This window comes from Paractinoplanes globisporus DSM 43857 (genome assembly GCF_000379645.1).
Lineage (GTDB): Bacteria > Actinomycetota > Actinomycetes > Mycobacteriales > Micromonosporaceae > Actinoplanes > Actinoplanes globisporus.
Window position 1 is genome coordinate 15662 of record NZ_KB903358.1, and the last position, 57505, is coordinate 73166.

Here is a 57505-nt window from a genome sequence, read left to right on the forward strand (position 1 = left end):
CCGCGCCGGTGCCGTCGTACCAGCGCCGGTATGCGGCGACCAGCGGCAACGCCGTCAGGCCGTGCAGCACGACACTCAGCGCCACGGTGACGACGACCGTGGTCAGCACCGGGTCCGCGTCCGGGATGCCGTGCTCGAAGGCGATCAGGGCGAACACCACCGTGGCGAGACCGCGCGGGCCGAACCACCCGACGAACGCGACCGTCGGCCACCCGGCGCCGGTGCGGGCCAGGGCGACCGCCACCGGGATCATCCGCACGACCGTCAGGCTCAGCACCGCGTACGCGATGACCTGCCAGGTGATCTCCGCCCACACGTGGCGGACGGCCACCGCGCCGAAGCCGATCCAGGTGACGGCGGCCAGCAGGTTCCCCGTCTCCTCCGTGAAGTAGGTGGCCCGCAGACCGTGCTCGCGGGACACGTGACCGAACGCCATGCCGCCGACGAACGCGGCGATGAACCCACTGCCGCCGAGCGTGACCGCCAGCGCGTACCCGGTCAGCGCCGAGGCGATGGTGAACAGTTGGACCCATTGGCCGTGGAGCCAGCCCTTACCTTCAGACCATCGGAACAGCAGACCGGCGAGGACGCCGACGCCGACGCCGCCGACCAGTCCCCAGCCGATCTGCGAAGCGGCGTTGTGGAACACGGCCGACGGCACTCCGCGGTCCAGCGTGGCCAGCGAGATGTCCAGAGCCACCAGGAAGAACGGCACGGCCAGCCCGTCGTTGAGCCCGCTCTCCACATCCAGTGCCTGCCGTACGCGGGCGGGCACCGCCGGGTCCTCCACGACGCGCTGGCCGAGCGCGGCATCGGTCGAGCAGAGCATCGTCGACAGCAGGAACGCGCCCGCGAACCCGATCCCGGGGAAGATCAGCAGGCCGGCGCCGATCCCCAGCAGCATGGTCAGCGGCAACCCGATCAGCAACAACCGGCCCGGCCAGGCCACATGGCTCCGCAGCGCCCGCAGGTCGATCCGGGCCGAGTCGCTGAACAGCAGGAGCACCAGGGCGAGCTCGGTGACCCGCTGCGCCACCTCGCTCTCCGCCCCGGCGCCGAACCAGCCGGCCCCGCCGACCACCAGGCCCGCGGTCATGAACACGATCGCCGACGTCACGCCCCGCCGGTCGAGCAGGGCGGACGTCGCCGCGTACGCGATCAGAACGACCCCGACGGTCAGCAGCGTGCCCACGATCGCGAGCATCACGACACCCGCGCCCGCACACCTCACCCGGCACGAATGAACCTACTCGAGCCGCACGCTGTCCAGGTCGACCGTGCCCGGGTTGATGTAGACCCAGAGCACCCGGACGTCGCCGAGCGCCGCGCTGTCGCACGACATCCCGGTCTGCAGGTCGATCGACGCCGTGGTCGTGTTGTCCTGGTTGATCCAGCTGAAGCCGGACTGGCACCAGGCGAATCCGGCGCCGGTCTGCACCGCGATCGCCGCGTTGGTGCCGGCGGCCGGGCCGGTGCGCAGGTCGTACTTCAGCGCCGATCGCCGGGACATGTCGACCGGCTCGGCGAAGGTGACGCCGAACCAGCCGCCGTCGGCCGCCACGACCCGCAGGCCGTGCGTTCCGGCGGTGGCGAACTCGGTGGTCTGCTCGACCGTGCCGCCGTTGGCCTGCCAGGACGCGGACGCCCAGCCCTCGACGCCGTCCTCGAACGAGAAGAGCACCTGCGTGGCGGCCGGGTCCGGCTTGACCGTGACGGTCACCGTCGCCACATTGGACGATCGACCCGCCAGATCCTTGATGACGTACGACGCGACGGCGCGCCCGGCGAATCCCGCGATCGGGGTGAACGTGACCGCCCCCGCGCCGTCGGCGGTGAACGTGCCGCCCGCGACGGTCGCGGTGGTCTGCCGTCCGGCCGTGGCCGGGTCGAGGTCCAGGCTGGCCGGGCGAACCTTGGTGCGATAGGCGATGTCATTGGCGGCCGGTTGCAGGGTCACCGCCGTGTTCGCCTCGGTGGTGGCGGTGTCGTTGTCGGCGACCGGCGGCAGCGACCGTTGCCCGTGCCCGATCTCGAGGGTGGCGTTCGAGATCGTGGTGCAGACCGGGCTCGGGCAGTAGACGGTGAACCCGTCGTAATCCGGGTACAACGTGCCGTCGTCCTGCGATCCCGACAAGATCCAATACAGGAAACCATTCCCGCCCGTACGCGTGAAAGTGTCGAGCCAGTCCTGGTAGACCGGATTGCGGGTGGCCTTGTCCTTCCAGCCGAACTCGCCCAGCATCGCCGGCTTGCCGATCTGCCTGGCGGCCGTGTTGTGGCGGGTGATGTAGCCGTCGGCCCACGCCGCGGTGCGGTTGCCCCAACTGTCCGGGTACAGGTGGTACGACATCACATCGACGGCCGGCAGCGACGACAGCGCGATGCTGTCCACGCCCTCGCCGCAGTTGTCGATCCAGTCCGGCGCGTCCGGCCCGTCGCAGAAGAAGCCCTCGTCGCCGACGCCGACCAGGTGGTGCGGGTCGAGCGACTTGAGGTACGCCGACATCTCGCCGGCCCAGCCGGTCACCGTGGCCGTGGTACACGCGGCACTTTGCGGGTAGATGCCGGAGCCCTTGCAGCGCGGCTCGTTGCCGAGTTCCCACATCATGATCGTCGGGTCGTCCCGGTACCGGACGCCGGTGATGGTGTTGACCCGGTTGAGGATGTGATCGAGGTACTCCTTGTACCAGCCCTTGATCACCGGGTCGGTGTAGAAGTCGTCGTGGTGCGTGGCGCCGCGCCAGCGGACGTACTGGTCGATGCCGCCGAAGTCGGACCAGTTGTTGGTCAGCGGCAGCACCAGCCGCAGCCCGGCTCGCCGGGCGGCGTCGACGACGTAGTCGAGGCGTTCCAGCCCGTCCGGGCCGTCGTTGAAGGCCGGCTTCGCACCGTCGAAGTACTGGAAGTACACGCCGTCCGGGGCGGGGGCGACCGAGTTGCTGCCGTCGGCATTGCCGATCAGGCCGAACGCCCAGGTCCGCAGGACGTCGAAGCCGGCCGTCCGTGCGTCGGCGAAGACGTCGTCGACCATCGCCGGGCTCTTGTAGAACAAGTAGTAGTTGTTGGTGCCGCCGAAGCGAAACGGCTTCCCGTTCAGCTTGAGCGTGCTGCCGGCCCGGGTGACGAAGCCGGCGTTCGCGGCGGGGTGGGTCGCGGGTGCCGCGGCGGCGGGATCGGCCGCGACGAGCGCGCCGGCCACGATCGCGAGGACGGCGACGAAGCGTCTCCTCATGCCATGGTCTCCTTGAGGATCGATGTGGGGATCGATGCCGGGCTCATCGACCATGACCGATGTTCAAGCTAGGGCGGCGGGTATCCGAAAGCAACGGGCGGTAGCCAGCGGATCTCCGTACGCGCATAGTGGAGCCGTGCCCGGATACGCCGACCCCGCCGCTCTGGCCAAGGCGCTGGCCGCGGCCGGTTATCTCGCCGACGACGGGCTGGCGGTCGCCGGCTTCCTCGCCCTCAAGCTGCACCGGCCCGTCTTCCTCGAGGGCGACGCGGGCGTGGGCAAGACGGCCTTCGCGAGTGCCCTGGCCGAGGCGACCGAACTTCCCCTCGTCCGGCTGCAGTGCTACGAAGGGCTCGACGCGGCGCAGGCCCTCTACGACTGGGACTTCCCGCGCCAGGTGCTGCACCTGAGGGCCGTGGAGGCCGCCGCCGGTGGCACGGCGAGCGCCGAGGATCTCGAGGCCGGCCTCTACGACCGGCGTTTCCTGGTCGCCCGGCCGCTGTTGCAGGCGATCGAGCAGGCGCCCTGCGTGCTGCTCATCGACGAGGTCGACCGGGCGGACGACGAGTTCGAGGCGTTCCTGCTCGAGCTGCTGGCCGACGCCGCCGTGACCATTCCGGAGCTGGGCCGGATCGCCGCGGCCGAGCCACCGCTGGTCGTGGTGACCAGCAACCGGACCCGCGAGGTGCACGACGCGCTCAAGCGGCGGTGCCTGTACCACTGGGTCGGGCACCCGTCGCCGGAGCGGGAGGCGGCGATCCTGCGCGTGCGGCTGCCCGGGGTGACCGAGCGCCTGGCCGTGCAGATCGCCGCCGCGACGGCCCGGCTCCGCGCGCTCGACCTGGTCAAGCCGCCCGGGGTGGCCGAGGCCGTCGACTGGGCGGCGGCGATCGGGGCGCTCGGCGCCGACACGCTCGGCGCCGAGATCACGGCGGTGACGCTCGGGGCGGTGCTCAAGGTCAAGGAGGACATCGACCGCGTACGCGCGCTGCCGCTCGACCATCTCGTCGAGGCGACGGATGCTCCTTGACCTGGTGGCCGCGGTGCGCGCGGCCGGCGTGCCGGCGACGCCGGACCGGGTCCAGGCGATGTTCCGGGCGGTGGACGCGACCGGCCCCGGCCTCCTGTACTGGGCGGCCCGCCTGACGCTGTGCGGCTCGCCGGACGACATCGCCCGGTTCGACGCGGCGTTCGCCGGGTTCACCCGGGACGCGGAGCCGAGGGGCACCCCGTGGCAGGTGCGCCGGCTGCCCGAGCGCACGCTGTTCCGCACGGAGTCGGCGCGGGACGAGGCCGTCGCCGGCGATCCCGGCCTCGCGGTCAAGGCCGCCGGCGCGGAGGTGCTGCGCCACCGGGACCTGGCCACCTTGTCGGCGGCCGAGCGGGCCGAGGCCATGCGGTTGCTGACGCTGGCCGCGACCGTCGACCCGCGGCGCCCCGGCCGGCGGTACCGGCCCTGGCACCGGGGACGGCCCGACCCGCCGCGGACGATGCGGGCGATGCTGCGCGCGGCCGGCGAGCCCCGCCTGCTGGCCCGCCGCGCCCGCCGTCCCCGGCCGCGCCGGCTCGTGCTGCTCGCCGACGTCTCCGGCTCGATGGCGCCGTACGCGGACGCGCTGCTCCGGCTCGGGCACGCGCTGGTCCAGGGCCGTCCGCGATGGACGGAGGTCTACACGCTCGGCACCCGGCTGACCCGGGTCACGCCGGCGCTGCTCTCCCCGGACGTGGAGGTCGCGCTGCGTGCGGCCGGGCAGGCGATCCCGGACTGGCGCGGCGGCACCCGGCTCGCCGACACGCTCACGGAGTTCCTGCGCCGGTACGGGCATCGCGGGGTCGCCCGGCGCGCCGTCGTGGTCGTGTTCAGCGACGGCTGGGAGCGAGGGGATCCGGCCGAGCTCGGTGCGGCGGCGGCACACATACGCCGGCTCGCGCACCGGCTGATCTGGGCGACCCCGCACGCCGGGCGGCCGGGTTTCGCGCCGACGGCCGGCGGTCTGGCCGCGGTTCTGCCGCATGTCGACGCGCTTGTCGCCGGGCACAGTGTCGCCGCGATCGAGGAACTGCTGCGCGAGGCGTCGCTGTGACCTTGCGCAGGTCCATGTGTGTGAGGAAACTCACCACTGTGCAGTGGCCCGCGCGCGTCCGCCGCGGGGCTGACCGCGGGAGGCACCATGTCTTCGGGAACCGCCGCGCCTTCGCAGGCGACCTCAACATCCAGCATCTCCGTGACCGTCGACGGCAGCCGGTACACCGACACCGTCGAGTCACGTACTCTCCTGGTCCACTACCTCCGGGAGACGATCGGCAAAGTCGGCACGGTCATCGGCTGCGACACCAGCAACTGCGGCTCGTGCACCGTCCTCCTGGGCACCGCCGATGATCCCGGCCACAGCGTCAAGAGCTGCTCGGTCCTCGCCGTGCAGGCCGACGGCGCGAACGTCACCACGGTCGAGGGCCTGGCCGGCCCCGACGGCTCCCTGCACGCCGTGCAGCGGGCCTTCCACGAGTTGCACGGCCTGCAGTGCGGGTTCTGCACCCCTGGCATGATCATTTCGGCGGTCGATCTGCTCCGCGACAACCCGGACCCGACCGACGACGAGATCCGCGACGGCCTCTCCGGCAACCTCTGCCGCTGCACCGGCTATCAGAACATCGTCCGGGCCGTACGAGCCGCCGGGGCCGAGCTCCGCGCCCAGGTCACGGAGGTGCGACGGTGACCGTCACCGAGGACCGCCAGGTCGGCGCCGGCCGTCTTCGCAAGGAGGACGCCCGGCTCATCACCGGCCGCACCCAGTGGACCGACAACATCACGCTGCCCGGAATGCTGCACATGGCGATCCTGCGCAGCCCGTTCGCGTCGGCCCGGATCACCTCGATCGACGTCTCGGCGGCCCTGGACCGGCCCAACGTGGTGGCCGCGTTCACCGGCGCCGACGTCGCGGACGTACAGGGCAGCCTGCCGTGCGCGTGGCCGGTGACCGAGGACATCGTGCACCCCGACCGGCCGCCGCTCGCGGTCGACGCGGTGCGCTATCACGGCGAGGCCGTCGCGGTCGTCGTCGCGCGCGACCGGTCCAGCGCGATGGACGCGCTCGAGGCGATCGACGTGGACTACGAGCCGCTGACGCCCGTGCTCGACCTCGAGGAGGCGCTGGCCGACGGCTCCCCGCTGGTGCACCCCGACAAGGGCACCAACAAGTCGTACACCTGGATCTTCGACTCGGCGGCGGCCGGCACCGGCACCGACGCCGCCGCGGCCGACGCCGAGGTCGTGATCGAGCGGCGCTACGTCCAGCAGCGGCTGATCCCCGCGTTCATGGAGCCGCGCAGCGTCATCGTCGACCCGGGCGCGGGCGAGTACACGATCTGGTCGGCGACCCAGATCCCGCACATCCTGCGGGTGTTCTACGCCCTGCTGACCGGGACGCCCGAGCACAAGGTGCGGGTCATCGCCCCCGACGTCGGCGGCGGTTTCGGCGGCAAGCTGCAGGTGACGCCGGAAGAGCTGATCACGTTCATGGCCGCGCGGCGGATCGGCCGCCCGGTCAAGTACACCGAGACGCGCAGCGACACGATGCTCTCGGCGCACCACGGCCGCGACATGATCCAGGACGTACGGCTCACCGCGCGCCGGGACGGCACGGTCACCGGCATCTCGGTGAAGCTAATCGCCAACATGGGCGCCTACCTCGGGCTGGTCGGGCCGGGCGTGCCGATCCTCGGCGCGTTCATGTACAACGGCATCTACAAGTTCCCCGCCTACCGCTTCGAGTGCACCGGCGTCTTCACCAACACGGTGATCACCGACGCCTACCGCGGCGCCGGCCGGCCGGAGGCGACCTACGCGCTCGAACGCGCGATGGACGACCTCGGCGTCGAGCTCGGCCTCGACCCGATCGAGGTACGCCGGCGCAACTGGATCAAGAAGGAGGAGTTCCCGTTCACCACGGTGGCGGGGCTCGTCTACGACTCCGGCGACTACGACGCGGCCACGGCCAAAGCGCTCGCGCTGCTCGGCTATGACAAGCTGCGCGCCGAGCAGGCGGACCGCCGTGCGTCCGGCGACCCGGTGCAACTGGGCATCGGCACCTCGACGTACACGGAAATGTGTGGTCTTGCTCCGTCACGCATCCTCGGCGCGCTGCGCTATGCGGCGGGCGGCTGGGAGACGGCCGCCGTGCGCGTGTTGCCGACCGGCAAGGTCGAGGTGGTCACCGGCACCAGCCCGCACGGGCAGGGGCACGAGACGGCGTGGAGCCAGATCGTCGCCGACGAGCTCGGCGTGGACTTCGACGACGTCGAGGTGCTGCACGGCGACACCCGTTCCTCCTACAAGGGCCTCGACACGTACGGCTCCCGGTCGCTCGCGGTCGGCGGCATCGCGCTCGTGGAGGCCTGCCGCAAGGTGCGCGACAAGGCCCGTACGGTCGCCGCGCACATGCTCGAGTGCAGTCCCGACGACCTGGAGTTCACCGGCGGCGCGTTCCGGGTGCGGGGCACGCCGGACGCGGCGAAGACCATCGCCGACGCCGCCTTCGCCGTGTTCGCGGCGCACGACCTGCCGGACGGCATCGAGGCGTCGCTCGACGCGGACGCGACGTTCGACCCGCAGACGTTCTCGTTCCCGCACGGCACGCACCTGTGCGCGGTCGAGGTCGACACCCGGACCGGGCGCGTGGACATCCGCAAGTACGTGGCGGTCGACGACGTCGGCAAGGTGATCAACCCGACCATCGTCGAAGGGCAGGTGCACGGCGGCGTCGCCCAGGGCATCGCGCAGGCGCTGCACGAGGAGGCCGTCTACGACGAGTCGGGCACGCTGGTGACGGGCTCGTTCGTCGACTACACGCCGCCGACGGCGGCCGACCTGCCGGACATCGTCGCCGACCGCACCGAGACCCCGGCCACGACGCACCCGCTCGGCGTCAAGGGCGTCGGCGAGGCCGGCGCGATCGCGGCGACCCCCGCCGTGGTCAACGCGATCGTCGACGCGCTCCGCCCGTTCGGGGTGCGCGACGTCCCGATGCCGTGCACGCCGGAACGGGTCTGGCGGGCGATCAGAGCTGGCGGTGCCTCATGATCCCGGTTGCTTTCGACTACCTGCGCGCCTCCAGCGTGGACGAGGCGGTCGCCGCGCTCGCCGGGGCCGGGGAGGACGCCAAGATCCTGGCCGGCGGGCAGAGCCTGCTCCCGGTGCTGCGGCTGCGGCTGTCGGCCCCGAGCCTGCTGGTCGACCTGGGCGGCGTGCCCGAGCTCCGCGGCGTGCGCGAGGAGGGCGACTCCCTGGTCATCGGCGCGATGACCACGCACGACGAGGTGTCGACATCGCCGCTCGTACGCCAGTTCGCCCCGCTGCTGGCGACCATGGCGGCCACGATCGGCGACCGGCAGGTCCGTCATCGCGGCACGCTGGGCGGCTCGCTGTCGCACGCCGACCCGGCGGCCGACATGCCCGCGGCGGCCGCCGCGGTGGAGGCGCGGTACGTGCTGGCCGGCCCGAACGGCCGGCGGGTGGTCCCGGCGTCCGACTTCGCGGTCGACCTGTTCACCACGGCGCTCGGCGACGACGAGGTGCTCGTCGAGGTCCAGGTGCCGAAGCTCGAGGGATGGGGCTCGCACTACGAGAAGTTCCACCGGATGGTGCAGGCCTGGGCGATCGTCGGGGTGGCGGCGATGGTGCGGCGCGACGACGGCGCCATCGCGTCGGCCCGCGTGACGCTGACCAACATGGGCCCGACGGCGCTCCGGGCGACCGCGCTCGAGCAGGCACTGGCCGGCTGCGCCGCCGACCGGGCCGCCATCGAGCAGGCGTGCGCGGTCGCGGCCGAGGGCACCTCGCCGAGAGACGACCTGACCGCCTCCGCCGAGTACCGGCGTCACCTCGTCCAGGTGCTCGCCGGCCGGGCGGTCGCCGCGGCCGCCGGCGTCTAGCGTCGGCCGGGGCTGAGCGGCCCGCTCAGCCCCGGCCGTCACGGCACGAATCCGGGACTACAACGCCGCGTGAAGTTCCTAGCCTGGTCTCACCCTGCAAAAGACGGAGGCCACAGGCCATGAAGGGAACCAACGCACTCATCGTCCTTGCCGCACTCACAGTTGCCGGCGGTTGCGCCGGCACTTCGACCCCGACCGCCACGCCCCGTACGCCGACGCCGGCGACCTCGGCCATCTCCACCCCACTCACGACGGAGGCCCGGCAGGCCACGACCGCGCCGAGATCCGCCACCGCCGCGACGAGTAGTTCCACCGCTTGGGCGACGACCCCGGTCACCGTCAAGCACGATCCGCCGGTTCCGCCGGTTCCCGTGCTCACCGGAGTTCGCTACGCCGCGCACGAAGACGGCTACGACCGGATCGTGCTCGACATTCCGGGCGCCCTGCCCGGTTACTCGGCCAAGTACGTGAAGGAAGTACGCCGGGACGGCTCCGACGAGCCGGTCGCGGTACCCGGCAGCGCCTTTCTGCTGATCGTGCTCCACCCGGCCCAGGCGCACCGGGCCGACGGCACCGCGACCGTGACCGGCATCCACCGCACCGGCCTCGCCGGCGTCAAGGCCTACGCGATCACCGGTGACTACGAGGGGTACGTCTCGATCGCCCTGGGCGTGAACGGCGTACGGAAGTACCACATCGGCGAGCTGAGCAACCGCATCTACATCGACGTCGCGGTCTGATCCCGGGCGCGGGCCCGGTGAGCCCGCACCCGGCTGCGCACGCCACAGCGCTCGTCCGAGCACCAGCGCCGCCGGCCGGTGTGGTCGACAAAGATTCCCGAGCAGGTCTCGTCGCCGCAGGCGTGCAGCCGCTCCCGGGTCGGACCGGTCAGGTCGACGGCCGCCTGGCGGGCCAGCCAGGCCAGCGCGACGGACACGTCGGCGGGCTGGGTCAGCTCCAGCCCCGCGTCGCCGGAACGGACTTCCAAGGGCCGGTCCGAGGCCAGCGCCTCCTGCACGAGCCGCACGTCCTCGGCCGCCGGCCGTTCCCCGTGCACGGTCGCGGTGGCCGCTCGATGAAGGGCCTCGCGCAATGACCGGACGGCCTCGACGTCGGCCGCTGTGACCTCGGTGACCGGCTCCATCCCGTGCTCACGAAGCCAGGCCGCCAGCGCGGCGGGGTCGGCGAGCATCTCGACCTGTTTGCGCTGGTAGCGGCCGAGCCGGGTCGCCAGCAGATCCAGCCAGTCGGCGCCGTTCCCGGTGCGGAACTTACTCATGAGGTCATGGTAACGGCTTGACACGTTACGCGCGAGGGCTAGCGTGTAACGCATGAAGTCGTTACAAGTGGACCGGAACGGCGCCCTGTTCATCGGCGTGTGGAGCAGCGGGTACATCGGCGGCTCGGTCGCCGCCACGGCCATCGCCCCGCTGGCCGCCAACCTGTGGCGGTTCCTGCTCGGCGGCCTCCTTCTCGCCGGGATCGCCGGCCACCGGCGGGAGACCTGGCCGCGAGGCCGCGTCCTCGGCGCCGCCGCCGCGGTCGGCGTGCTGTTGTTCACCGTGCAGTTCGGCGGCCTCTACATCGGCATGGCCAACGGCACCCCGGCCGCCACGACCGCGCTGATCGCCTGCTCCTCTCCCCTGCTCGTCGCGGCGGCCAGTGCCGCACTGGGGTGGGACCGGCTCTCGGCGCGGCAATGGGCGGGCATCGCCCTGGGCGTCGCCGGGGTCGCGATCACGCTGGCCGACCGGCTCGGCCGTCCCCCGACCCTGGCCGCCCTCGCCTGGACGCTGCTCGGCCTGGCCGGGCTCGCCGCCGGGACTCTCCTGCAGGGCCGGCTGAGGACCAGCGCGGGACCGGCCGCACTCGCGGCGACCGAGGTCGCCGCCGCGACGCTGGTGATGGCGGTGTGGGCGCCCCTGGAAGGCTCGCTCGCGATCCCCGAAACGGCCCGCGCGATCGGGTCGCTGCTCTGGATCGCGCTGATTCCGGGCGTACTGGGTCCGTTGCTGTTCTTCGCCCTGATCCGGCAGCGCGGCGCGACCCGCGCCAGCAGCCTGCTGTTCGTCGTGCCCGCCGTCACCGCGATCGCGGCCTGGCCGATCCTCGGCGCACCGCTGGGAGCCACCACCGTGGTGGGCCTCGCCGTCGCCGCGGCCGGCCTGCGGCTGACCCTCCGTCCCTCCGCCCGGCGGCAACCAGAACCCGAGCGGGTCGCCGTTAGGGCCGGATCAAATGGGTAAGAAGTCACCATGACCGACGTGACGGACCGCGCGAGCTTCGAGGCCGAGCTGAGCCGATTGCGCGTACGGGAGAAGGCGCACACCCACGAGGGCGACGCGATCGCCGCGGCCCGCCGCCGGTTGCCCATGGTCGAGGTGGACGCCGGGCTCGAGCTGATCGGCCCGGACGGCCCGGTCACCCTGCTCGAGACGTTCGAGGGGCGGCGGCTGCTGACCGCGTACTACTTCATGTGGAACCCCGGCCGGCCCGCGGCCGAACAGTGCGAGGGCTGCACGTTCTACACCAGCCAGGTCGTCGAGCTGGCGTACCTGCACTCGCGCGACATCACCTACGCCGTCTTCTGCCAGGGCCGCAACGTCTCGTCCGGATTCGCCGACGCTCAGAAGTCGTACGACGAGAGCCTGCGCTACCGCGAATTCCTGGGCTGGCGGATGCCGTGGTACTCGGCGCAGCCGTCGCTCGGCACCCTGCTGACCGGGCGCGAGATCGGCCTGTTCCACCTGGTGTGCTACCTGCGCGACGGCGACCGCGTCTTCGAGACGTACTGGACCAAGCGCCGCGGCGTCGAGGCGCTGGACAACAGCTACGCGCTCATGGACCTCACCGCGTACGGGCGCCAGGAGAAGTGGGAGGACTCCCCCGCCGGCCGGCCACAGGAGTGCACGAACACCCGGACCGACGGCGGAGCGCCGGACTGGCCGCCGGCGTCGACGTGGCCGGGCGGACGCCCGAGCGCCCAATGGCCACGACTCGCCGACGGTCACTCCGACTACCTCGGCTAAAGCGTCCGCGGGACCTTGGTCTCCGCGGTCAGCAGCCCCTCCACGGTGCCGTACCACTTGCCGCCGGGAACGGCGAGCACCGGGACGAGCTTCTCGGGGCTCACGGCGCGGGTGAACGCCGCCGCCTTCGCCTCCGTGCGGCGCTGGGCCCCGCGGCGGCGGAACTCGCTGAGGATGGTGCGCAGCACCCGGGCGCCGTCGCGGAAGGTGTTGAGGTTGCTCGCGCCGTGAATGCGCAGGTGCTCGACGCTGGACACCTCGCGCACCCGCAGGCCGCTGGCGGCGACCCGGATGTTGATCAGGGTTTCGATCTCGAAGCCGTCGCCCCACAGCTTGCGCCCGTCGGCGGGCGCCGGCAGGTCGGTCGCGGGCAGGTCCATCACCGGCACCGCGCGGCGCCAGAACGCGTTGTAGCCGTAGCAGAGGTCGGTGAACTTGGTCCCGAAGAGCCGGTTCACGAACAGGTTGAGGCCCATGTTGCCGGCTCGCCGCAGCGGGGTGATGTCGTGGCTGTGGCCGCCCTCGCCGAAGCGGGAGCCCTTGGCGAACTCGGCGCCGTTGATCAGCGCCTCGACAAAGCTGTTGATCTCGGCGGGGTCGGTCGAGCCGTCCGCGTCGATCATCACGATGGCGTCGCCGGTGCAGGCGGCGAAGCCGCTGGCCAGAGCATTTCCTTTGCCCGTACGGGTCTGGCGCACCACGATCACGTCGGGGCGCAGCCGGCGCGCGACGGCCACCGTGTTGTCGACCGAACCGCCGTCCACCAGGACGACCTCGTGCAGCCCGGCCGGCAGGGCGCCGAACACGTGCGGCAGGTTCAGTTCCTCGTTCAGCGTCGGGATGACGACGCTGACCAGGGGCGCGCGGCGCGGGCCACCGGGCTCGCTCCGGCGGCGATCCGGCGTGGGGCGCACGGTACTGCGGCGATCCTGCGTCATGGGGAGCCCTTCGTCGTTGGTGCCGGCGGTCCATGGGGGCGGCGGACCGTCAGCACCAACGCTAACAAATCCGGAAAATTCCGGACATGGCCGATTGGGCGCTGGGCTCGGCCGAACCGGTCAGGCGAGGGCCACCGAAGGGACCTCGCGCTCGTGGAAGACCAGCGCCGACTCCTCGCAGTCGACCACCACGACCTGGCCGGGGTGGAGCTGGTCGAGCAGGATGCGTTCGGCCAGGACGTCCTCGACCTGACGCTGGATGGCCCGGCGCAGCGGGCGGGCGCCGAACGCGGGGTCGAAGCCCGTCGCCGCGAGGTGGCGGCGGGCCGCGTCGGTGACCTCGACGCCCATGTCGCGGTCGCGCAGGCGCAGGTCGACCCGGGCCAGCAGCACGTCGACGATGGCGAGCACGTCGGCTTCGGTCAGCCGGGGGAACACGACGGTGTCGTCGATGCGGTTGAGGAACTCGGGGCGGAAGTGCTGCTTCAGCGCGTCGTTGACCTTGGCCGCCATCCGGTCCTGCCCGCCGCCGTCGGTCTGGAAGCCGAGTGAGAAGGGCTTGGCGGCATCGCGGCTGCCGAGGTTGGTGGTCAGGATGATGACCGTGTTCTTGAAGTCGACCGTCCGGCCCTGACTGTCGGTCAGGCGGCCGTCCTCAAGAATCTGCAGCAGCGTGTTGAAGACGTCCGGGTGGGCCTTCTCGATCTCGTCGAACAGCACCACCGAGAACGGCTTGCGACGCACCTTCTCCGTCAGCTGACCACCCTCGTCGTAGCCCACGTACCCGGGAGGCGCACCGACCAGCCGCGCAACCGTGTACCGGTCGTGGAACTCCGACATGTCCAGCTGGATCAGCGCGTCCTCGGAGCCGAACAGGAACTCCGCGAGCGCCTTGGACAGCTCAGTCTTACCGACACCGGACGGGCCGGCGAAGATGAACGAGCCGGACGGCCGCTTGGGATCTTTCAACCCCGCGCGCGTACGCCGGATGGCCCGCGCGACGGCGCGTACGGCCTCCTCCTGCCCGATGATGCGTTTGTGCAGCTCGTCCTCCATCCGGAGCAGGCGGGACGTCTCTTCCTGGGTCAGCCGCTGCACCGGGATTCCCGTCCAGTTCGCGAGGACCTCGGCGATCTGCTCGCCGCCGACCCGCCCGTCGGCGCGCGGGCGGATGTGCGCCCACGCGCCGGCCTCGTCGATCAGGTCGATCGCCTTGTCCGGCAGGAAGCGGTCGGCGACGTACCGGTCGGCCAGGGTCACCGCGGTGGCCAGGGCGACGTCGGTGTACGAGACGTGGTGGTGCTCCTCGTACCGCTTGCGCAGGCCCTTGAGGATCTCGACGGCCTCGGCCGAGGTCGGCTCGCCGATCGGCACCGGCTGGAAACGGCGGGCGAGCGCGGCGTCCTTCTCGAAGTACTTGCGGTACTCGGCCGTGGTGGTGGCGCCGATCGTCTGCAGCTCACCGCGCGCGAGCATCGGCTTCAGGATGCTCGCCGCGTCGATCGCGCCCTCGGCCGCGCCCGCGCCGACCAGCGTGTGAATCTCGTCGATGAACAGAATGACGTCGCCGCGCGTGCGGCACTCCTTGACCACCTTCTTGAGGCGCTCCTCGAAGTCACCGCGGTAGCGCGAGCCGGCCACGAGCGTACCCAGGTCAAGGGTGTAGATCTGCTTGTCCCGCAGCGTCTCGGGCACGTCACCGGCCACGATCCGCCGGCACAGCCCCTCGACGACCGCGGTCTTGCCGACGCCCGGCTCGCCGATCAGGATCGGGTTGTTCTTGGTGCGGCAGGAGAGCACCACCATGATCCGGTCGATCTCCCGGTCCCGCCCGATCACCGGATCGAGTCCGCCGTCCCGGGCACGCTGGGTGAGGTTCTCGCCGAACTGATCGAGCAGCGCCGACGTGGCCGGGGCCGGCGCGGCGGTCAGGGCCGGGTGCCCCGACAGAAGCTGCAAGACTTTCTCCCGTACGCGCCGGGGATCCGCACCCAGGGTGACCAAGGTCTGAGCCGCCACGTTCCCGCTGTCCCGGACGAGGCCGAGCAGGATGTGCTCGGGGCCGATGTGGTTGTGGCCCAGCTTGAGCGCTTCGCGCAGAGAGAGCTCGAGGACGTTCTTGGCGTCCGGGGTGAACGGGACGTGCACGCCCGTCGCCTCCCGGCCCGCGCCGATGACCTCCTCGACCTCGAGGCGGGCGGCCTCGAGCGTCACGCCGAGGGCGGTCAGCGCCTGCGCGGCCACGCCGTCGCCCTCGCTGATGAGACCGAGCAGCAGGTGCTCGGTGCCGATGTAGTGGTGGTTGAGGAGCCGGGCCTCTTCCTGAGCCAGGACGACAACGCGGCGGGCCTGGTCGGTGAATCGTTCGAACACGAGACTCACGTCCTCGCGGCGAGGCCCCACGCACCCCACCCGGTCGGCGGCGCACGCGGGCGCGCGTGAGGGTGGTGTGCGCTGAGTCAGAGCCTCTTGGCGTCGACGCGGGCCCGCGTGGGGGGCTCGCACGCTCGTGCAGGCGCGGCTGCCCCCTCAACGTACAACGGGAAACCTACGATGGCCCAAGGGAGGGATCGCCATGACCGGAGCCGAACGCCGCCGCCAGGCCAACGACCGTGCCCGCCGGCGCGCCATCCGGGCCCTCGCCGCCCAGATGGGAGTGCCTTACTCGGTCGCGGCCCGGCTGATCGCCGACCCGCACCGCGCGCTCGTGTTCGCCCACCGCGAACAGCGCCCGTTCCACGCCCGGGTGAGCGACACCCGCGACGCGGCCGCTCCCCCGCTGGGCCGCGCCGTCCACCTGACGGCCCGCTTCCCGCGGCTGCACACGGCCGCCGGGCGCCTCTACGACGGCCGCGACCGGCAGACGGTGCTGGCGATGCTGTTCGCGGTGGTCGCGCACGAGTCGCCCGGTGTGCTGCCCGGCCCCGAGGAGCTGGCGTGGGTGGCCGAGCTGGGCGAGGAGACCGCGGTCGACATCACCTGCGCCGCCCTCGACCGAGCCGCCCGCCTCCTGCTCGACGACGACCAGTGGCGGCTGTGGACCCGGGTCGAGGCCGCCCTCGACGCAAGCGACCCCCGAGCCGAGGCGACTCTCGTCCTGGGCCGCGAACTACGGACGGTGAGCCTGCGCGGCTCCCTCCCCGGCGCCCGGCAGACCCTCGACGCGGTGCTGCTCGCGGCCCACCGGCTCAAGGCGCCCGGCACCCAGATCAGCCTGGGCGGGCGGACGGCCACGCTGGTGGGCGCGCGCTGGCCGGCAAGCGGCCCGCCGACGGCCTATGAGGTGCGGCTCGCCGGCGACCCCCGGGTCCACATCCTCGATCTCGGCCACGAGCAGCACCCCGCCACCGTCTGACTCCCCGCCGATCGTGCTCGTTGTCGCTTCCACACGCCCAGCCCGGTAGGTGGCTGGGCCGTCGAAGCTTCTTGCGGGGCCGTCCCGGGCCGCCGTCGTGCACCCGGATCGCGTCCAACAATGCGAACAGCTGCGGGTTGTCGCCGGCCGGACCCGCGGTCAGCAACACCGCGAGCGGACGGCCACGACCGTCGACGGCCGGATGAATCTTGGTGGTCAGGCCGCCCCGGGAGCGGCCCAGCGCTTCACCGTCGGCCGCTGGTATCGCGATACCGCCGGCAGATCCCCCCTTTTGCGTGCTCCAGCGGCGTGCTGATGGGCACGCACGACGCTGGAGTCCACGCTGATGACCCATTCGACCGGCTGGCCGTCGTCCTACACCTGCGCCCGGAGCCGAAGACGGGCCGGCCATAAGGACACGAGCATGCCCCTTTCGCGCCGGAATGGGGTTGGCCACCGGCACGCCCACACGCCGCGTGCGGCGAAGCCAAGCCGGCACCGTGTGCGTCTGGTGGGCGGGCGCGGCCGCGCGGGCGTCCATCTCCTCGGCGGCGGCGAAGGACTCGCGCGGGTCGTGCGGACCGGTCAGCCTTCGCCCCATATCTACCTGGTTGCGCGTGGTGCGGCCCGTCCGGCTTGGTCGGTGGCGGGGCTGGGGTCGCCATAGCCCGGCGTCTGCCCGGTTGCGGTGAGCGCGGCCTCTCGCGGTGACCGGTTTGCCCCTTATGCAGGGAGCGAGGTGCCGGGTGGATCTCGCCGGTCGCCGTCACGAGGAAGGTTGACGATTTCCTGTTCGCAGCGCGCAGAAGGCATTCATCGTTCGCCGACGGGCGGCGGATCTAGTGGAGAAACTGTTCGGTGCGCACAGTTGGGCATCAACCTTGCTCGACGGGGGCTGATGGCGCACCGACCATAAGGGACACGAGCGCGCCGGCATGGGGTTGGCCACCGATCTCAGCCCGGCGGGGGCGGCAAAGGCGTGACCAGGCAACCAGATCGCCTTGGAATACAGGGACTCTTCGTCGATTCGTACGATATGAGGCTTTTGAAGGTGGGGGTGGGGGTGCAGTCGTCATGGCGACACAGCAGCTGTCGTTTACGGTGGTGCGGCGAGGATGACATTGAAACGGGCGACTGTGTCACTCGGTCTCCGTGTGCCCGCTAGGAGCAGCAGCATGACGGTCAACCTCCGGGGGAGATCCGCGGTCGCCGACCGGTCGGCCGGTGATCCGCTGGACCATCTGCGGACCCTGATCCAGGCGCTCCCGGTGCCGACCGCGCCGATGACGTTTCCCAGCCGGGACGCGGCGCTCGGGCTGGCCCTGATGGACCTGTCGTTCCGGCTCGATCATCTGCCGCGGCTGTCCGAGCATCTGACCTTGATGGACCGTGGGCACATGAGCCGGGTGATCAGCGTCGATGTGGATCTCGACCTCATCTCGCCGCGGCTGCGCAACACGCTGGTGGTGCCGGGCGAGGCGGCGCCGGGTGGAGGGGCCGCGGCGCTGTGGGTGCCGGTCTCGCGGTACAGCCGGCGGGATCTCGCGCCGGTGGCCATCCGGGACTCGAGCGGCGAGGTCGTGCCGCGGCTGACGCACCGCGACGCCAACCGGGTCACGGCCGCCGCCTTCGTCGCGTTGCTGTCGATGCTGATCAACGCGCACGAGGACGTCGCGGCGCCGGCCAGCCCGATCCACCAGTTGCGGCACACGCACCAGCGGTCGCGGTGGCTGATCGAGGCGGCGATCACCGAGCTGATCATGGTGGGGTCGCCGGTGGGGCAGCGGCTGCACTCGCCGCTCGACCACGCCGCGCTGGCCCCCCGCGGCGAGGGACGGCCGGGCGACTCCCGGTCCGTCCGTGCTCTCGCGCTGGCCGGCCTGGACACGCTCTTCCCGGCCGAGGGCGGTGACCACATGATGGTCCCGTTCGCCCGGCTCCTGCAGCTGGCCACCCGGCAGTACATCCTGGTCGCGCAGCTCGGCCTGGACCGGCCGCGCCGGTTCCTGACCTGGGAGGCGCCGCTGCTGCCGGCCCAGCACCGGCCGGCGCCGCTGCAGACGCTGGCCAAGAACATGCTGCCGGTGAACCGGGAGTTCGTGGTGGAGTACGAGACCGAGATCCCGCGCTCGGTCAAGGCGTACCACCTGACCCTGGAGGTCCGGCAGGAGATCAGCGTCCGGCGGTTCCTGATGTCCAGCAACGTCGACGACGAGTTCGTCGAGGTGCTCGCCCAGGACCTGGAGTCGGTGGCCGGGCGCGCGGAGCCGCTCGGCGGCCACCACAAGCTGCTCGAGCTGGAGATGCAGGGCATCGCGTCGCGGCTGGCCGAGCTCGGCCGGCGGCGGCTGATCGACCTGGCCAGCTACGAGGCCTACCTCGCCCGCCTCCCGATCCCGGTCGGCCTCGGCTCGGCGCCCCCGCACCGCGAGCTGACGTCGGACGAGGTCATCGCCGCGCTGTCCGAGGGTGACTGCTCGCTCGAGGTGCTCGCCGCCTTTTGTGCCCACTACGCCGCGGACGGGCTGCAGCACCTGGCCCGGACCGGACTCGCCGGGGAGGCCCTGGTGAACATCGCCGACGGGCTCCGCGCCGCGCAGGTGGGCTGGGACGTCACCACGGACAACGATCCCCGCGAGCACGGCGCCCACGCGCACTGGCGGCGGCCGTCGGTGGAGCTCAGCCCGCAGTCCACCGAGCCGGTCCGCGCGTTCGCCTACATGGCCCTCGCCGACGAGGCGCCGGCGCTGATCGAGAGCATCACCCGGATGGTGGCCGGGCTGGCCCTGATGGTGCTGGGGATCGGGACGCTGCTGTCCGGCGGGCTCGACTGGCTGTACTCGTCCCGGGTCGCCGACGACTTCGTGCCCGAGCAGCCGGACGCCGTCGTCGCGGTGCTTCTGCTGGTGCCCGGCCTGCTCCTGGCTCGGCTCGCCCTGCCCAGCACGAGGTCGGTGCTGGGTCAGCTGCACAAGTACCAGAGGTCGCTCGCCGCCGCCTCGGTCGTGGTGACGACGGCACTGGCGATCGCGATCGGCACGGTGCGCTCCGACCTCGAGATGACCAGGCTCTTCCAGGTGGCGCTGGCCGTGCTCATCGTCATTCTGGTCTGCTGCCTGTGCGAGTTCTACGCCCGGCGGAACCACCGCAGCAGCTCGGTGCCCCGGTCGGCCCGGGTGCCCCGGTGGCTGCGCGACGCCCGGCGGTCCACCCGCCGCGTCGTCGAGCCGGACGACTTCTTCGACGCCCGTGGTGAGGTGTGAGGTGACGCTGCCCGCAAGCTCGACGAAGTCCTCCGAACTGGCCCGGATCGCGGCCGAGGCGGCCGGCACCAGCTCCGCCTCGGTGCGGTTCGCGGTGATTCACGGTCCGGCGAACGGCAACGACGGCCCGCTGCCGATGGCGCTCGAGGACCCCGACCCGGACAAGGAGGATCCGGACGCGTTCCCGACCGACTTCCTGCACTTCTCCGCGGCCGGCCTGTCGGTGTCCACCTCGACCTGGCCGTCGGCGATGTCGGCGTTCAGTGGCCGGGTGCAGATCGGCCTCCCGGAGCACACCGGGCGCCGGGACACGTTCGCGTACTCGGGGCATGCCGTGCCGAACCCGGGCTTCATCCACCAGTCGACCCGCAAGGTCGAGGTGCTGATCACCCTGGGCAACACGCACTGGTCCCCGACCTACCGCGAGGCGCTCATGCAGGCGCTGATCATCGAGAAGCTGACCGGCCTGGCCGCCGAGCGGGGCGCCCCGGTGCTGCATCTGCACACGCCGGTCGCCCCCGTCCCGCAGCCGCACGGATCCGACCGCGGCGACGGGTCCAACGAGCCGCTGCGGGATGCGGTCGGTCCGTGCCTGCGGTTCGCGATCGGGATGGATCCGCGGATGTCCGGGACGCGGCTGGACTTCGAGACCGAGTTGGCCGCGCTCGCCGAGGAGTACGGCTTCGGCCTCAAACTCGACGACCAGCGGTTCAACCGGGTGCGCGGCGAGTGGTTCACCATCCGCGGGTTCGACCGGGAGCGCTATCGCCAGGCGCGCGGCCGGCTGTTCCCGGAGGTGCCGGTGCTCACCCCCCGCCGGGCGATGATCGCGAGCGTCGTCGGCCCGTCTCGGACCGGGACGACCGCCGCGGCCGTGGGCGCGTTGCGGGCCCGAGGCATCGGCGTGCTGGCCGCATCGATCTCCAGCATGCGCAAGACCACGTTCATCAACCTGGTGCTGCCGGTCGACGGCGCCGCCACCAGCCCGTTCCCGCAGTGGTCGGGCGGCTGGCTCGACGCGCTGCCGAGGCTGGAGCAGTGCGCCGGCCACCGTCCCGCCGCCGCCGACGAGTCGGACGAGGGCCTGATCGCGGACTGGAAAGTGGCACTGAGTCCCGCGATGCGCTGCACCTATCCACAGTCGAGCAAGCAGACCGGCGCCACGACAACCGGCCGGGTGCCGTACCCGATCTGGCTGTGGTGGCAACTTCCCTACCGCACGGTCGACACACCCGCGCTGCTGGCCGAGGTGCAGGCCGCCCTGCAACCACACACCCAGCGATGCGAGGTCGCCTACGCCCAGTCGCGCCTGTGCCGCGGAGACGTCGTGCGCGGCCGCGCCAAGCTGATCGTGATGCTCTCCCAGGAGCACCGCGACCACAACGCCGTCCAGCGCCTGCTCACCGACGCCACCGACGCCGCCCAGGAACGCCTCCGGGAACGCTTGCCCGCCCTCGGCGGCATCGACGCCGGCAAGGTGCGCTTGCGCTTGTCACCCCGCGAGCGCTGGCTGACCTACGCCGGCATCTCCGCCTGACAAATACCCTTATATCGTACGAATCAACGAAGAGTCCACGTATTCCAAGGCGACCCGGTTGCCTGGTCACGCCTTTGCCGCCCCCGCCGGGCTGAGATCGGTGGCCAACCCCATGCCGGCGCGCTCGTGTCCCTTGTGGTCGGTGTGCCATCAGCCCCCGTCGCGCAAGGTTGATGCCCAACTGTGTGCACCGAACAGTTTCTCCACTAGATCTGCCGCCCGTCGACGAACGATGAATGCCATCTGCGCGCTGCGAACGGGAAATCGTCAACCTTTCCCCGCGACGGCGACCGGCGAGATCCACCCGGCACCTCGCGCTCCCGGCATCAGCGGCAAATCGGCCACCGCGACGGGCCGCACCCACCGCAACCGGGCAGACGCCGGGCCATGGCGGCCCCAGCCCCGCCCACCCACCGAGCCGGACGGGCCGCACCCACCGCGACCGGGCAGACGCCAGGCCATGGCGACCCCAGCCCCGCCCACCCACCGAGCCGGACGGGCCGCACCCACCGCGACCGGGCAGACGCCAGGCCATGGCGACCCCAAAGCCCAGCCACCCGCCGAGCCGGGCGGGCCGCACCACGCGCAACCAGGTAGATATGGGGGCCGGAGGCGAACGGCCGATCCGCTGGCCGGGCGCAGCCGCCGCTTTGCGAGACCAGACGGGGGCAGGACATGGATCTGGGCAGTCGCGACGAGTTGCTCGGCCGCCTGGCCGAGGCGGTCGGATCGGTCGCCGTCGCGCACCCGACGCGGGTTGCCGTCGACGGGCCGCCCGCCGCCGGCAAGACCACGCTCGCCGACGAGCTGGCCGTCATCCTGCGGGCACAGGGCCGCGACGTCATCCGCGCGACGATCGACGACTTCCTCTTCCCACGGGTACGGCGCTACGCGCGCGGCGAGTACTCGGCCGAAGGCTGCTACTACGACACCCACGACTACGACGCGCTGAACCGGGTTCTACTCGATCCACTCGGTCCGGGGGGAGATCGACACTTCCAGGACGCGGTCTACGACCGCACAGCGGATGCCGTGCTGTCCCCGCCGATCAGGACCGCCCCCGCCAACGCCGTGCTGCTTTTCGACGGCGTATTCCTCATGCGCCCGGAACTGATCGAGAGATGGGACCTGCGCATCCTCGTGTCGACCGCGCTCGAGAAGACCGTGGACCGCGCCGTGGTCCGGGAGCGCCGGGTGTCATCCCGGGCCGAGGTCGAACGGCGCTGGCGCGAGCGCTACATCCCCTCCCAGCGGCTCTACTTCGCCACGGCCCGCCCGGCCGATCACGCCGACATCATCGTGCACAACGACGACCCCGAGCAGCCGGCCTGGGAGACCTCTTGACGTTTTCCCATATGGGAAAATAAAGTGGCGGTCGTGGCACGAGCAGCGACGACGTCGGACGCGTTCAACGCGATCGCCGAGCCGCAGCGCCGGGACATCCTGGCGCTGCTGCGGGCGGGTGAGCGGCCGGTGACCGACCTGGCCCAGGAGCTGGGGATGAGCCTGCCCGGGGCGTCCAAGCATCTGCGGGTGCTCCGGGAGGTGGGGCTGGTGCGCGTCCGCGGGGCGGGCAAGCAGCGCCTCTACGGCCTGGACGCCCGCGGGCTGCGGCCCATCCACGAATGGGTCGGCGGGTTCGAGCGGTTCTGGAACGAAAGCTTCGACCGTCTGGACGTTTACGTGCAGGACCTCAAGCAGACGCGAAAGGAATGACCAATGGCAGGGGCAGGACCGGAAACGCGGGCGGAGCCGGCGACGGCCGATCGGGAGATCGTGATCACCCGGGTCATCGACGCCCCGCGGGAGCTGGTGTTCGAGGCGTTCACCGCGGTGCGGCACCTGTCGCGGTGGTGGGGTCCGGAGGGGTTCACCACCACCACGGAGTCGTTCGAGTTCCGCGTCGGCGGGGTGTGGGACTTCGTGATGCACGGGCCGGACGGGACGGACTACTCCGAGTGGATCATCTGGACCGAAATCGTCCCGCCCGAGCGGATCGAGCTGCGGCACGGTGAGTCCCGCGACGACCCGAACGCCTTCGAGTCGGTCCTGACGTTCGCGCCGGACGGTGCCGCGACCCGGATCGTGATGCGCACGGTGTTCCCCACCAGGCAACTGCGCGACGAGGCGATCGAGAAGTACCACGCGATCGAGGGCGGACAGCAAACCATGAACAACCTGGCGGCGTACGTCGCCGAAATCGTGCGGAACGGAGCGGAGAGCTGATGGCCGGCAAGGTGTTCTTCAGCGTGTCGATGTCACTGGACGGGTTCATCGCGCCCGAGTCCCTCGGGGAGCTGATGGGACGGCAGTGGATGGAGTTGCAGGCGTGGATCTTCCCGCTCAAGTTCTTCCGGGAGAACCTGAATCTCGGCGAGGGCGGTGAGGAGGGCCGCGACAACGACATCGCGCGCGAGACGTACGAGCGCACCGGCGCGAGCGTGATGGGCAAGCGCATGTTCGACGCCGGCGAGCGGATGTGGCCGGAGGAGGCGCCGTTCCACACGCCGGTCTTCGTCGTGACGCACGAGAAGCGCGACCCCTGGGAGCGGCCGGGCGGCACCACCTTCCACTTCGTCAACGACGGCATCGAGGCCGCGCTCGACCAGGCCCGCCAGGCGGCCGGCGACCGCGACGTCCGCATCGCCGGCGGCGGCACGACGATCCTGGAGTACGTGAACGCCGGCCTGGTCGACGAGTTCACGATCGCGTTGTCGCCCGTGCTGTTCGGCGCCGGAGTCCGCCTGTTCGACGGCGTGGACGCGGCCAGGGTCGCGCTGGAGCCGATCCGTTCGGAGTCGTCGCCCCGGGTGACGCACCTGACCTACGCCGTACGCCCGCGGTAGCCACTAGGGTCGGCGGCATGACGACAGCTCGGGCCGCCACCAGTGCCTTCGACTCGCTGCGCCTCGACGCCGTGCCCGACCAGGAGGCGCTGCGCCGGGCCTACGAGCTCCCCAGCGACGCGGCCGTCCGCAAGCAGATGACCGAGCTGACGGAGCAGACCCGGCGGTTGATCGCCTGCTCGTCGCTGGTCTTCGTCGCCAGCGTCGACGCCGAGGGCAACTGCGACGTCTCCCCGCGCGGCGGCCCCGCCGGGTTCGTCAGCATCCTGGACGCACGGACCGTGGCGATACCGGACGCGACCGGCAACAAGCGTCTGGACACCCTGCAGAACGTCGTCGCGACCGGACGGGCCGGGCTGCTGTTCGTCATCCCGGGGCGCACGACGACGCTCAGGGTGAACGGCCGGGCCTGCGTCTCCACCCGCCCCGACCTGCTGTCCCAGCTGACCGCCGTGGGCAAGCCGCCGGCCAGCGCGCTGGTGCTGGGGATCGAAGAGGTCTACCCGCACTGCCCCAAGTCGCTCCTGCGCGGCGCGGCGTGGAAGCCGGACCAGTGGCTCCCGGCGGACGCCCAGCCGACCTCGGCCGAGGTGACCCTGGCCCAGCTACGGATGCCGGAACTGACGATCGCCGACATCGAGCAGGCGGAGGCGGACATGCTGAAATACCGGTACGAGTAACGCGCTCAGGGGGCGGGGAGGGTCGCGCAGAGCTTGCGGGGGATGTCGGCGACGGCGCCGCAGCCGCGTTCCTTCGAAGTCGCGACCGTGTCCCAGCCGCCGGGCTCGACCCAGCGCAGGAAGTAGCGGCGGGTGTTCACCGAGGGCGTGCAGCCGTCGCGGCCGCCGGCGCCGCACGGGACCGGGTCGTCGGGGACGGTCATGACCAGCCAGCGGCCGTCGCAGGCCTCGACGTCGCCGTGGGAGTGGCGGGAGACGTCCATGCCGCCGACCGTCACGTCGATCCAGCGCTGGTCGCAATGGTCGGCGGGCATGGGGTCGCAGCCGAAGGTCTTGTCGCAGCGCTCGTAGGAAGAGGCGCCCGCCGGCTTCCAGATCTCCTGGTTGAGGACCACGCGGCGGCCGGCGATCGGGGTCGGCGAGGTCAGCGGCACGACCGCGCTGCCGTGCGCCGTGCAGGCGCCGACCGTGGTGGTCAGCCGCGAGTCCTGCACGACGTTGGCGTAGATGAGGTTGTTCTCCTCGGTGTTGTAGCCGATGCGCGGGTTGCGGGAGCAGCCGTCGGCGCCGGCCAGCACGGTCACGTCGAGCAGGAGCTCGCGCGGGTTGTCGCCGGGCCGCACCCCGGTGACGTCGGCCTGGACGGTGGTCCACGGCGAGTCCGTCGCTTGTGGACTGGCCGGCCCGGCGCAACCGGCCAGCAGCGCGGCGGTGAGCAGGATCCCGATCGTTCGGCGCATGGGGACGATCCTGGCGTAAGGACGCAAGGATCCTCACGCGTACATCAGATGCAGCATCATCCCGGCGTCGGCGTGGGCCAGATTGTGGCAGTGGTTGACCCATACACCCGGATTGTCGGCCTTGAAGGTGACCTCCCAGACGTCGCCGGGCCGGACGTCGAACGAGTCGAGCCACAGCGGGCTCCCGGTGGCGGCCTTGCCGTTGCGGGACAGGACCAGCACCCGGTGACCGTGCAGGTGCCAGGGATGCACGACCATCGAGCGGTTGACGATGGTGAATTTCACGGTGTCTCCGAGATGGACGATCTCGGTGGGGATGTCGGGATAGGCGGCGCCGTCGACGGTGTGTGCGTAACGCGGGAGCAGTCCGTGCAGGTCCAGGCCGCGGTCGAGCACCAGGGTGAAGTCGCGGTCGTAGTGCGACCACGGCGGCGGTGCCGGAGCGCCGTAGGTGAGCGGATCCAGTGCCGGCCACCCGGCGGTCGCGGCGGAGACCTCGCCCGTCGACCAGACCGCCCGGCCGTCGACCTGCAACCCGACCGGCGTCGCGGGCGCGGTGAACGTCAGGTCGTAACGGCCGCCGGCCGGGATGAGAACCGCGGTGCCCTGCAGCGGCGTGGGCCCGCGCAGGTCACTGCCATCGATGGCCGCCACACCGAAGGCGGTGCCGGCCAGGGCGTACCGATGCGTGGTGTTGTCGGTGTTGATCAGCCGCAGCCGCACGGGAGAGCCGGCGGCGACGGTCTCGGTGGTGGCGGCCGGCAGCGGGTGCCCACTCAGCGTGTGGACGGGCAGCGTGACGTCGACGCCGGTGATCGGGGCCGGATGGACGACGAGCGCCCCGTAGAGCCCCATCCGCACGCCGAGGTCGGAGACGGAATGCGTGTGATACCAGTACGTGCCGGCCTGGTCGGCGCGGAACTTGTAGACGAACTCCTGCCCCGGCAGCACGGCCGCCTGGGTCACGTCGGGCACGCCGTCCTGGCTGTTCGGCACGTCGTAGCCGTGCCAGTGCAGGGTGACGCCCTTCTTGATGTCGCGATTGCGCAGCGTCACCTCCAGGATGTCACCGACCGTCGCGGTGATCTGCGGACCCGGCACCTGCCCGTTGAATCCCCACGCCTTGACCTCGCGCTCGTCGACCCGAACCGTCGTCATAGCCGCCGTCAGCGTGAACCGTTTCGTCGGGGCGCCCAGGGCCGGCTCGGCCGCAAACGAGTGGTGATGAGAGGCCGGCGCGCCCGGCGAGACGGCCAGCCCGGTGCCGCCGACCAGCGCTGCCACCGCCACCGCCAGGGTCGCCCGGGAGACCCGTCGATGAGGCCGCGGCCCGAGGAACCGCCAGGTGACCGCGGTGGCCGCCGCGACGCCGGCGACCGCGAGCAGTCCCACGCCTGTCGACGCCGGATAGCCGTGCAGGACCGTCACCAGCAGGGCCGCGGTCTGGCAGTACCCGGCGAAGAGCAGGGCGACCGGCCCGGGCCGGACCGCGACGACCGCGAGCGCGACGACCGCGAGCGGCGCCGCGATGAGGATCTTCTCCTCCGCGAACCACCACCCGGCGTGGGCGAGCGCGACGGTGGTGACCCCGCGCGCCAGCGTGGCCAGCAGCGCGAGGGCACCGACGCCCAGCGCGACCGGGCGGCGCCCCGCGGCCGCCGCGGCCCCGGCCCCCAGCCAGCCGGCCGCCGCGAGTACTGCGACCAGGAGGTCGACGACGATCAGCGACCCGGTGCTCACGACGCCGGCACCAGATCCACAGCCGGGGCGTCAAGCTTGCGGGCCGCCCGGAGAAGGGCCACCACGACGTGCACCGCGACGATGCCGTTGACCGCGTGCAACCCGCCGATGGTCAGGCTGACCGGCGTGCTGTCGCCCGACGCGTCGGTGAGCCCGTTCGCGAGCGCGGCCAGCAGCACCTGCAGGACGACCAGGCCGAGCGGCAGCGCGGCCAGCCCGATGATCCGGCCCGGCGCCTTGGCGAGCGCCGCGAACAGGATCGTGAGCAGGCACAGGACGGGGATCACCGCCATCCCGGTGATGCTGTGCAGCCGGTACGAGCCGTCGCCGCCGGCCGGTTTGTGGAACGCGCCGACGGCGGCGAACACGAACTGCAGGGCGAACACGGCCAGCAGCAGGCCGCTGGTGATGACAAGAGCCTTGCGCATGACGACCTCCTAGTGGTGGGCCGGGTCGAGCGCCCGGGCGACGTTGTCGGTGGCGGCGATCGCGCCGTACGCGACGAGGCGGACCAGGTCCGCGTCCCCCGGGTGGGACAGGCGCCAGAGCTCGACGTCGCCGCGGCCGATCGCGGCGGGCGCGAACGCGGCGAGCAGCGCGATCCGGGCACCGACGCGCTCCTCCGCCGGCAGCTCGCGGACGAGCTCGGTGGCCCAGTCGACGGGCTGGTCCGGGTGCCGGCCGTCCTCCCAGTGCACGGTGCCGGCGACGGTGCGCCGGGCCATCTCGCCGAGCAGGTCGCCCCCCGTGGTGGCGACCTGCCGCAGCACCGCGTACGCCACGCCGACCGAGCTGTCCCCGGCCCAGGCGGGTGGCACGACGGCCGCGCCGTCGACGAGCGGGCGGCCCGGTTCGAGGTTCCGCCGGGCGGTCCGGGCGTAGAGCCGTCCCCCGGCCGAGCGCACCGCCGGGAACCGCTGCAGGCCACCGGGGAGCAGGTCCGGCGCGAGCAGCGCCGAGACGACCCGGTTGATGAAGTGGAAGGCGAGCATGGTGCCGGTGATTTCGGGCGGGTACGGGCTGCTCCAGCCGTGCGCCCGCGGGCTGCGGCTGGCCTCGGCCCAGGCCACGAGCTCGGCGTGCCGGAGCCGGCGCGGGGTGCCGCCCTGGGCGATGGTCTCGGCCAGCTCGTGCTCGCCGAGCGCGTGCAGCAGGGTGACGTGGGCGTCGACGCAGAAGCGGCAGCGGTTGGCCCGGGACACCGAGGAGGCCACGACCTCGCGCTCGACCCGGTCGCTGTCGCCGGCCAGCAGCGCCTCCCGCATGAGCCCCCAGGTCGCGGCCATCAGCTCCGGCACGACCGAGAGCGCCTGGAAGGTGGGCATCGGCCCGAGGAAGTCCTCCCGCAGCTGCCGCTGGACCTCGGCGACCAGGCCGGTCGCGGCCCTCGCCGGTGGTGGGGTGAAGAAGCGATATGTCATGAGGTCGATGCTTGACCCGGCGCTCCCGGAAAGCGTCGTGCCGCCGCAGGCACTCCGAAGTCCGCCGCCACGACCGCCGCGGTACGCCGACGTACTGCGGATGCGGGATGCCCGCCGCCGATCGGCGTCTTAAAGTGCGACCATGCGCCGTCCCGATCTGCCCTACGCCCTCGGTGGCGTCGCCATCGGCGTCCTGCTGCTGGCCGACGCGCTGATCGCGCCCGACGCCGGCCCGGTGCGGGCGCTCGACGTCCTGCTCATCGTCGTCACCGCGGCCGCCGTGGCGCTGTGCCGGCGGTTCCCGGTGCCGGCGATGGCGGTGGTGACCGTCACGATGCTCGCCCTGCACATCCGGGTGCACGCCGGGGTGTCCGCCGCGTTCCCGGTGCTCGGCACCGTCTACGTCGCCGCCTGGCGGGGTTACCGGGTCCCCGCCGCACTGGCCAGCCTGATCTTCCTCGGCGGGTTCCTGGCCCGCGACATCTCGGTCGCGCCGGCCGGGCGGCCCGGTCAGGAGATCGTCGAGCGCACCTCGCTGCTGCTGGGCTGGTTCGTGGCCGCCAACGTCGCGGGGCTCGTCGCGCGGCAGCACCGGGCCTACCTGGAGCAGGTGGAGCAGCGGGCGCTCGAGGCCGAGCGGACCCGCGAGGAGATGGGCCTGCGCCGGGCCGGAGAGGAGCGGCTGCGCATCGCCCGCGACCTGCACGACTCGTTGACCCACAGCATCTCGGTGGTCAAGGTGCAGGCCGGGATCGCCGTGCACCTGGCCCGCAAGCACGGCGAGGAGCCGTCGGCCGCGCTGCTGGCGATCCAGGAGGCGAGCGGCGCGGCGATGCGGGAGCTGCGGGCGACCCTCGACGTGCTGCGCTCCCCCGACGCCGACACGGTCGGGCTGGCCCGGGTGGACGAGCTCGTGGAACGGACCCGGGCCGCCGGGTTCCCGGTGCAGGTAACCGTCGTCGGCGAGCCGCCGGAGCTGCCGGCCGAGGTCGACCAGGCCGGGTACCGCGTCGTCCAGGAGGCGCTGACCAATGTGGCCCGGCACGCCGGTCCGGCCACGGCCGAGGTCCGGGTCGAGTACGCGGACGACCTGCTGACGATCTCGGTGACCGACGACGGGCTGGCCACGGCGAGCCTCCCGGTGACACCGGGCGTCGGCCTGAGCGGGATGCGGGAACGAGTCACCGGGCTGGGCGGCACGCTGCACACGGCGCCGCGCGACGGCGGCGGATTCGTCGTGCGCGCAACGTTCCCACTGGTGACAGCGGCGTCGCTGGAGGGCAGCGCGTGATCCGGGTGCTGCTCGCCGACGACCAGGCGCTGATGCGGGCCGGCTTCCGGGCCCTGCTCGACGCCGAGGACGGGCTGGACGTGGTCGGCGAGGCGTCCGACGGCGCCGAGGCGGTCCGGCTCGCCCGCCGTCTGCGGCCCGACGTCGTCCTCATGGACGTGCAGATGCCCGGGCTCGACGGCATCGAGGCCACCCGCCGCATCGCCGCCGAGCCGGGCCTCGGCGGCGTCCGCGTGCTCATGCTGACCAACTACGGGCTCGATTCGTACGTCTTCGCGGCCCTGCGCGCCGGAGCGAGCGGATTCCTGCTCAAGGACGCCGACCCGGCCGACCTGCTGCAGGCCGTCCAGGTCGTGGCCCGCGGCGACGCGCTGCTCGCGCCGGCGGTCACCCGCACGCTGATCAGCGAGTTCGTCACCGCGCCGGCGCCGTCCGACCCGATGGCCGGGCGCGACCTGCTGACCCCCCGCGAGCAGGAGATGGTCGAGCTGGTGGCGCGGGGCCTGAGCAACGACGAGATCGCCGAGCGGATGGTGATCAGCCCGCTGACCGCGAAGACGCACGTCAACCGGGCGATGACCAAGCTGCACTGCCGCGACCGGGCGCAGCTTGTCGTGTGGGCCTACGAGTCCGGGCTGATCGCGCCGCGCCGCCGATGACACAGTGGACGGACAAACTCGCCCAGCTGATCGCCGTCAGGTCCACGGCCGACCGGCCCGCGGAACTGCGCAAGGCCCTCGATCTGGTGATCGCCGAGGCCGGGCCGGGGCTCACCGTGCGGCGGTTCGAGTCGAACGGCAAGCCGAGCGCGCTGCTGCACCCGCCCGGGGCGGCCGACGACCTTCAGGTGATCCTGAACGCGCATCTCGACGTGGTGCCGGCCCCGGATGAGCAGTTCGTGGCCCGGCGCGACGGCGACCGGCTCCACGGGCGCGGCGCGCACGACATGAAGGCCGCGGCCCTGGTCATGACCGGCGTCTTCCGGGAGGTCGCGCGCTCTCTCCCGTACGGGATGGGCTTGCAGTTGGTGACCGACGAGGAGGTGGGCGGGGCCGACGGCACCGGGCACCAACTGGCCGAAGGGGTGCGGGCCGGCTTCGTCGTGATCGGCGAGCAGAGCGACCTGCGGGTGGTGACCGAGTCGAAGGGGATCTGCCACGCGCGGCTCACGACGACCGGCCGGGCGGCGCACGCGGCCTATCCCTGGCTGGGGGAAAACGCCGTTTTGAAGCTGACCAAAGCCATTCAGAGCGTTTTGGTACGGTATCCCGTCCCGGCCGCCGAGGAATGGACCACCACCGTCAACATGGCCCGGATCGAGACCCCGAACCGCGCCTACAACCAGGTGCCGGCGGCCGCGGAGGCGTGGCTCGACATCCGCTACCCGCCCACGGATCCCGACTTCGCCGGGCGAACCCGCGACGAGATCGCCGCCCACCTCGGCCGGATCGCCGGCGAGACGGCGATCGTCGACACGCTCGGGCCGCCGCACCGCGCCGACCCGGACGGCCCGGGCGTGGTGGCGCTGCGCGCGGCGATCAGGAGCGCCACCGATCGGCCGGGCGACCTGCTGCGGAAGCACGGCGCCGCCGACGGACGCTACTACCACGAGCGCGGGATCGACGCGGTGATCTTCGGGCCGGGCGGGGACGGTCAGCACGGACCGGCCGAGTACGTCGACCTGACCACGCTGCGCCCGTACCACGACGCGCTGGTGGAGTTCACTCGCCGTTGGCCAGCAGCAGCCAGCGCACCCGGCGGATCAGCTCGGCCGGGCTGAACGGCTTGATCAGGTAGTCGTCGGCGCCCACGGTCAGGCCCAGGTCGATGTCGACCTGCCGGTCGCGGCCGCTGAGCATGAGCACGGGGATCTGCGAGGTCGCCGACGACGAGTGCAGCTCGTAGCAGACGCTCAGCCCGTCGAGGCCCGGCATCATCACGTCGAGGATGACCATGTCGGGCTGCTCGCGGTGCACCATGTCGAGCGCCGTGCTGCCGTCCTCCGCGGTGATCGCGTGGTACCCCGCCGCGCCCAGCTTGAACGCGACCAGGTCGCGCACGGTCTCGTCGTCGTCGGCGACCAGGATCGTCGGCTCGGCCAGGTCCGTCGCCCAGTCGGGGACGGGCGCCCCCAGCGACAGCGACGGCAGGGTGAAGGTGGGGACGTTGGACGCCGCGGCAACAACCACTGAGCTCTCCTGACCAGGCGGGGGTTCTTCCTTCGACGGGGCTCTGATCGGCCGGGTCGCGCCCGCCCCCAGAAGAATCTTGGTTGCACGCCGGGTGCGGTCGGCCGGCCCCTCAAGTCCGCGCCCGCGTGACCGTTGGTGAGGCCATGACGCGTCTGCGCACGGCCCTGGCCGGGGTGACCGCGGTGGCCGTCGCCTTCCAGGCGATCGCGCCGCTGCTGCCGGACGCCGTGGCCCGCGCGGTGTCGGACGTGCTGATCGCCCTGGCCGTGGGCAGTGCGGCCGTCACCTACCTGCGCCGGGTTCGCCGCGAGGCCACCCGGCGGGCGCGGGCCGCGGTGCTCGTGGGCGGCCTCGCGGCGGCCGGCTGGGCGATCGCCAACGCGCTGTTCTTCGCGTACGAGATCACGGGTGTCCGGAGCCTGGTCACCCCGGCGGTCTGCCTGTCGGTCGGCGCCGCGCTGCTGCTGCCGCTGGGTGTGCATCTGCTGACCCCGCCGGTGCCGGGCGCCGAGCGGTACCGCCGGTTGATCGACGTGTCGGCGGTGGCGGGCGCGACGTACGCGGTGGCCTGGCTCTACCTGCTGGAACCGGCCCGCCATCGAGGCCCCGGCGGGCTCTCCACGCTCTTCGCCACGCTCGCGACCGGGCCCGAGCTGGCGGCGGCCGCGGTCGCGCTGGTGACCATGTCGCGGAACCTGCCGACCCGCGGCGGGCGGGTGCCACGCCTGCTGGGCGCGACCTCGGTGATCCTCGCGGTCACCGGCATCGCCGGGCTGCGCAACACCGTCGACGGGCGGCAGTGGTACAGCCTCGGCGTGGGCGCCGGCTACCTGCTGGCGGCCGGCGTCATCGCGGTGACCTGCCACCTGCCCACGCCAAGGCCCGAGCCGGCCGGCACCCGGCGGATGATCTCCGGCGGATGGGCGATCCTGCCGTACGTGCCGATCCTGCTGGCCGTGGCCGCGAGCGCCGCGCAGCAGATCGGCGCGGGGGTGCTCCCGCCGGTGCTGGTGTGGGTGCTGCTGGCGACGTTCCTGCTGGTGCTGCTGCGGCAGTTCCTAACCGTGGCGATCGTCGGCCGGCTGGCGATGACGCTCGAGGCCAACCAGGCCGAGCTGGCGTACCAGGCCGACCACGACAGTCTGACCGGGCTGCCGAACCGGTCGTGTTTCCACCGCCGGGGCGGCGAGCTGCTCGCGGCGCACCCGGAGAGCAGTGTGCTGCTGCTCGACCTGGACGGCTTCAAACCGGTCAACGACGCGCTCGGCCACGCCGCCGGTGACGAGGTGCTGCGGGTGGTGGCCGCCCGGCTGGCCGGGGTGGTGCGCCCGGACGACCTGGTGGCCCGGCTCGGCGGCGACGAGTTCGTGCTGGTGCTGGCCGGGGAGCCGGACGCCGCGGCGGCCCGCATCCGGGAGGCGATCGCCGCGCCCATCGCGGTGGGCGGGACGACCGTGAGGGTCGGCGCCAGCATCGGCCTGGCCACCGCGCGGCCCGGCGCCGGCCTGGAGACGCTCGTGCGCGAGGCGGACGCGGCCATGTACGCCGCGAAGGCCGTGACCAAGGGAAGGAGAATGGCGGAGCCACGTCCTTGTGAGACGAGCCCCGCCATTGACAGTGCGGCCGTTTACCGCGCACACCTTGCGTCAGGCCCAGAGGCTAGGTGACCCGCCTCGTGGCGATTTGCCCGCCCCCGGCGATCGTGATCGCGCTCTCACCGGCCGGAACGCTGGGCTACCGGCCGGCTACCGGTCGGTAGCGAACGGTCAGGCCGGTTCGGTCCGCAGGTCGTGCGCCCCGTCCTCGCGGGTCGCCTCGTAGTAGATGCGCTCGCCGCCCGACGGCAGCGTCACCAGGCTCAGGTAGCGCAGGCCGTACGGCGAATGCGGGCTGCCGACCGGGCCCTCGGCCGCGGTGAGCTCGCCGAAGGTGCCGTCGGCCTGGCGCTTGCCGCGGGCCACGCCGGTCCGCTCCTCCCAGTTCTCGGCGGCCGTGGCCCGCCCGTCGTAGGCGACCGTGATCTCGTCGCCGTCGACGCGCACCGACGAGACCCGCACGCCCCGGGCGTCCCACTCCCCCGGCCGCGGCGCCAGCGCGGTGCCGCGCCAGGTCCAGCGCACGCCGTCGGGGCTGGTCGCGTACTCGGTGGTCATCCGGTCGGCGTCGTCCCAGCTCTCCAGGGGGTGCACCGACGCCCACAGGTGCCAGCCGAACTCGTCGTGGTGCAGCACCGGGTCCTTCACGCCCAGGGTCTCGTCGCCGGGCAGCACCGTACGGGCCGGGGCGTCGGCCAGGCCGAACGGCGTCGCGGCCTCGAGCAGGTCGACCCGCCAGTGCTTGGTGCCGGGCGTCGCGGCGCTCACGTACAGCCGCCACGTGCCGTCGTCGGTGTGTACCAGCGCCGGCCGTTCGAGGGACTCGGCCCCGAAGCGCTCCTTGCCGATCTCGGCCACGGTCTCGAAGCGGACACCGTCGCGGGAACGGGCGATCACGTTGGCGATCCCCCGCCCCTCCCCGATCGGCAGCCGCAGCCGGTAGGCCAGGTAGACCCAGCCGTCCACGACGATGGAGCTGGGTGCGCCGGCCCAGGCGCCGGGCTCGTCGCCGGGTGGCTCGACCACGACGGTGGCCTCGTCCCAGCGGGGCAGCGGCAGGGCAACGGTTCCAGTGGTCAAGTAATGCTCCTCCGGGTCGTGGTGACGGACGGGTGATAACGGTCCACCGACAGCCAATCGTCATAGCTCTCCCCGGTGACCTCCCGCAAGAGCGCGATGTCGCCGGCGAACAGCGGCAGCAGCGCCTCCCGCTCGGCCGGGGTGGTCACCGGGCGGGTCCCGCGCTTGCGGTGCAGCACGGTGAGCAGCGGCCCGCGCGCCGCGAGCCGCAGCGGCACCGGGAAGCGATGGCCGACCCGGCCCCCGGTGCGCAGCAGCCACCGCAGCGCCGCGTTGACCGTGGTGTCCTCGACCACATGCCGGTTCACGTTCTCCTTGGGGATCTCGGCGAGCACGCCCGTGTCCACCCCCAGGAACGCGCAGACCCGGTCGAGGGTAGCGGCCGGGCTGTCCTTGAGCTCGCGGTAGCGCAGCAGCAGCACCTGCTCGCGCGGGAAGTGCCGGTAGAGATGCTCGATCTGCCGCCCGTACATGCCGAGGCCGGTGTAATGCCAGAACGCCGCCCAGCCGGCCGCGACCCGCTCGGGCTCGGCGGCGCAGGCGGCCAGGAAGTCGGCCTCCGGCTCGAGGCCCGCGTTCCACAGGTGCGTCCAGTTCGAGTGGGCCCGGTCGACCGGGTCGCGCAGCAGCAGGATCAGCCGGGCCTGCGGCACGAGCGCCTTGATCCGCGCGTGCGCGTCGAGATCGTGCAGGTAGAACGGGGTGGCCTCGCCGAGCAGCGCCCCGTCCGGCGCGCCGGTGAACAGCGCCTCGTAGTCCTCCCGGCGCCAGACGTGCTCCTGGTAGGTCTGCACGTCGCCCGGCCCGCCGTGCCGCGGCGGCGGCCCGTCGGTGAGGAAGAACTTCGGCTCCTTGACCGGGGACAGGTACAGGCCGGGGTGCGGCGCCAGTGCCGCGTGCAGCGCCGTCGTCCCCGCCTTGGGCACGCCGGCGATCAAGAAGTCAGGAAGCGGCATGGGGGTCCCTCCCGTCGTGCGCGGGCAGGCCCGCCCGCACCCTTCAAGTGAGACTTAGCCTACAGGCTTACTAGGCTTTCGCGACCGCTCACCGGCTCGGCACGAGACGGCGCCACCAGCTCGCCCGTCGGAATCGCGCGCACTGATCGGGACCGCAGAGCGCGCACTCGGTACCGCGGCGGTGGTGCTCGTGCGCCTCGTGCGGATGCCCACAGACACAGAGTGCTTTTTCGGCGTTCATCGCTTCACCAACGGTGAGGAAGCCCGAAAGCTACGGGCCGGGGCGGACAGGTCATCGGCGGGTGCCGGCTCCCCTAACCGTACTGCACCCCGGAGGTGACGCTTCGTGATGTCGGCGTTCGGCAAGCTCGGTCGCTCTCCCTTTTCCGACATTTTTTTATTGTCCGGATTTACCAGTTGGAGTCCGATTTGCCGGGGATGCCGGTTAAAACCCTTCAGCGACCCTTCGGCTCTCGCCCGACCGTTACTCTTGGTAATTCCCGAGACCAAAGAGCATACCCATATCGTACGAGGTCAGAGGCGGCGCTGTCGACAGCGGCGCACCACCGATCCCGGCCAAGTTGACGCTACGTAATGTCGCGCTACGGTGGTTCCCAGAAGCGAACGACGTGCGGATCTCCCCCGGAACCCGCCTCAGACGTCTCGTCGCGGCTCGGGAAGGAACTGACCATGGAGCTTGTGCGCACTCTCGGTAACGGCCAAGGCTCACCCACCGTGAGCGTGGTGATCCCGGCGCTCAACGAGGAGCGCAATCTCCCGCACGTGTTCGCCGCCCTCCCCGACGGCATCACCGAGGTGATCCTGGTCGACGGCGGCTCGGTCGACCGCACCGTCGCCGTCGCCCGCGAGCTGCGCCCCGACGTGGTGGTCGTGCACCAGACCCGCACCGGCAAGGGCAACGCCCTTGCCTGCGGCTTCGCGGCCAGCACCGGCGACATCATCGTGATGATCGACGCGGACGGCTCGACCGACCCGCGCGAGATCCCGCTCTTCGTCCAGCAGCTCGTGGACGGCGCCGACTTCGTCAAGGGCTCCCGCTTCGCCCGCGGCGGGCACAGCGACGACATCACCCCGCTGCGCAAGCTCGGCAACGACGGCCTCAACCTGGTGGTGAACGTGCTGTTCGGCACCCGGTTCACCGACCTCTGCTACGGCTACAACGCCTTCTGGCGCAGCGTCGTGCCCACCCTCGACCTGCCCGACCCGCGCCTGCCCCGGCCGGCCGGCGGCGGCAAGCTCTGGGGCGACGGCTTCGAGATCGAAACAATGATCAACATCCGCGCCGCCGCCGACGGCCTCACGGTCGGCGAGGTCGGCAGCGTCGAGCACGCCCGCATCCACGGCCAGAGCAACCTCAACACCTTCCGCGACGGCTTCCGCGTCCTGCGCACCATCCTCAGCGAGTACGGCCGGTCCCGAACCCGCCGCACCACGAAGCCGGCCACGGTCGCGCACCAGCGAGCCACCACCGACTCCCGCAGCCGGGCCACGACCGACTCCCGCAGCCGGGCCACGACCGACTCCCGCAGCCGGGCCACGACCGACTCCCGCAGCCGGGNCTCCCGCAGCCGGGCCACGACCGACTCCCGCAGCCGGGTCACGACCGACTCCCGCAGCCGGGTCACGACCGACTCCCGCGGCCGGGTCACGACCGACTCCCGCGGCGGGGTCACCGCCGAGTCCTGGAGCTGGATCGCCGCCGAGTCGAGGCCCCCGGCCACCGCCGAATCGCGCGGCGCCGGTGTCATGCGGACGCCGCTCGACAAGGCCTACCCCAGCACCCGCCGGCAGAGCGCGAGCCTGCGCGTCCCCGCCCTCGAGAACTGAGCGCCCCCGCCGTGGACGTCACCGTCGTCATCCCGGCCGGCCCGCCGAGCCGATGGCACTCGCTGGTGCGAGCCGTAGCCTCCGCCCGCTCGCAGACCCACCGCCCCGCCGCGGTGATCGTCGTGATCGACCACGACACCGAGTACTTTCACCGGGTCCGCCGCGACCTGCCCGGCGTGACCGTCCTCGAGAACCAACATCTCTCCGCGACCGGCTGCCTGGACACCGGCGCCTTCCACGCCCACACCGAGCTGGTCGCCTTCCTCGGCCACGACGTCTCCGCCGACCCCGGCTGGCTGGCCCGGCTGGCCGTAGCCTTCCGCGACGACGAGGCGGTAGGCGCGGGCGGCACCCTGCGCCCGGACTGGCGCAACGGCCGCCCCCGCTGGCTCCCCGACGAGCTGGTGTGGACGGTGGCCCCGAACGCCCGCCCCGCCGGCATGATGGTCCGCCGCACCGTCTTCCGCCAGGTAGGCGGCTTCGGCCGTCGCCGCGCCGAGCTGCCCATGCGCATGCGAGCCCTGACCGGCGGCAGCTGGCGTCACGTCCCCGACGCCGTAGTCCGCCACGAGGTCCCCGACCCGTCCTTCCGCTCCTTCCTGCACCGCTGCTTCACCGAGGGCCGCCGCGGCCTCCGCCCGCTGCCGAACGCCGCGCTCACCAACTTCCGTCTCGCCCTCCGCGCCCGCCACGCCGACCATGCCCTGCGCGGTGTGAGCGCCTTGGCCGGCATGGCCGCGGCCGCCGCCGGCCTGGTTGTGGGCCGCCCGGCGGGCTCAACGACGGCGCGCTCGGCGGGGCGTTTCGCGGGGTATCCGGGCCGTGCGCAAGAGCACCTGGGCGACGGTGCGGTGGAGAGCCTGTCGTGAAGGACTGGACTCTGCTCACCGCGCCTGAGCTCGACCCCACCGGTGGCGAGCTGCCCGCGGTGGTGCTCGACGTCGACCTCGCCGAGCCGCTGCCGCCGGTGGCCGCCGTGCATCCGGACGGGCGCCGGGTTCGGCGGGCCTGGGTGCTGGCACGGCTGTTCACCGAGCCGATCGGGGCCGCGCTGATCGACGTGCCCGACGGCGGTCTGCGCCCGGCCGGGCTGGGCGCCGCGCTCGCGCCGGCGATCGGTCAGCATTTCGGCGGCCTGCCGGTTCCGATCGACGGGTACACGCCGGCCACCGAGCCCGCCTTTCTGGCCCGCCGGCGCGCGGTGCTCGACGCGGCGCCGCACATCACCGCGGTGGTCTGCACGCGGGAGCGGCCGGGCGCGCTGGCGCGCTGCCTCGACAGCCTGATCGCCCAGCGCTACCCGGCGTTCCGGGTGCTGGTCGTCGACAACGCCCCGATCACCGGCGCCGCCGCCGAGGTGACCCGCGCCGCCGCCCGTCGCGGACCGGTCGACTACCTGCGCGAGGAACGGCTGGGCCGGTCGTTCGCCCGCAATACCGCCGTGCGACAGCTCCCCGGCGAGATCCTGGCCTGGATCGACGAGGACGCGGTCGCCGACCCGCACTGGCTCGCCGAGATCGCCTGCGCCCTGGCCGGCGACCCCGCCGCCGACGCGGTCTGCGGCCTCTCGGTCCCGGCCGAGCTCGAGTCGCAGACCCAGCTCTGGTACGAGCGGCTGACCGGAGCCCGCTCGTTCAGCCGGTCACCGGTGACGAAGCCGTTCACCGAGATCACGCCCGTGGCGTTCCGGGCCGGGGTGATCGAGCGGGTCGGGATGTTCGATACCGCGCTCGGGGCCGGGACGCCGGCCGGGAGCGGTGAGGACGTGCTGGCCCTCGCCCGCGTGCTGGTCGGCGGCGGGCGGGCGGTGCATCAGCCGAGCGCGCTGAGCTGGCGGCATTATCCGAGCGACCTCGACGGGCTGCGCCGTCGTATCACTAGTGACGCCAAGGGAGTCGCCGGGGCGTACATGCGAATGGTTTTTGAAAGGCCAACCCTGCTGGGGAAGGCAATGCGGCACGCGATGCGGGTGCCGGTGGCCGACGGGATCCCGCGTGAGGTGCTGCGGGCGGGCCGCCGGGGGATGGTGGCCGGGCCGGGGGCCTACCTGAGAGGGCGGCGGGTCGCGAAGGCGCGCGATCGGTGACGCCTATAACCGGATATTTCGCTTCTGTCCCTCTGCCGAAAGGTAGAGATCGGACCCGCCCGCGGAGGGAAGCGACCGGCGCCCGAACCGGGGCAGGCTGTCCGCCATGTTCATCGATCCGTTCCGGCTCACCGAGTCCGGGGTCGGGGCCGGCCTGGCACTCGGCTCGGCCACTCTCCCGGCCGCGTGGCACGCGCTCGATCCGGCGCTCGCCACGGTCCTCGCCGCAGTCTGGATCATGCTCACCTCCGGGGTCTACGCGTTACACGCAGTGACGTTCGATTACTTCAGGTTCACAGGTCAGCACCGACGCAGGATTTTTTCGTTCACCCGTAGTGAGGAGTGAACCGTCTTTTCGCCGGGGCCGTAATCACCGGCAAGACGTTGGCGCTTCAACCACCGGGAGCGACGAAGATGTTTCGGTTAATCCAACTGCACAGTGAGAACGGCGTGCCGCGCATCGGCGTCGACTCGGACGGATATGTCAGTGCCCGCACGGCGCTCGCCCATTACCGCAGCCGTCCGGCCGCCTACTTCGGCGTCGGGCGCTTCGACCACGAGGGCACCCTCGCCGAGATCATCCTCGATCGCCTCTGCGGACCGCTGGGCGACTGCCCGCGCCCGGCGTCCGTCGTGCACGCCCGCAGCTATCAGCGGCTCTGCGCGACCTGCTCGCTCGGCCTCGAGGTGCTGACCGTGCCCGAGCTCGCCCGGATCCTCGGCATCGCCTGCCGCCTCGCCCCCGTGCTCGCCCGCTCCGGCCGGCACGCCCGTCTCGAGATGGCGTCGCCGTCGGGCAACCGGATCGCCCGCGAGTTCGCCTCCCACGTGCACGACCCGATCTGGCGCATGGAGCTCTGCGCCGAGCTGAACCGCGACCCCGGCTCGATCAACGGCCTGCTCATCGGCGTCGGCGCGCTGACACACCGCGACGTGCTCGACCTCTACCCGCGGTTGCGCACGCTCGCCGACGAGCTGCCCGGGACCGTTCGCGAGGAGCTGAGCCGGGCGACGGCGCGGCCGCTCTCCCCGGCCGGCGTGGCCGGATTACGCCTCGGGCTTGAGCCCCAGTAGCGTTCGCGCATGAGCTTGACGTTCGACGGCCTCGCTGAACGGGCGAAACGCCTAGTGGCCGGGGGCAGGCGAGCCGTGCTCGGCATCACCGGCGCGCCCGCGGCCGGCAAGACCACCCTCGCCGAGGAGCTGGTCGCCGCGCTCGCCCCCGTCCCGCCGGCCGGGATGACCGCCGGGGACTGGGTCAAGCACGTGCCGATGGACGGGTTCCACCTGGCCGACGTCGAGCTCGAGCGCCTCGGCCTGCGCGATCGCAAGGGCGCGCCCGACACCTTCGACGCGCTCGGTTACGCGGCCCTGCTGCGCCGCCTGATCGAGGACGAGGACGAGGTCGTCTACGCGCCCGGCTTCGAGCGGGTCATCGAGCAGCCGATCGCGGGCGCCATCCCGATCGAGCGCACCGCCCGCCTGATCATCACCGAGGGCAACTACCTGCTGGTCGACAGCCCACGCTGGCGTGCCGTGCGGCCGCTGCTCGCCGAGACCTGGTACGCCGATCTCGACCGGGATACCCGGATGTCCCGCCTGATCGCCCGGCACATCCGCTTCGGCAAGTCCGAGCGGGCCGCGGGCGAATGGGCCACCGGCACCGACGAGCTCAACGCCGCCGTCATCGCCGCCACCCGCGAGCGCGCCGATCTCATCATCCCGCCCGGGCTGATCCACCACGTCGGCACCGCCCCCGACTGAGTGGCATGCTTCATTGGTGTCAGTCGGTGAAGAAGTCGAGTCGCGCCCGCGCCGGCGTGCGTCCCGTGTCATCCGGTTCGCGCTGATCATCGGGGCGATCCTGCTGCTGCTGTTCGGCGTCCCGTGGTGGACGCTGATCGTCTCGGGCAACGACTGGCCCACTCCGGTCGTCGTGATCGGCACGATCGTCTTCGCGGTCGCGCTGGCCGGGTTCCCGGCGCTGATGTTCACCGGCCACGGCCGCGGTCACCACGACGTCCCGGCCAAGATCGCCGACACCATGCTCGGGGTCGTCTGGGTCCTGTTCGTCTGGTCGATCGCGGGCCAGATCCTGACCGGCGTCCTCTGGGCCGCCGGCGTCGGCACCCCGGCTCGCTCCCGCATCGCCACCGTCGTGGTCGCCCTGATCGCCCTGGTCCTGCTCCTTTGGGGGTACGCGGAGGCGATGCGCGTCCCCCGGATCCGGCGGATCGACGTCACCGTGCCGCGCCTGGGCGCCGGGCTCGACGGTCTCCGCCTGGTGCTGATCACCGACACCCACTACGGCCCGATCGACCGGGCCCGCTGGTCGCGGGGCGTGACCGCGGCGGTCAACGCGCTCGACCCCGACGTCGTCGCCCATACCGGGGACATCGCCGACGGCGAGGTGGCCCAGCGCCGCGAGCAGGCCGCCCCGCTCGCCGACATCCGCGCGTCGCTGGCCCGCGTCTACGTCACCGGCAACCACGAGTACTTCAGCGGCGCCCAGCGCTGGGTCGAGCACATGGCCGCGCTCGGCTGGGAGGCCCTGCACAACCGCCACCTCGTCGTCTCCCGGGGCGGCGACTCCCTGGTGATCGCCGGCGTCGACGACCGCACCGCCGCCGGATCGGGCGTCCCCGGCCACCACGCCGACCACGAGGCCGCGCTCGAGGGCGCCGACCCGGCGCTGCCGATCCTGCTGCTGGCGCACCAGCCCGCCCAGATCGAGGGCGCCGTGGCGCACGGCGTCGACCTGCAGATCTCCGGTCACACCCACGGCGGCCAGATCTGGCCCTTCCACTACCTGGTCCGCCTCGACCAGCCGGCGCTGCAGGGCCTGTCCCGGCACTCCGAGCGCACCCAGCTCTACACGAGCCGGGGCACCGGTTTCTGGGGGCCGCCGTTCCGGGTCTTCGCCCCGAGCGAGATCACCCTGCTGACCCTGCGCGCGGCGGCCTGACGGCGCTACTGGCCGGTGCGCCCGTCGATGCACTCGCGCAGCAGGTCGGCGTGGCCGCAGTGCCGGGCGTACTCCTCGATCATGTGGATGAGGATGTCGCGGATGCTCGCCGGGTCGCCGTGGTTGGTGAGCACGGTGCCGTCGAGGTCGGTGAGCCCGTCCAGCCACTCGTCGGCGGCCGTGATCTCGGCCCGCCAGGTGGTGAACGCGTCGTCGACCACCGCCTGGTCACCGACCGCGCCGTCGAAGTCGAGGTCGTCGTTCTCCGCAGACCAGTACAGCCGCGGCAGGTCGCGATGGCCCTGCAGCGAGCGCTGGAACCAGTTGTGCTCGACCCGGGCCATGTGCCGCACGAGGCCGAGCAGGCTCATCGTGGACGGCGGCACGGACCGCGTGGCCAGCTGCTCCGGTGTGAGATCGGCGCACTTCATGCCGAGCGTCAGCCGGTAGTTCGTCAGGTACTCGCGGATCGTCGCCAGCTCGCCGACCGGGTTGCCCGCCGTCCGCGGGTCCTCGCCGGGCGGCGCCCACATGCTGTCGTAACCCACCACACGCTCACTCGTCATGTGCCCACCCTGGCCGACGGGCGGTGTCGCGCCAAGCACATTTCTCGGTGGCGGCGCGTGACGACGTGACGGTGACCGACCGGTTCTGACGTCTTCATGATGAGTCCCTTTCGCTTGTGTCCGATGGACGGGACGCTAGGAGCGGCGCGAGGGCGGCGGATCGGGGCTGCCACGCGGGGGATGTGGGGGTCTGCCCTCACGCGTTCCGGTCCGGCTTTGCCTACGTTGCTGGGAGGCGGCGACGGGCGGCGGGAGGCGGCCATGGCGGCATCAGGGGCACGCGGAGGGATCGCGATCGCGGCGATGCTGCTGGTCGTCGCCGGGTGCGACGGGACCGCCGACAAGGCCGGCGGGACGAGGCCGGGCGGCACGCGGACCCTGCGCGTGCTGAACGTCCGAGCCTACGGCGACCTGGCGCCGATCGCAGAGCGCGTCGAGGAGCTGTCGCACGGCACTCTCAAGCTGGCCGGGGACGCGCTGTGGGGCCAGGATTCGGTCACGGCCGAGGTGGAGGCGATCCGGGAGGTGCGGGCGGGCACGTTCGACCTGGCGATCATCCCGGCCCGCGCCTGGCACGAGGCCGGCGTGACCAGCTTCGACGCGTTCATCGCGCCGATGGCCGTCGACAGCGTAGCGCTGCAGGACCGGGTGCTGGCCAGCGAATTACCGGCCGAGATGCTGGCCGGCGTGACCTCGTCCGGACTGGACGGGATCGCCATCCTGCCGGGGCCGATGCGCAAGCCGGCTGGCATCACCCGGCCGCTGCTCGGCCCGTCCTCCTATGCGGGCGCGTCGATCGCGTACAACCGGTCCGCGATCGCCGACCGGTCACTGCGGCAGCTCGGCGCGACGGCGGCGGCTCTCCCCCGCGACGGCGCCGGCATCGCCGGCCGTGACGGCATGGAGGTCCAGGTCCCCGTCGTCGCCCAGAGCGAGTACGACGGCATGGTTCGCAGCATCACCGCGAACGTGGACCTCTGGCCCCGGCCGCTGGTCCTCGTCGCCAACCACAGGACATTCCGGGGGTTGCCGGCCGAGCAGGCCGGCTGGTTGCGCGCGGCGGCCGCCGACACCCGGCCCACCCGGCTGCAGGCCCTGATGCAGGAGGACAACGACAGCCGGGCGATTCTCTGCCGTCGCGCGGGGCTCGAGCTCATCGAGGCCACCCCCGCGCAGATCGGTGCGCTGCGATACGCCTTCCGGCCGGTCCACGACTGGCTACGGCAGGACCCGGCGACCGCGCGCATGCTCGACCGGATCGCGGCGCTGCGCCGGGACGTGCAGCCGTATCCGCAGGAGACGTTGTCCTGCGGCGACAGTCCGGCGACCGCGCCGGCCCGGGTGGCGACCCCGTTCGACGGCACCTACCGCATGGAGATGGACGAGCAGTTCTGGCTCAAGGACGACCCGGAGAAGAATCCCGGGAACTGGGGCAGTTTCGCCTTCGTCTTCAGCCGCGGCCGGTTCGTCTTCACCCAGGAGAACAGGCTCACGTGCAGCTGGCAGTACGGCACGTACGAGGTCGACGGGCAGACCGTCGTCTGGGACTTCCTCGACGGCGGCGGCACCGGACCGTCGCGTGTGCACAACCACCTCGGCGAGCGGTTCACGCACCACTGGAGCCGGTACCGCGACACGATGACGTTGGTGGGAATCGATCCACCCAGCGTGAAGTGGAGTCTGCCGTGGCACCGGGTCAGCGTCGCCCCGAGGACGACCGTCCTCAGCAAGAGGTGCCCGCCGCCGCCGAAAGCGATCGCCTGGTGAACACGACATCCGGGGTACGAAGAGCGATCGCGGCGACGATCGGACTGCTGGCGGTCGCGGGGTGCGCCGGGACCGTCGACAAGGCCGGCGGGACGAAGCCGGGCCGCACGCTCACCCTGCGGGTGCTGAACATCCGGGACATCACGGACCTCGGGCCGATCGCGGACCGGGTCGACGCGCTCTCCCGCGGCACCCTCCGCCTGGACGGGCCATCGTTGTGGGGCCAGGGCCGGGTCACGGCCGAGGTCGAGGCGATTCGGGAGATTCAGAAGGGGAGCGCCGACCTGGCGATCATCCCGGCCCGGGCGTGGCACGAGGCCGGGGTGACCAGTTTCGACGCGCTCATCGCGCCGCTGGCCGTCGACAGCATGGCACTGCAGGAGAGGGTGCTGTCCAGCGAGTTACCGGCCGAGATGCTGGCGGACCTGAGCCGGCTCGGCCTGGACGGCATCGGCATCCTGCCCGGCCCGATGCGCAAGCCGATGGGCATCACCCGGCCGCTGCTCGGCCCGTCCTCCTACCGGAACGCGACGATCGCCTACAACCGGTCCGCGGTCGCCGACCGGGCGTTCGCCGAGCTCGGCGCCACGGCGATCGCCCTACCCCGCGACGGCGCCGACATCCGGGCCCGCGACGGGATCGAATACGCGGTCGCCGCCATCCCCGGCAACAACTACGACGCCACGGTACGCAGCATCACCGCGAACGTGGACCTCTGGCCACGGCCGGTGGTGGTGGTCGCCAACCACCAGGCACTGCGGGGGTGGTCGGCCCAGCAGGTCGCCTGGCTGCGCGCCGCCGTCGGCGACACCCTGCACAGCCGAGTGCAGGACCTTCTGACGCGAGACCACGATGCCACGGCGATCATGTGCCGCCGCGCGCGGCTCGAGTTCGTCGCCGCGACCCCCGCGCAGAGGGCCGAGCTGAGCGCCGCGTTGCGGCCGGTCGGCGACTGGCTGCGGAAAGACCCGAAGACCACGCATCTGCTCGCCCGGATCGCGGACCTGCGGGCGGGACTGAGCCCGTACCCGGAGGAGACGTTGTCCTGCGGCGACACCGCGGGAACCACGACCACCCAGGAGTCGACGCCGTTCGACGGCACCTGGTTCATGGAGGAGAGCGAACAGCACTGGCAGCGGAACGACCCCGAGAAGCACCCGGAGAACTGGGGCCATTTCGTGTACGCCTTCGGCCGCGGCCGGTTCGCCATGACCCAGGAGAACAAGGACTCGTGCACCTGGCAGTACGGCGCCTTCCACGTGGACGGGCAGACCGTCACCTGGAACTGGCTCGACGGCGGCGGCATCGCGCCGACCGGGGCGTACAACCGTCAGGGCGAGCGGTTCGTGTGGCGCTGGAGCCGGTATCACGACACGATGACGCTGGCGGCCATCTCGCCGACGGACCTCCAACCGCAGACGTGGCGCCGGGTCCGGGCCGCCCCGACCACGGCCAACTTCAGCAAGAGGTGTCCCCTGCCGGCCGCGGCGATCGCGTGGTGAGCGGGACGACGGCCGTGAGCCGGGTTCCGCCGCCGGGCGGGCTGTCCACGACCAGCCGGCCGCCCAGCACCGCGAGACGGTCGGCCAGGCCGGTCAGCCCCGATCCCCCGCCGGGATCGGCGCCCCCGACGCCGTCGTCCGCGACCTCCACGGTGAGGCGGTCGGCCGCGGCGACTATCCGCACGGACGCGCTCGTGGCCGAGGCGTACTTGTCGATGTTGGTCAGCCCCTCGGCGCAGACGAAGTACGCGGCGGCCTCGGACTCCGGGGCGAAGCGGCCGTCCGGCGCGGTCACCGCGACCGGGATCCGGGCCCGCGACGCCAGATCCTGCACGGCGACGGCCGGCCCGCTCTCGGTCAGAAGCCGGGGGTACACCCCGCGGGCGAAGTCGTTGATCGCCTCGGTGCCGGCGACCAGGTGGGCGCGGAGAGCGTCGCCGTCGACCAGATCGGCGACCCGGTCGAGCCGGGCCAGCACGTCGGCGCGCAGCTCGGCCTCGAGGCGGTCCCGCTCGGCGTCGGCGACGGTGAGCAGGCGCCGCCGGGACACCTCCACCGCGGCGAGGCGGTCGGCGGCCTCGGCCTGCAGCCGGGCGTTGACCAGGGCGATCCGGGTGAGGGCGGCGGCCGAGGCCACCAGCGCGGGGTCGTCGAGCACAGTGCTGTCGTGGATCAGCACGGCGATCCGGGCCCCGTTGTCGCGCAGCTCGGTGACGGTGCGCCCGGCGGGCTCGGCCCCGGGTTCGACCGGGCGGCCCGCCTCGTCCACCAGCCGCCCGGTGACCGGATCGGCGTACCCGAGGACCAGGGACGGGTCGCCGAGAGCACGGGCGAGCAGGTCGCGGACCGATCGGGGCGCCGCCTGCCCGAGGTCGACCGCGAGACCGGCGATCGGGCTCCGGCGCAGCCGGGTCTCGGCGAGCAGGGCCACCGCGACCGCGATCACGACGGCGTCGTACGCGAGCAGGATCTGCGGATCGATGAGCAGGCCCTCCCACCGAGCCACGGCCCCGAAGCTCAGCAGGCCCCAGAACGCCACGGCACAGGCGAGTGCGGTGACCCAAGCGACGGACGGCCTCCGCCCGCCCCACGCGATGACCGCGACGACGGCGACACCGACGAGCACGGTGACGACGCCGGGCCGGCCCACCGGGTACACCAGCGCGGTCGCATAACCGGCGGCGACCACCACCCGCTCGGCCGCTGTCGTCAGGCGGCCCCGGGGATGACCGACCAGCGCGTGGGTGAGCGGGCCGCGATGCGCGAACACCAGCGGCTGCACGAACCCGCCGACGAACCACAGCGCCGCCGAGGCGAGCAGCAGGATCGACGGCAGCGGGCGCCGGCGCTGCCAGATGCCCAGGCCCGCGAGGGCGAGCGCGACGCCGGCGAGGGTGTCCATCGTCAGTCCAGCATCGCGGCGAGCGCCGCCGCCGAGAGCTCGGGCTTGTGGATGAAGCCGCGGACCGGGCTGGCCAGCAGCCGCCGCCGGTAGGCGCGGACATCCCGGTTCGAGATCAGCACCACCACCGGTGGCCCGTCGAGCGCCGCGAGCCGATCCGCCACCGCGAAACCGTCCATGCCGGGCAGCTGGACGTCGAGCAGCACCACATCGGGTCGCAGCCGCGTGCACGCGCCGACCGCCTGCTCGCCGTCGCCGGCCTCGCCGACCACCTCGTACCCGGCCGATTGCAGCAGCTCGCGGACCAGCGCGCGGAACGGCTCGTGGTCGTCCACCACCACGACCCGCCGACGGGCGGTCACGTCGACCGCAGCAGGGTGAGCACGGCCAGCACCCGCCGGTGGTGGTCGTCCGACTCGGCCAGGTCCAGCTTCGCGAAGATGTTGCCGATGTGCCGCTCGACCGTCTTCGGGCTCAGCCGCAGCGTGCCCGCGATGTTCTGGTTGGACCGCCCCTCGGCCATCAGCGCCAGGACCTCCCGCTCCCGCTCGGTCAGCTGCGCCAGCGGATCGGCCCGCCGTCGCCGCCCGAGCAGGCGCGACACGATCGACGGATCCAGCACGCATTCGCCTTCGGCAATCCGATCCAAGGCATCAACCAGCACGCGTACGTCGGAGACCCGCTCCTTGAGGAGGTAGCCGACCCCGCCGGGCCGCTCGTCGAGCAGCCGCATGGCGTACCGCGAGTCCTGGTAGTGCGACAGCAGCAGCACGCCCACGGCCGGATACCGGCGGCCGATGGTGAGCGCCGCCGCGATTCCCTCGTCCGTCCGCGTCGGCGGCATCTTGATGTCGACGATCGCCACATCCGGCGCGTCGAGCGCGACCCGGCGCAGCAACGCCTCCGGGTCACCCACCGCCGCCACGACCTCGACGCCCAGCTCGGCGAGCAGGCGGGACAGACCCTCCCGCAGCAGGGCCTCGTCGTCCGCGATCACGACCCGCACGGCAGCTCCGCCCGGATCCTCGTGCCGCCCCCGGCCCGCGCCTCGACCGACAGAGTCCCGGCGAGGGCGCCGACCCGATCCTCGATCGCCGTGGTGTCCCCCGCCGGCCCGTCGTCCTCGATCTCGGCCTGGAGCCGGTCACCGTCCCGCCGCACCGAGACCAACGCGTGGGTCACTCCCCCACCGGCCAGCCGGTTCGCGACGGTAAAGTAGGCGACCGCCTCGACCGGGGCCGGGAAGCGTCCGTCGACCGGCACGTCGAGGGTCACCGCCGGCCCGGACGACTCGGCCAGCGTCTCCAGGGCGGCGGACAGTCCCTCGTCGGCCAGCTCGCGCGGATACAGCCCGCGCGCGAGTCGGCGCAGGCCGGCCAGGGTCGCGGCCACCTCGGCCTGCGCCTCCTCGAGCCGCCGCGCGAGACCGGCATCCCCGCCCGCGCCGGGCGGATCCCCGCCCGCGGCGCCGACGGCGGAATCGCCTGACGCGGCGGGATTGCCCAGGCGCAGCTGTTCGAGGCGCAGGGCCAGGGAGAGGGCGACGATTCGCTGCTGGGCGCCGTCGTGCAGGTCGCGTTCCAGCCGGCGGCGTTCGGCGTCGGCGGCCTCGACGATGCGGGCCCGGGAGGCGCGCAGGTCGGCCAGCTGCGCGCGGCGCTGGGCGCGGAGCCGCTCGTTGGTGAGGGCCAGGCCGGCGGCGCCGGCGATCTCGTCGGCGATACCGTCCTCGTCGAGCGCCTCCCGCCGGTGGGTGAGGAACGCGATCGTCACCCCGTCCCGGGTCAGCCGGGTCGTGCCGCGCCCGGCGTGCCGCTCGACCGGGTACCCGGCGGCGTTCACCCAGCCGTCGGCGCCGTGTGGGTAGAAGACCCGCAGCGAGTCGTCGCCCAGCGCCGCGCCGAGGGTCTTCTCCAGCCCGCCGGGCGCGGAGACGTCCGAGGCGGCCACGACCATCCGGGCCACCGCGGACCGGGTGCGGCGACGATGCACGTAGGACCAGCCGGTGCCCAGCGCGGCCACGATGAGCAGCCCGGCCTGGACCGCCAAGAGCCGGCGGTCCACGTCGTCGGCGCCGAGGTATCCGCGGCTCCACGAGTGCAGGTAGTCCAGTTCGACCACGACGAGGTACGCGAGCACCGGCACCGCGACCGGGCCGGCGATTCCCCGGCCGGCGGGTGACGTCCGGGCCAGCCGCCAGGCGAGCACGACGCCGAGCATCACCGGCCAGATCACGCCGGCGTGGACCGCCAGCCGGCCGGCCTGCTCGGCCACCGCGGGCCGATCCGCGATCATCAGCAGGTTGGCCGGGCAGCCGTAGCAGCCGGCCGACGCCGGGTCGAAGAACAGCGCGCCCGCGACGGCCAGGCCCACCGTCGCCAGACCGCCGGCCGCGAGCGCCACGATCTCCGGGGCGCCGACGCGGCCGCGAAGGTAGCGCAGTCCCGCGTCCGCCACCAGCACCGGGACAACCGTGGCGAGGACCAGGCCGGCGGTGAAGACCCAGGCGGAGCCGGCGCCGGGAGTGTTCCATTGCCCGGCGAACCACGCCCACGACGCCACCGCCGCGACGACACCGAAGGGCCGGCGGGCCGGGCGGCCGAGGACGATCACCGCGGCGATCAGCACGGACCAGCCGGCCGCCAGGCTCAGCGCCGTCGATGCGGCCGATCCGCCGGCGATCGCGTAGTCGGGCGAGCGCCGGACGACGGCCAGGGTCAGCGCGCCGGCGGCGGCGCCGCCGGCGAGGACGCCCAACCGCACCGCGCGGATCGACCCGGACACACCCTCATCGTGGCAGCTCTACCCGGGGGCAGGTAAGTCAGTGATCCGTCAGGAGGACCGGGCGATCGCGTCGGCCGCGGCCAGCATCTGACTCGCGACCGGCTGGAGGCCGGCGACGGTCAGGGTCAGGCCGGTGGCGACCCGGTCGGCCAGGCCCCACTCCCAGATCGCCCGCGGGTCGGTGCCGGTGCGATCGGACAGCCACCGGCAACGGTCCCAGGGATCGCCCTCGATCAGCTCGGCCGGGTCCTCGCGCATGAGCACGCCGAGGTCGCACTCCGGCTCGGCGACGTAGCCGTCGGGGTCGACCAGTTTGAAGCCGTCGCCGGCGCGCAGCGCGTTCCACTGGTGGATGTCGCCGTGGACCAGGACCGCGCCGTGCGGGTTGTGGGCGCGACGGCGGCTCTCCGCGGCGGCCAGGGCCTGGTCGACCGCCGCGCGCGTACACGGCTCGCCGAGTTTCGTCCATTTTATCCGGATAAGTCTGGACATGCGCTCGGCGCGGTCGGCACCGGTGGGCAGAGTCGCGGCGGTGGGGCGCCAGAGAGCGGCGGCGAGGCCGGTCAGGATCTCCAGTCGGTCGGGCAGCGGGAGATCGAGGTCGGACATTGCCGGGCCCAGGCGCTCGACGAGCAGGGCGCCGCGGGACTCGTCGTGTTCGAGGACGCGGCAGCATGCACCGCCGCCCGCCTCGCGCAGGAACGCGATCTCGTGGGCGGCGGCATCGCCCGGGCGCGGGATGAGGATCTTCAGGACGGCCTCGGCGCCGTCGTCGCGACGGGCTTCCACCACGTACGCCTCGGTGGAATCGCGGAAGGGAACGCCCAGCCGCAGGCCCCACGCGGCGGCGAGGGAAGCGACCAGCCGGGGGAGGTTTTCCAGCCAGGCGCTCGCGCCTGCGTCGCGGGCCCGGGCCCGCACGGTTGCCGGAAGATCTCGCACGAACGCCGATGGTGACACACGTGATATCCGGCGGCCACGTAATTGCGTTGAGGAACATCCGTTGCCACCGCAGGATGGTAAGACCGCCAACCCACGACCAACCGGGGTGTTCTGATGCGTCTGCTTCGTGACCTGTGGGCCACGTCCCGTAGCCGCACCGCGGTCGTGGCCTTCCTCATCGTGCTCGGCGCGGCCGGGCAGGCCGGCGCCCTCGCGCTGGCCGGCGCGGTTCTGGTCGATCGATCGATACCGTTGTTCGCGGTGCTCGCCGTGGCGCTGGTGGCCTCCGTTCTCAGCGACGTCGCGGTCGGGCTGATCGCGGCCGGGCTCACCGCCGACTGGGCGGCCCGGGTCCGTCGCGGGCTCAACCGGGTGGCCTTCGGGCAGGACCTGCCGGCCCTGGAGAACACTCCGGTCGGCGAGCTGCTCGACCGCATCGACTCCGACGTCTACCAGGTCGGTTCCGAGATGCGCGGCAGCGGCGTGCGGATCGCGCAGTCGGTCGCCGTCGCGACGCTCTCGATCGTGACCGCGTTCTTCGTGTGGTGGCCCGCGGCGATCGGCATGATCCTGGTGTCGATCCTGCTCTACGTCACGATGAACAAACCGATCCAGCGCCTCTCGCCGCTGCGGATCTCCGAGGAGGAGTCCTGGTCCGACCTGGCCGCGGTCATGGAGGAGTCCATCCACGGGCAGGACGACGTCCGTACGAGCCTCGCCGCGCCGTACGTCCGCCGGTTGTACGCGCAACGGGCCGCCGAGGTCCTGCGCCGCGGCCGGCTGGTGTGGCGCTCGTCGGCGCGGATCACCATGGGCGCCGGCACGATCACCCGGTCGCTGATCGCGATCCTGGTCGTGGTCGGCGCGTGGGCGCTGCTCTACGGGCACATCGACGGCGCCCGGCTGACCGCGGTGTGGCTACTCGCGCTCGGCTACGGCGGCACGCTCGAGCACGTCACCCGGATGGTGCCCGAGCTGCAGAACGCGCTCGGCGCCTGGAGCCGGGTGCAGCTGCTGCGCGACGTGCCGCAGGAACCGCAGGGCGGTCTCGAACCGGTCGACGGTGACCTGGCCGTGCGCGACCTGACGTTCCGGTACGGCGAGTCCGACAGCGGGCGGCCGCCGGCCCTGCGCGACGTCTCGCTGACGTTCGCGCGCGGCCGGTCGTACGCGCTGATCGGGCGCACCGGCTCCGGCAAGAGCACGCTGGCCAAGGTCCTGACCCGGGCCGTCGACGTGCCGCGCGGCACCGTGTTCCTCGGCGGGACCGACCTCAACGACCTGGACGTCGAGGCGCTGCGCCGGTGGACGGCGATCGTCCCGCAGCGCACCGAGATCCTCGCCGGCACCCTGGCCGAGAACATCGCGCTGTTCGACCCGGAGCTGCTGCCCCGGGCCGCGAGCGCGCTCGACGAGCTCGGCCTCACGCCGTGGGCGTCGAGCCTGCCCGACGGCATCGACACCAAGCTCGGCGAGGGCGGCTACAAGCTCTCCGCCGGCCAGGAGCAGCTGGTCGCGTTCGCCCGGATCCTGGTGCGCGACCCGCAGGTGGTGATCCTCGACGAGGCCACCGCCCGGATGGACCCGGTCACCGAGACCTGGGTGCAGCGGGCCACCGACCGGCTGCTCGACGGCCGGATCGGCGTGATCGTGGCGCACCGGCTCTCCTCGGTGCAGCGGTGTGACGAGGTGGTCGTGCTCGCCGACGGCGAGGTCCTCGAGGCCGGGCCGCTGCGTGAGTCGGTCCGCTTCGCCGAGCTGATGGCCTCCAGCAACCTGGTGCCGGCCACCGGCTCGGGCGGCGGTGTCCTGGTGGCCGAGCGCGACTGGGACACGGCCATGCAGGTGGAGCTGAACGCCGACGCCCTGGCGAACACACTGCCCGCGGTCGAGCCGCCGCCGCTGCCCGACGAGCCGCCGACCCGCACCATGCGCGAGATCGTCCGCCTGGCGACGAACGACCCGCGCTACGGCCTCGGCGCGGTCGCGCTGTTCGTCGTGCTGGTCATCCTCGGGCTGGACGGCGCGATCCTGCCGCTGCTCTGGTCGAACGTGGTCGACGGGGTGGGCAACCCGCTCTACCCGGCGATCGGCATCGCGGCCGGGCTGCTCGTGGCGATCCCGTCGCTCTACTACACCGGGGCCTGGTTCCCCGAGTGGTGGGTGCGGCAGATGCTGCGGATCAGCCTGCGGCTGGTGCACGGCCAGGTCGGCCCGCGCCGGGTCAGCAAGTACACGCCGGCCGAGGTCGTCGCCCAGGGCGGCGACACCGAGCGGGTGGTCATGCTGGCCGACAACCTGATCGACAACGTGTGCAGCCTGGTCCTCATCGCGGTGATGACCGCGGCGTCCCAGTCGATCGTGCCCGGCCTGTTCTTCCTGGGCACGATGGTCATCTCGGGCCTGGCGGCGACGCTGTTCGGCCCGCGGCTGGAGAAGGCGGCGCGGCGGACGGTGGCGGCGCGGGCGGCGTTCGCGACCGCGCTGGTGTCGTCGCTGTCGGCGGCGCGCACGGTCAAGCTGGCCGGCGCGACCGAGCCGGTCCTCGCCCACCTGGCGCGGCTCGACTGGGTCCGCTCCGACCGGCAGCGCCGGGAGATCGCGATCCAGGTGTGGGCCCGCTCCACGCCGTCGATCGCGAGCGGGCTGCTGCCGATCGCGGCGTGGGCGCTCTACCTGGGCGGCAACCTCACGGCGGCGGCGACGCTGATCGCGGTGGCCACGCTCGGCGCGGCCCGGTGGTTCGCGTGGACGACGGCATCGCTGGTCTCCCAGCTGCCGTCGGCCCGGGTGTGGACCAGGCGGACGGTCGCGATGTCGGGCACCGCCGAGTACACATCGGACGTGCCCGGGGTCGACCTGTCGGCCGGCACCGCGCCGGCGCCGCCGACCGCGCCCCGCAACCCGCTCGACCGGCTCGAGCTGCGCCACTTCAGCGCGGTCCACGAGAACGGCACGGTCGGGGCGCAGGACGTGGACCTCGCGGTCGGCCGGGGCGAGCTGGTGCTGGTCGTCGGCCCGGTCGGGTCGGGCAAGTCGTCGCTGCTGCGGGCGCTGGCCGGGATCGTGCACCACACCGGCGAGCTGCGCTGGAACGGCAACGTGGTCGACGAGCCCGAGCTGTTCCTGCGGCCCAACCAGGTGGGCTACGTCGCCCAGCTGCCGCGGGTGCTCTCCGGGACGGTGGCCGACAACATCCAGCTCGGCCACGAGCTGGACGCGGCCGACGCCGTGTCGACCGCCCAGCTGGAGCACGACCTGACCGCGTCGGGCGGCGGCCTGCAGCTGCTGATCGGCCACAAGGGCACCCGGCTCTCCGGCGGCCAGCTGCAGCGGCTGGCCCTGGCCCGGGCGCTGGCCCCGCGCACGGAGCTGCTGATCGCGGACGACGTGTCGTCGGCGCTGGACGTGACGACGGAGCTGGAGCTCTGGCGCGCCCTGCGCTCGCACGGCGTCACCGTGGTCGGCTCCACCTCGAAACGGGCGGCGCTGACCCAGGCCGACCGGGTGGTCGTGCTCATCGGCGGCAAGGTGGAGGACCAGGGCACCTGGACCGAGCTCCAGGACCGCTGGGGTCACCTGGCCGGCTGAGAGGTCTCTCAGAAAATTGCGGGTCCCGCATATTTGCGGGGCCCGCAGTTTTTGGTACGGTGGTTTCCGTGGGGTTGAGGGAGCGGAAGAAGCAGGAGACTCGCGCGGCGCTCAGCTGGGCGGCGATCAGGCTCATCGTCGCGCGGGGGTATGACAAGGTGCTGGTCGAGGACATCGCCACCGAGGCCGGCGTCTCACCCCGCACGTTCAACAACTACTTCGGCAGCAAGGCCGAGGCGGTCGCTTCCCGCCACCTCGACCGGATCCACCGGATGGCCGACGCGCTGCGCGAGCGCCCGGCCGGCGAGCCGCTGTGGGACGCGCTCCCTCCCGCGATGATCGAGCAGTTCCGGCCCGGGCCGGAGGTGACCTCGCAGCCGCGGCCCGACCGTGAGGAGTGGGTCGCGGGGCTGCGGCTCATGATGGCGGTGCCGGCCATCCAGGCCGAGACACTGCGGGCGGGGGCGATGGCGCAGTCGGCGCTGGCCGCCGCGATCGGCGCCCGGACGGGCACCGACCCCGACAACGAGATGTATCCGAACCTGGTGGCCGCCACCGTGCTGGCCGCGCTCGAAGTGGCCAATACCGGATTCATGCTCACCAAGCAGCCGCTCGACGGGCTCATCCGGGAGGCATTGCGGCAGATCTCCGCGGGGCTGCCGCCGCCTCAGCAATAAGCCTCAGCAGTAACCAGACTTCTCCATTTCATTCCTCACCGCCGTTTCGGGAAACCGCGGTCGGTGAAACGCGCCCTCGAAAAGGGGTTCTGACATGACTTTCGACGTTGTTGTCTCGGGTGGCGGGCCCAACGGGCTCATGGTGGCTTGCGAACTGGCTCTGGCCGGAGTTCGCCCGGTGGTGCTGGAGCGGCTGACGTCGCCCTCACCCGAGCAGCGGGCCAACGGCATGGTCGGGCAGGTGGTACGGCTGTTCCAGCGGCGCGGCCTGCTCGAACGGCTGACCGGGGACCCGAGGCCGCCGGTGCCGGTGCCGCAGTTCATGTTCGCGGCGTTTCCGTTGCCGCTGCGGGAACTGGCCGACAATCCGGTCTACACGGTCATGGTGCCGCAGCGGAAGATCGAGGCCACGCTGGCCGCCCGGGCCGAGGAGCTCGGTGTCGAGATCCGCCGCGGGCACGAGCTGACCGGAATCACCCAGAAGGACGATCTCGTGGTCGTCGAGGTCGCCGGGCCGGACGGGAACTACGAGCTGGAGGCCCGCTATCTGGTCGGGGCCGACGGCGGCAAGAGCCCGGTGCGGAAAATGGCGGGGATCGGATTCCCGGGATACACCGGCGACGAGGACACGGTGTCCCGCTCCGCGCATGTCACCGTCCCGGCCGACCTGCGCGACCCGGTCACCGGCGGTCTGCGCGTGCCCGGCTACGGGGTGATTCCGCCGTTCCTGCACCATCGCACCGAGCGCGGGCTCGTCGCCTACGCACCGTTCCCGGACGGCCGGACGATGCTGAGCGTCACCACGCTCGACCGGCCCGAGGGCTCGGCGCCGTTCAGCATCGCCGAGCTTCAGGAGGCGTTCACGCACGTCGTCGGGGTGGAGGTGCCGCTCGGGCCGCCGGCCGGCGACGGTCCGCACATGCTGCGGCGGCTAAGCGGCGGGCAGACCCGGGTCGCCGATCGTTACCGGGCCGGGCGGGTCTTCCTGGTCGGTGACGCGGCGCACGTGCACTCGGCGATCGGCGGGCCCGGGCTCAACCTCGGCCTGCAGGACTCGGTGAACCTGGCCTGGAAACTCGCCGCGACCGTCCACGGGTGGGCGCCCGACGGGCTGCTCGACACCTACGAGGCCGAGCGCCGCCCGGCCGGCGAGCGGGTCACCATGCACACGCAGGCGCAGCACGTGCTGGTCGGGCCGGGGCCGAAGGTCACCGCGCTGCGCACGCTCTTCGGCGAGCTGCTCCGGGAACCCGCGGTGCTTCAGCACGTCGCCGACCTCATCGCCGGCGCCGACATCACGTACGGGCCGAGCCCGGCGTCCCCGCTGACCGGCAGATTCGTCCCCGACCTGGGCGAGGCCACCCGGTCCGGGCGTCCGCTGCTGGTCGACAACACCGGGACGCTCGCCCCGGTGGCCGGGCCGTGGAGCGATCGCGTGGACGTGGTGACCGCGCCGGTCGACGGGGCCACGGCCCTGCTCGTACGGCCGGATTGCTATGTGGCCTGGGCGACCGCGGAGGCCGCGCCCGACGCGGCGGGCCTCCGGAGC

Annotated in this window: 49 protein-coding genes and 1 pseudogene (1 of these 50 only partly in view); 31 read left to right on the top strand and 19 right to left on the bottom strand. The window is 72.5% G+C overall.

Translation table 11 applies throughout. The features are described from left to right. Nucleotides 1-1204: cation:proton antiporter (locus tag A3CQ_RS56745; protein ID WP_020518412.1), on the bottom strand; the 1204-nt coding region annotated here is incomplete at its 3' end. Nucleotides 1205-1246: 42 nt separating this feature from the next. Beyond that, nucleotides 1247-3232 carry a cellulase family glycosylhydrolase gene (locus tag A3CQ_RS58390; RefSeq protein WP_020518413.1) on the bottom strand — a complete coding sequence of 662 codons (1986 nt, stop codon included), beginning with the start codon at nt 3230-3232 and terminating at the stop codon, nt 1247-1249. Between the two features lie 136 nt (nt 3233-3368). Here A3CQ_RS58390 and A3CQ_RS0149435 point away from each other — a divergent pair, with 136 nt between their 5' ends. The 6 genes from A3CQ_RS0149435 (at nt 3369) to A3CQ_RS61565 (ending at nt 9903) form a co-directional block, all read left to right on the top strand. Continuing rightward, a complete protein-coding gene (locus A3CQ_RS0149435; protein ID WP_020518414.1) occupies nt 3369-4262 on the top strand; it encodes an AAA family ATPase in 894 nt (297 codons plus the stop codon). Then, nucleotides 4252-5316, top strand: coding sequence for a vWA domain-containing protein (locus tag A3CQ_RS0149440; protein ID WP_020518415.1), 1065 nt, complete (start codon nt 4252-4254; stop codon nt 5314-5316). The genes A3CQ_RS0149435 and A3CQ_RS0149440 overlap by 11 nt, the downstream gene beginning before the upstream one ends. 87 nt (nt 5317-5403) lie before the next feature. Next, nucleotides 5404-5949, top strand: a complete 546-nt coding sequence (locus A3CQ_RS56755; protein WP_051115581.1) for a (2Fe-2S)-binding protein — start codon at nt 5404-5406, stop codon at nt 5947-5949. Beyond that, the gene (locus A3CQ_RS0149450) at nt 5946-8312 is read left to right on the top strand and encodes a xanthine dehydrogenase family protein molybdopterin-binding subunit (RefSeq protein ID WP_020518417.1); all 2367 of its coding nucleotides are present in this window, start codon (nt 5946-5948) and stop codon (nt 8310-8312) included. Before A3CQ_RS56755 ends, A3CQ_RS0149450 begins: the two co-directional genes overlap by 4 nt. Next, nucleotides 8309-9163, top strand: coding sequence for an FAD binding domain-containing protein (locus tag A3CQ_RS0149455; protein WP_020518418.1), 855 nt, complete (start codon nt 8309-8311; stop codon nt 9161-9163). Before A3CQ_RS0149450 ends, A3CQ_RS0149455 begins: the two co-directional genes overlap by 4 nt. A gap of 119 nt (nt 9164-9282) precedes the next feature. Continuing rightward, nucleotides 9283-9903: an AMIN-like domain-containing (lipo)protein gene (locus A3CQ_RS61565; RefSeq protein WP_157297265.1), complete on the top strand. Its 621-nt coding sequence runs from the start codon at nt 9283-9285 to the stop codon at nt 9901-9903. Here A3CQ_RS61565 and A3CQ_RS0149465 read toward each other — a convergent pair. After that, on the bottom strand, nt 9882-10442 hold the full coding sequence (locus tag A3CQ_RS0149465; RefSeq protein WP_020518421.1) for a CGNR zinc finger domain-containing protein: 561 nt from the start codon (nt 10440-10442) through the stop codon (nt 9882-9884). The genes A3CQ_RS61565 and A3CQ_RS0149465 overlap by 22 nt on opposite strands. Before the next feature lie 52 nt (nt 10443-10494). On the opposite strand from A3CQ_RS0149465, the gene A3CQ_RS0149470 reads away from it, so the two are divergent. Then, on the top strand, nt 10495-11409 hold the full coding sequence (locus A3CQ_RS0149470) for a DMT family transporter (RefSeq protein WP_084699566.1): 915 nt from the start codon (nt 10495-10497) through the stop codon (nt 11407-11409). Nucleotides 11410-11418: 9 nt separating this feature from the next. Beyond that, the gene (locus tag A3CQ_RS0149475; protein WP_020518423.1) at nt 11419-12192 is read left to right on the top strand and encodes a DUF899 family protein; all 774 of its coding nucleotides are present in this window, start codon (nt 11419-11421) and stop codon (nt 12190-12192) included. On the opposite strand, the gene A3CQ_RS56765 is transcribed toward A3CQ_RS0149475, so the two are convergent. The 3 genes and pseudogenes from A3CQ_RS56765 to A3CQ_RS64315 form a co-directional block, all read right to left on the bottom strand. Then, nucleotides 12189-13130 carry a glycosyltransferase family 2 protein gene (locus A3CQ_RS56765; RefSeq protein ID WP_020518424.1) on the bottom strand — a complete coding sequence of 314 codons (942 nt, stop codon included), beginning with the start codon at nt 13128-13130 and terminating at the stop codon, nt 12189-12191. The two genes, A3CQ_RS0149475 and A3CQ_RS56765, sit on opposite strands and share 4 nt — an antisense overlap. A gap of 120 nt (nt 13131-13250) precedes the next feature. After that, a complete protein-coding gene (locus A3CQ_RS0149485; RefSeq protein WP_020518425.1) occupies nt 13251-15503 on the bottom strand; it encodes an ATP-dependent Clp protease ATP-binding subunit in 2253 nt (750 codons plus the stop codon). Between the two features lie 844 nt (nt 15504-16347). Beyond that, a pseudogene (locus A3CQ_RS64315) lies at nt 16348-16860 on the bottom strand (transposase); the annotation flags it as partial. Nucleotides 16861-17660: 800 nt separating this feature from the next. Here A3CQ_RS64315 and A3CQ_RS0149495 point away from each other — a divergent pair. The 7 genes from A3CQ_RS0149495 (at nt 17661) to A3CQ_RS0149525 (ending at nt 24811) form a co-directional block, all read left to right on the top strand. Then, nucleotides 17661-19748 (top strand): hypothetical protein, encoded by a 2088-nt coding sequence (locus tag A3CQ_RS0149495; RefSeq protein ID WP_020518427.1) that lies wholly within the window; start codon nt 17661-17663, stop codon nt 19746-19748. A 1-nt stretch (nt 19749) separates the two neighbouring features. Further along, complete coding sequence (locus A3CQ_RS0149500; RefSeq protein ID WP_020518428.1) at nt 19750-21285, top strand: hypothetical protein; 1536 nt, start codon at nt 19750-19752, stop codon at nt 21283-21285. A 675-nt stretch (nt 21286-21960) separates the two neighbouring features. Beyond that, complete coding sequence (locus A3CQ_RS0149505; protein WP_020518429.1) at nt 21961-22629, top strand: cytidylate kinase family protein; 669 nt, start codon at nt 21961-21963, stop codon at nt 22627-22629. Nucleotides 22630-22662: 33 nt separating this feature from the next. Continuing rightward, nucleotides 22663-23001 (top strand): ArsR/SmtB family transcription factor, encoded by a 339-nt coding sequence (locus A3CQ_RS0149510; protein ID WP_026207077.1) that lies wholly within the window; start codon nt 22663-22665, stop codon nt 22999-23001. A 3-nt stretch (nt 23002-23004) separates the two neighbouring features. Then, nucleotides 23005-23511: an SRPBCC family protein gene (locus A3CQ_RS0149515; RefSeq protein ID WP_026207078.1), complete on the top strand. Its 507-nt coding sequence runs from the start codon at nt 23005-23007 to the stop codon at nt 23509-23511. After that, the gene (locus A3CQ_RS0149520; RefSeq protein ID WP_020518432.1) at nt 23511-24131 is read left to right on the top strand and encodes a dihydrofolate reductase family protein; all 621 of its coding nucleotides are present in this window, start codon (nt 23511-23513) and stop codon (nt 24129-24131) included. Before A3CQ_RS0149515 ends, A3CQ_RS0149520 begins: the two co-directional genes overlap by 1 nt. A gap of 17 nt (nt 24132-24148) precedes the next feature. Then, nucleotides 24149-24811 carry an MSMEG_1061 family FMN-dependent PPOX-type flavoprotein gene (locus A3CQ_RS0149525; protein WP_020518433.1) on the top strand — a complete coding sequence of 221 codons (663 nt, stop codon included), beginning with the start codon at nt 24149-24151 and terminating at the stop codon, nt 24809-24811. Between the two features lie 5 nt (nt 24812-24816). Here the strand turns inward: A3CQ_RS0149525 and A3CQ_RS0149530 are convergent, their stop codons facing one another. From A3CQ_RS0149530 to A3CQ_RS0149545, 4 genes are read right to left on the bottom strand one after another with little or no spacing between them, the layout of a single operon-like run. Beyond that, nucleotides 24817-25551 (bottom strand): hypothetical protein, encoded by a 735-nt coding sequence (locus tag A3CQ_RS0149530; protein WP_020518434.1) that lies wholly within the window; start codon nt 25549-25551, stop codon nt 24817-24819. 33 nt (nt 25552-25584) lie between these two features. Further along, complete coding sequence (locus A3CQ_RS0149535) at nt 25585-27291, bottom strand: multicopper oxidase family protein (RefSeq protein ID WP_020518435.1); 1707 nt, start codon at nt 27289-27291, stop codon at nt 25585-25587. Next, complete coding sequence (locus A3CQ_RS0149540; RefSeq protein ID WP_020518436.1) at nt 27288-27719, bottom strand: DUF6220 domain-containing protein; 432 nt, start codon at nt 27717-27719, stop codon at nt 27288-27290. The genes A3CQ_RS0149535 and A3CQ_RS0149540 overlap by 4 nt, the downstream gene beginning before the upstream one ends. Before the next feature lie 9 nt (nt 27720-27728). Further along, the gene (locus A3CQ_RS0149545) at nt 27729-28712 is read right to left on the bottom strand and encodes a carboxymuconolactone decarboxylase family protein (protein WP_020518437.1); all 984 of its coding nucleotides are present in this window, start codon (nt 28710-28712) and stop codon (nt 27729-27731) included. A 142-nt stretch (nt 28713-28854) separates the two neighbouring features. Between A3CQ_RS0149545 and A3CQ_RS56770 the strand changes: the two genes are divergently transcribed. The 3 genes from A3CQ_RS56770 to A3CQ_RS56775 are packed head-to-tail and all read left to right on the top strand — an operon-like array spanning nt 28855 to nt 31783. After that, on the top strand, nt 28855-30003 hold the full coding sequence (locus A3CQ_RS56770) for a sensor histidine kinase (RefSeq protein WP_020518438.1): 1149 nt from the start codon (nt 28855-28857) through the stop codon (nt 30001-30003). Then, on the top strand, nt 30000-30662 hold the full coding sequence (locus A3CQ_RS0149555; protein ID WP_020518439.1) for a response regulator: 663 nt from the start codon (nt 30000-30002) through the stop codon (nt 30660-30662). The genes A3CQ_RS56770 and A3CQ_RS0149555 overlap by 4 nt, the downstream gene beginning before the upstream one ends. Then, nucleotides 30659-31783: a M20 family metallopeptidase gene (locus A3CQ_RS56775; RefSeq protein WP_020518440.1), complete on the top strand. Its 1125-nt coding sequence runs from the start codon at nt 30659-30661 to the stop codon at nt 31781-31783. Before A3CQ_RS0149555 ends, A3CQ_RS56775 begins: the two co-directional genes overlap by 4 nt. Here A3CQ_RS56775 and A3CQ_RS0149565 read toward each other — a convergent pair. Beyond that, entirely contained in the window at nt 31725-32192 is a 468-nt protein-coding gene (locus tag A3CQ_RS0149565) for a response regulator transcription factor (RefSeq protein ID WP_020518441.1), read from the bottom strand. The two genes, A3CQ_RS56775 and A3CQ_RS0149565, sit on opposite strands and share 59 nt — an antisense overlap. Before the next feature lie 146 nt (nt 32193-32338). Here A3CQ_RS0149565 and A3CQ_RS58395 point away from each other — a divergent pair, with 146 nt between their 5' ends. Beyond that, complete coding sequence (locus A3CQ_RS58395) at nt 32339-33862, top strand: GGDEF domain-containing protein (RefSeq protein ID WP_020518442.1); 1524 nt, start codon at nt 32339-32341, stop codon at nt 33860-33862. A 99-nt stretch (nt 33863-33961) separates the two neighbouring features. Here A3CQ_RS58395 and A3CQ_RS0149575 read toward each other — a convergent pair whose 3' ends face one another. Both A3CQ_RS0149575 and A3CQ_RS0149580 read right to left on the bottom strand, forming a co-directional pair. Further along, nucleotides 33962-34870: a glycoside hydrolase family protein gene (locus A3CQ_RS0149575; protein ID WP_020518443.1), complete on the bottom strand. Its 909-nt coding sequence runs from the start codon at nt 34868-34870 to the stop codon at nt 33962-33964. Then, nucleotides 34867-35826, bottom strand: coding sequence for a sulfotransferase family protein (locus A3CQ_RS0149580; protein ID WP_020518444.1), 960 nt, complete (start codon nt 35824-35826; stop codon nt 34867-34869). The genes A3CQ_RS0149575 and A3CQ_RS0149580 overlap by 4 nt, the downstream gene beginning before the upstream one ends. A 690-nt stretch (nt 35827-36516) precedes the next feature. Here A3CQ_RS0149580 and A3CQ_RS56785 point away from each other — a divergent pair. From A3CQ_RS56785 to A3CQ_RS0149615, 7 genes are all read left to right on the top strand, one after another. Then, on the top strand, nt 36517-37674 hold the full coding sequence (locus A3CQ_RS56785) for a glycosyltransferase family 2 protein (protein ID WP_020518445.1): 1158 nt from the start codon (nt 36517-36519) through the stop codon (nt 37672-37674). 11 nt (nt 37675-37685) lie between these two features. After that, the gene (locus A3CQ_RS58400) at nt 37686-38543 is read left to right on the top strand and encodes a glycosyltransferase family 2 protein (protein WP_020518446.1); all 858 of its coding nucleotides are present in this window, start codon (nt 37686-37688) and stop codon (nt 38541-38543) included. Then, a complete protein-coding gene (locus A3CQ_RS0149595) occupies nt 38540-39760 on the top strand; it encodes a glycosyltransferase family 2 protein (RefSeq protein ID WP_020518447.1) in 1221 nt (406 codons plus the stop codon). The genes A3CQ_RS58400 and A3CQ_RS0149595 overlap by 4 nt, the downstream gene beginning before the upstream one ends. A gap of 106 nt (nt 39761-39866) precedes the next feature. Then, entirely contained in the window at nt 39867-40106 is a 240-nt protein-coding gene (locus A3CQ_RS0149600) for a hypothetical protein (RefSeq protein WP_020518448.1), read from the top strand. A gap of 68 nt (nt 40107-40174) precedes the next feature. Further along, nucleotides 40175-40834, top strand: coding sequence for a hypothetical protein (locus tag A3CQ_RS0149605; protein ID WP_026207079.1), 660 nt, complete (start codon nt 40175-40177; stop codon nt 40832-40834). Nucleotides 40835-40843: 9 nt separating this feature from the next. Next, nucleotides 40844-41524, top strand: a complete 681-nt coding sequence (locus A3CQ_RS0149610) for a nucleoside/nucleotide kinase family protein (protein WP_026207080.1) — start codon at nt 40844-40846, stop codon at nt 41522-41524. A gap of 16 nt (nt 41525-41540) precedes the next feature. Further along, nucleotides 41541-42725, top strand: a complete 1185-nt coding sequence (locus tag A3CQ_RS0149615) for a metallophosphoesterase (RefSeq protein WP_020518451.1) — start codon at nt 41541-41543, stop codon at nt 42723-42725. Nucleotides 42726-42730: 5 nt separating this feature from the next. Here the strand turns inward: A3CQ_RS0149615 and A3CQ_RS0149620 are convergent, their stop codons facing one another. Further along, on the bottom strand, nt 42731-43291 hold the full coding sequence (locus A3CQ_RS0149620) for a DinB family protein (protein WP_026207082.1): 561 nt from the start codon (nt 43289-43291) through the stop codon (nt 42731-42733). 261 nt (nt 43292-43552) lie between these two features. On the opposite strand from A3CQ_RS0149620, the gene A3CQ_RS0149625 reads away from it, so the two are divergent. Both A3CQ_RS0149625 and A3CQ_RS0149630 read left to right on the top strand, forming a co-directional pair. Beyond that, nucleotides 43553-45058 (top strand): type 2 periplasmic-binding domain-containing protein, encoded by a 1506-nt coding sequence (locus tag A3CQ_RS0149625; protein WP_157297267.1) that lies wholly within the window; start codon nt 43553-43555, stop codon nt 45056-45058. Further along, on the top strand, nt 45055-46560 hold the full coding sequence (locus A3CQ_RS0149630; RefSeq protein ID WP_245577692.1) for a hypothetical protein: 1506 nt from the start codon (nt 45055-45057) through the stop codon (nt 46558-46560). The genes A3CQ_RS0149625 and A3CQ_RS0149630 overlap by 4 nt, the downstream gene beginning before the upstream one ends. On the opposite strand, the gene A3CQ_RS0149635 is transcribed toward A3CQ_RS0149630, so the two are convergent. Genes A3CQ_RS0149635 through A3CQ_RS0149655 form a run of 5 tightly spaced genes read right to left on the bottom strand, consistent with a single transcriptional unit; the run spans nt 46517 to nt 51688 of the window. Next, nucleotides 46517-47962, bottom strand: coding sequence for a sensor histidine kinase (locus tag A3CQ_RS0149635; RefSeq protein ID WP_020518455.1), 1446 nt, complete (start codon nt 47960-47962; stop codon nt 46517-46519). The genes A3CQ_RS0149630 and A3CQ_RS0149635 overlap by 44 nt on opposite strands. A gap of 2 nt (nt 47963-47964) precedes the next feature. Further along, nucleotides 47965-48324: a response regulator gene (locus A3CQ_RS0149640; protein ID WP_020518456.1), complete on the bottom strand. Its 360-nt coding sequence runs from the start codon at nt 48322-48324 to the stop codon at nt 47965-47967. Beyond that, nucleotides 48321-48968 (bottom strand): LuxR C-terminal-related transcriptional regulator, encoded by a 648-nt coding sequence (locus A3CQ_RS0149645; protein ID WP_020518457.1) that lies wholly within the window; start codon nt 48966-48968, stop codon nt 48321-48323. The genes A3CQ_RS0149640 and A3CQ_RS0149645 overlap by 4 nt, the downstream gene beginning before the upstream one ends. Next, nucleotides 48956-50746, bottom strand: coding sequence for an ATP-binding protein (locus A3CQ_RS58405; protein WP_020518458.1), 1791 nt, complete (start codon nt 50744-50746; stop codon nt 48956-48958). The genes A3CQ_RS0149645 and A3CQ_RS58405 overlap by 13 nt, the downstream gene beginning before the upstream one ends. A gap of 48 nt (nt 50747-50794) precedes the next feature. Next, nucleotides 50795-51688: an aminoglycoside phosphotransferase family protein gene (locus A3CQ_RS0149655; protein WP_040434332.1), complete on the bottom strand. Its 894-nt coding sequence runs from the start codon at nt 51686-51688 to the stop codon at nt 50795-50797. 114 nt (nt 51689-51802) lie between these two features. Between A3CQ_RS0149655 and A3CQ_RS0149660 the strand changes: the two genes are divergently transcribed. The 3 genes from A3CQ_RS0149660 to A3CQ_RS0149670 all read left to right on the top strand — a co-directional run. Beyond that, nucleotides 51803-55279 carry an ATP-binding cassette domain-containing protein gene (locus A3CQ_RS0149660; protein WP_020518460.1) on the top strand — a complete coding sequence of 1159 codons (3477 nt, stop codon included), beginning with the start codon at nt 51803-51805 and terminating at the stop codon, nt 55277-55279. A gap of 68 nt (nt 55280-55347) precedes the next feature. Continuing rightward, nucleotides 55348-55956, top strand: a complete 609-nt coding sequence (locus tag A3CQ_RS0149665) for a TetR/AcrR family transcriptional regulator (RefSeq protein WP_026207083.1) — start codon at nt 55348-55350, stop codon at nt 55954-55956. 94 nt (nt 55957-56050) lie between these two features. Further along, nucleotides 56051-57505, top strand: partial view of an FAD-dependent monooxygenase gene (locus A3CQ_RS0149670; RefSeq protein ID WP_026207084.1) — the 5' portion only. It continues 36 nt past the right edge of the window; only the first 1455 of its 1491 coding nucleotides appear in the window; it begins with the start codon at nt 56051-56053; its stop codon lies off the right edge, out of view.

Excerpts from the sequence above, each read along its gene's own strand:
- A3CQ_RS56765 (WP_020518424.1), bottom strand. The coding sequence starts at position 13,130 with ATGACGCAGGATCGCCGCAGTACCGTGCGCCCCACGCCGGATCGCCGC.
- A3CQ_RS0149520 (WP_020518432.1), top strand. The coding sequence starts at position 23,511 with ATGGCCGGCAAGGTGTTCTTCAGCGTGTCGATGTCACTGGACGGGTTC.
- A3CQ_RS0149455 (WP_020518418.1), top strand. The coding sequence starts at position 8,309 with ATGATCCCGGTTGCTTTCGACTACCTGCGCGCCTCCAGCGTGGACGAG.
- A3CQ_RS0149600 (WP_020518448.1), top strand. The coding sequence starts at position 39,867 with ATGTTCATCGATCCGTTCCGGCTCACCGAGTCCGGGGTCGGGGCCGGC.
- A3CQ_RS0149625 (WP_157297267.1), top strand. The coding sequence starts at position 43,553 with ATGGCGGCATCAGGGGCACGCGGAGGGATCGCGATCGCGGCGATGCTG.
- A3CQ_RS0149635 (WP_020518455.1), bottom strand. The coding sequence starts at position 47,962 with ATGGACACCCTCGCCGGCGTCGCGCTCGCCCTCGCGGGCCTGGGCATC.
- A3CQ_RS0149515 (WP_026207078.1), top strand. The coding sequence starts at position 23,005 with ATGGCAGGGGCAGGACCGGAAACGCGGGCGGAGCCGGCGACGGCCGAT.
- A3CQ_RS0149540 (WP_020518436.1), bottom strand. The coding sequence starts at position 27,719 with ATGCGCAAGGCTCTTGTCATCACCAGCGGCCTGCTGCTGGCCGTGTTC.
- A3CQ_RS56770 (WP_020518438.1), top strand. The coding sequence starts at position 28,855 with ATGCGCCGTCCCGATCTGCCCTACGCCCTCGGTGGCGTCGCCATCGGC.
- A3CQ_RS0149620 (WP_026207082.1), bottom strand. The coding sequence starts at position 43,291 with ATGACGAGTGAGCGTGTGGTGGGTTACGACAGCATGTGGGCGCCGCCC.
- A3CQ_RS0149660 (WP_020518460.1), top strand. The coding sequence starts at position 51,803 with ATGCGTCTGCTTCGTGACCTGTGGGCCACGTCCCGTAGCCGCACCGCG.
- A3CQ_RS0149470 (WP_084699566.1), top strand. The coding sequence starts at position 10,495 with ATGAAGTCGTTACAAGTGGACCGGAACGGCGCCCTGTTCATCGGCGTG.
- A3CQ_RS0149605 (WP_026207079.1), top strand. The coding sequence starts at position 40,175 with ATGTTTCGGTTAATCCAACTGCACAGTGAGAACGGCGTGCCGCGCATC.
- A3CQ_RS0149465 (WP_020518421.1), bottom strand. The coding sequence starts at position 10,442 with ATGAGTAAGTTCCGCACCGGGAACGGCGCCGACTGGCTGGATCTGCTG.
- A3CQ_RS58390 (WP_020518413.1), bottom strand. The coding sequence starts at position 3,232 with ATGAGGAGACGCTTCGTCGCCGTCCTCGCGATCGTGGCCGGCGCGCTC.
- A3CQ_RS61565 (WP_157297265.1), top strand. The coding sequence starts at position 9,283 with ATGAAGGGAACCAACGCACTCATCGTCCTTGCCGCACTCACAGTTGCC.
- A3CQ_RS0149525 (WP_020518433.1), top strand. The coding sequence starts at position 24,149 with ATGACGACAGCTCGGGCCGCCACCAGTGCCTTCGACTCGCTGCGCCTC.
- A3CQ_RS58395 (WP_020518442.1), top strand. The coding sequence starts at position 32,339 with ATGACGCGTCTGCGCACGGCCCTGGCCGGGGTGACCGCGGTGGCCGTC.
- A3CQ_RS0149545 (WP_020518437.1), bottom strand. The coding sequence starts at position 28,712 with ATGACATATCGCTTCTTCACCCCACCACCGGCGAGGGCCGCGACCGGC.
- A3CQ_RS56775 (WP_020518440.1), top strand. The coding sequence starts at position 30,659 with ATGACACAGTGGACGGACAAACTCGCCCAGCTGATCGCCGTCAGGTCC.
- A3CQ_RS0149495 (WP_020518427.1), top strand. The coding sequence starts at position 17,661 with ATGACGGTCAACCTCCGGGGGAGATCCGCGGTCGCCGACCGGTCGGCC.
- A3CQ_RS0149475 (WP_020518423.1), top strand. The coding sequence starts at position 11,419 with ATGACCGACGTGACGGACCGCGCGAGCTTCGAGGCCGAGCTGAGCCGA.
- A3CQ_RS56755 (WP_051115581.1), top strand. The coding sequence starts at position 5,404 with ATGTCTTCGGGAACCGCCGCGCCTTCGCAGGCGACCTCAACATCCAGC.
- A3CQ_RS0149505 (WP_020518429.1), top strand. The coding sequence starts at position 21,961 with ATGGATCTGGGCAGTCGCGACGAGTTGCTCGGCCGCCTGGCCGAGGCG.
- A3CQ_RS0149580 (WP_020518444.1), bottom strand. The coding sequence starts at position 35,826 with ATGCCGCTTCCTGACTTCTTGATCGCCGGCGTGCCCAAGGCGGGGACG.
- A3CQ_RS0149440 (WP_020518415.1), top strand. The coding sequence starts at position 4,252 with ATGCTCCTTGACCTGGTGGCCGCGGTGCGCGCGGCCGGCGTGCCGGCG.
- A3CQ_RS0149610 (WP_026207080.1), top strand. The coding sequence starts at position 40,844 with ATGAGCTTGACGTTCGACGGCCTCGCTGAACGGGCGAAACGCCTAGTG.
- A3CQ_RS0149530 (WP_020518434.1), bottom strand. The coding sequence starts at position 25,551 with ATGCGCCGAACGATCGGGATCCTGCTCACCGCCGCGCTGCTGGCCGGT.